Raw genomic sequence first — 54,839 nt, 5'->3', positions numbered from 1 at the left:
GTGTGGCGGCCGACCTCTTTAATCAGGGCGTCGTCCCAGAGTTCGGGGTTTTTGGCGGGCGAAAACCCGTCAAGGAACCATGCGTCGGCTTGGCCTTGCCAGTTGGGAAGAGTTTCGCGGGCGTCGCCGGTGATGACGGTCAAATCGAAGTCCTCTCCGCTAAGGCCGTCCGTGGGGTCTGAGGCGAAGACATCTGTCGGGAGGTCGGGGTATGGTTGCAGCGCTTGTTGCAGGTCAGCGAAAGCCATGGGGTAGGCTTCAAAGCTTGTGAAGCGCAGTTTGCCCTCGGTGCCCGATGCGCGGAAGGACTGCAGCGTGGCGAGGAAGTTGAGGCCGGTACCGAAGCCAAGTTCGGCGATGTGAAACCCATCGGTGAAGCGGTTTGGCAGGTCGTTGCCCGACAGAAAGACATGCTGCGTTTCGGCCAGCCCATTATCGAGCGAATAATAGGGATCGTCGAAGCGGGTCGAGATCGGGACCGCACCGGCGTCGGTGTCGCGCCATTCAAGCTGTGCGGTCTGGTCGGTCATGGTGATTTGCCTTAGGTGTTTGCGCGAAGATGGCGCGGGGTTTGGCGAATGGCAACTGTGGATGTGACCGTAAAAGGGGCCGGCGTGTTCGGCCTGTCGGTCGCCTATGCCTGCGCCAAGCGCGGGGCGCGGGTGCGGGTGATTGACCCGAATGGAGTAGCCGCTGGCGCAAGCGGTGGATTGGTCGGAGCATTGGCCCCACATGTGCCGGAGAATTGGAACGCGAAGAAGCAGTTTCAATTCGAAAGCCTGATGATGTCGGAGGCGTTTTGGGCCGAGGTTGAAGACCGGTCCGGCTTGTCGACGGGATATGTGCGCAGCGGGCGTTTGCAGCCTTTGGCCGATGACCACGCGGTTGAGTTGGCGCGGGCGCGGGAGGAAACTTCGCAAGAGCTGTGGCAAGGGCAGGCCGTTTGGGAGGTTGTTCACGCGAGCGGCGCGGCTTGGGAACCGCCTTCGGGCACTGGCTTTTTGGTGCGCGATACACTTTCGGCGTTGATCCATCCGCGATCTGCAACAAGGGCATTGGCCGATGCGCTGCGCGGTTTGGGTGGTGAGATTGCTTCTGACGGGTCTGACGAGGGAGCCGTGGTCTGGGCGACGGGTTGGCAGGGCTTGGTCGAGATGTCCGACAAAGCCCCTCGTCAGATTGGGAATGGCGTGAAGGGGCAGGCGGCTTTGGTGCGGTATGATGCGGCGGGTGCGCCGCAGCTCTTTGCCGATGCGCTTCACATCATTCCGCATTTAGACGGGTCAGTGGCGGTCGGGTCTACGTCCGAGCGTGAGTTCAATGAGCCGGATGCAACGGATGCAGCATTAGACGACGTTCTAGATCAGGCGCGCGCCGCTATGCCAGTGTTGGCAGATTCTGAGGTTTTGGAGCGGTGGGCTGGTGTCAGGCCGCGCAGCCGGAGCCGAGCGCCGATGTTGGGGCGACACCCACAGATCGATGGTGCGTATGTAGCCAACGGGGGTTTTAAGATCGGCTTTGGCATGGCCCCGAAAGTCGGCGAGGCGATGGTCGACTTGGTGCTTGAGGGTCGCGTGACCTATCCGGACGACTTTGACGTCAGCTGTAACCTTTAAGCGAAATCGGCCAGCATCAGTTGCCGACCGTCTGGCCCTCTGGCCCAGGCATTGCGGCCTTGTAGGCAGAGTGTTGCGCGTTCGGTGTGCATAAGGGGTGCTGTGGCGCGGTAGGAGAACTTGGTGAGCGGTCCGTTGTGTTCAACTGCAAAGAGCATCAGCAATTGGGCAATGAGTGGTCCGTGGACGACGAGACCGTCATAGCCTTCGATGCCGCGGGCGTAGGCTTCGTCATAGTGTATGCGGTGACCGTTGAAGGTGAGCGCCGAGTAGCGAAAGAGCAATGTGCTGTCGAAGTCCACGTGCCGCAAACGGGTTTCGCCATCAGGGGCTTGTGGCGGCGTGGTGGCGGCTTGTGGGGTGTCTTCTCGGTACACCAAGTCTTGCCATTCGGTCAAAGCGAGCGTGTGACGCTGTTTGATGTCGTGCCGGATGCGCACAAAAGCTAGCGGTCCGCTGCGTCCGTCTTTGTGGGTGACGGATTCAATCGTGCTGATCTTTTCTGCTCTCACGCCTGCCAAAAGGGGGCGGTGAAAGGTGAGCTTGCCCGATGCCCACATCCGACGCGGCAGACCGACATCTGGAATGAATCCACCGGTGGCAGGGTGCCCGTCTCGGCCTAATGCCTCCGGGGCTAGTGCGTCCCAAAAGTAGATGTGGTGAAAGAAAGGAGCCAGCGGGTCGCCGCTGCTCAAACGCTCGGGCTTGCCGAGGGCGGCTAACAGAGCGTTCGCACGGGCCGGGTCGATGACATCTTGAAGCGTTTGCGTTTTGCCTATGGCATCTGACATTGTGGTACTCATCACGAACGGGGGCGGTATGCCGAAACTTACTTCACTGGATCACTTAGTTCTTACGGTCGCCGATATTGATCGGACGGTGGCATTCTATGAACAGGTTTTGGGCATGAAAGTCGAGGTTTTTCATCCGAGTGATGGATCGACCCGTACCGCGTTGACGTTTGGCGCTCAGAAAATAAACCTGCATCCGGCCGCTAAACCCTTTGAGCCTAAGGCGGATCGACCCATGCCGGGCAGTGCGGATTTGTGTTTCCTGTCTGATACGCCATTAGCGGAGTGGCAGGCACATTTCGAGGTGTCGGGTGTCGATGTTTTGGAGGGGCCGGTTGGGCGTACAGGGGCGACTGGACCCATAGTCTCGCTCTATCTGCGTGATCCGGATGGCAATCTGATTGAGGTGAGCAATCGGGGCTAGTTACTGCTGGTTTTGCGTTAAACCGTCTGTGATGTCGTAGTAGTCGCCTTTGTCGGACACAAAGATATGCAGGGCGAGTTTGGTGTGTGTAGCGCCATCAAAGGCACCCATCGCGACGGCGATTGTGTCGTGATGGATCGGATCCCAAAACAGGAAGCTGCCGCAGGTTTTGCAAAATCCCCGTCGGACTTTTTCTGAAGCTTGGTACCAAGTGACGTTGTCTTCGCCATAGATTGTTACGTTTTCTGATTTCAGATCGACGGACGCCCAATAATGGCCGGACTGCTTGCGGCATTGGCTGCAATGGCAGGCATTTGGGGCTGGGAGGTTGGTATTGACCTCCACCTTGACGGCTCCACAAAGACAGGTCGCGGTGTGCATCTTTTCTCTCACTTGGCTGGTCTTGAGGCTAGCGAGCTGTCGGCGATCCCGCAACCTGCGCGGATCGGCGCACTTGTTTCAATACAGACCGCAAGCTACCTCCTGACCCATGCCGTATGAATGGTCATCAGAACCGCCGCACCAAACGACCCGATGGGAACTTTCGCTTTGGCCCTATCGGTCGCTGCTGCGGAAGGACTTTGTGATCTTCATCGGAGCTACTGGCGCTTTGGTGCTGCTCCCACTGCTCGCTGTTCTTGGGTCGCCCGTTCTTTGGGGCCTCTTGCCGTTTTTGCTGCTTATGCTGGGTAGCATCTGGTTTGCACTGCACGTCAGCTACAAACGCGGGGAGGTGTTGGAAGAATTGCGCGTTGATGAAGCGCACGCGCATTTGGTGCGGCACAATCCGAATGGGCAGGTGCAAGAGTGGGAGGCCAATCGGTATTGGGTCAGTGTGCATCTGCACCCTAAGGATGGTCCGGTCGAAAACTACATCACGCTGCGCGGTGGCGACCGAGAGGTTGAGATCGGTGCGTTTCTGGATCCGGCGGAGCGCCTTGCACTTTATGATGAACTCAAGAGCGCCTTGCCGGTGGATTATTCCGCTTAGATCTCGGCCTTCAGTTCTTCCATTAGTTCGTTGATGGCGCGGAGGTAGCGTTCGTTTGTGAGCTTGCCGTTCTCGTCGAACTCTTTGGTGTTTGATCCGACAAGCACCTCTGGCCCTTGGATCAGTTTTGGCCGAAATGGTGTCATACACAGGCGCAGCGCGAATTGGGCGCGCTCCCCACCTGCGCGGCCTGCTGTTGCCGCCATGATCGCGACGGGTTTGTCGCGCCATGGGCTGCCTTCTGTGCGGCTGACCCAATCGAGCGCGTTCTTCAGCACGCCGGAGATCGATTTGTTATATTCGGGCGTTGAGATCACCACCGCATCGGAGTTCTTGATCTGATACGAAAGGGTTTGGACCGAGGGTGGGATGCCTTCGGACGCTTCTAGGTCACCGTCATAGAGCGGGAGGCGCAAATCAGCTTCGATGTAAGTGTACGGCGCGAATGCGTCGCGCGCCGCACGGATTAAGAGACGGTTGGTTGCGTCTTTGCGCAAGGAACCAGAGATGCCAAGGAGGGTGGTCATGTGTGCGTCCTTTGTTGGGTGTCCCGTCGTAGTTAGACCGAATTCCATCGGGTCCAAGATGCGGATATGTGCAGAGAGGCAGGCGCGGTGTGCAGGTTGTTTAGGTTTGGGTCCAATTGCCGGCTTGGCTTGGGAGGAATGCCTCAATCGCAGCGGTGGCGATGACGATGGTGTCGCCATGCGGGTTGGGGACGTTTTGTCCACCTTTCACAGCGGTCACAGTGGCCGCTCCGCGGGGGAGTTTTTGGGCTAAAATGACAGGGTCGATCTTGTCAGGTTCCTGCACGCCGACTGTCACTTGAACACGCATGTCTGAGTGCGGGATGTCGAGTGCATTGAACATCGGGATCGAGGAATGGCGAAACGCATCTTCGATCGCGCGAGCAGCGGCCTTTTGGTAATCCATGCCGTGCAGGTCGTTGCCGATGCCCATTTCGATGATGAATCGTTGATCTGTCATGTCCGCTCCATCTCAAAGGAAACATTGATGGCCGCGTTTGCGATCACGGTAGGATTGCCGTCAGGGCGTGGAACATCAAGGCCACCATGGCTGGTGGCAATGGCGACTTGGCCATAGGGGAAGATGTCTTTGAGGCTGTTGATATCGACGGCCTTTGGATTCTGGACAGCGATGTCGACGTCAATGATCATCGCCTCTTTCGGGAAGCCAAAGAGTTCGGCCATGTTGATCGAATTGTGCCAAAGCGCATCTTGCAAGGCGCGCTTTGCGGCCTGTGTATAATCTTGCCGCCTGAGCGATGATCCCATCCCGAACTCTGTCAGGACCCGACATTTTGCCATTTTTGCCTCACTGTCTTCCTGTTGCTTACTTACGCTGTGGGGAAAGAAAATCAACGCGGACCTTTGCAGTGATCGTGCGGGTGTCCTAAAGGTCGGATCAAACAGGTCGAAGGGCAGATATGACCGAGAGCAGGACAGCATTGGTGACAGGCAGCGCGGGCTTTATCGGCTTTTGGCTGAGCCGCGTTTTGCTGGACGCCGGGTTTGAGGTCGTGGGTCTCGACAGCATGTCGGATTATTACGACGTTGGGTTAAAGCAGGCGCGGTTAGATGAGTTATCGGGACGTGACGGTTTCGTTCAACACACTGCGAAGGTTGAGGATGCGGAAGCCGTTCGGGCGATTTTTGACGATCATAGGCCTGACGTTGTTGTTCATCTTGCAGGACAGGCAGGCGTGCGGCATTCGTTAAAGGCGCCACGGGATTATGTGGATGCCAATCTCGTGGGTACTTTCAATATCATGGAAGGCACGCGGGAGTTTGGGTGCCAGCATTTGCTGATGGCCTCGACATCTTCGGTCTATGGCGCGAACACAGAGATGCCCTATCGCGAGGCCGACAAGGTTGACACGCAGATGTCGTTTTACGCGGCCACAAAGAAGGCGAATGAGGCGATGGCGCATTCCTACGCGCATTTGCACAACATCCCGACAACGATGTTCCGGTTCTTCACTGTTTATGGTCCTTGGGGACGGCCTGATATGGCGCCTTACCTGTTCACCAGTGCGATCCTGAAGGGTGAGGCGATCAACGTCTATAACCACGGTGATATGAAGCGGGACTTCACCTATGTCGCCGATCTGGTCGAGGCGATCCGGCTGTTGATTGATGCGGTGCCAGAAAAAGATGCTGGCGACAGCGGGTCGCCAGTTGCGCCCTATCGAATAGTGAACATCGGCAATGCCGCGCCGGTGAAGCTGGGCGATTTTATTGCCGCGATTGAGGCAGCGACTGGCAAGACCGCGACACGAAACCTGATGGATATTCAACCAGGCGACGTACCGGCGACTTGGGCGGATACCTCCTTGTTGTCGTCGCTGACGGGGTTTACTCCATCCACACCAATTGAAAACGGCGTGCAGAACTATGTTGATTGGTTCCGCGATTATTATGGCGCCGCTTAGAGAGCAGAGATTGACATGAAGATTACCGTCATTGGGACAGGATATGTTGGACTGGTGTCTGGGGTTTGCTTTTCAGATTTCGGGCATGAAGTTGTTTGCGTGGATAAAGATCAAAGCAAGATCGACCGGCTAAACGCGGGTGAAGTCCCGATCTATGAGCCGGGTCTTGATGAAGTTATGGCGCGGAATGTCTCGGCCGGACGGCTAAGTTTTACGGTTGATTTGGCAGTTGCTCTAGCGGGGACGGATGCGGTATTTCTGGCCGTTGGAACGCCGACGCGCCGTGGCGATGGACATGCTGATCTGACCTACGTCTATCAGGCCGCTGAAGAAGTAGCGCAAGGCTTGAGCGACTACACCGTCATTGTCACGAAGTCGACGGTTCCAGTGGGCACAAATCGCAAGGTTGCGGAGATCGTGGCGAAGGCTAATCCCGCATTGGAGTTTGATGTTGCGTCCAACCCTGAGTTTCTGCGCGAAGGCGCTGCAGTGAACGATTTCATGCGTCCGGATCGTGTTGTTGTTGGCGTCGAAAGCGATCGTGCAAAAGAAGTGATGGCAGAGATTTATCGCCCGCTGTTCCTGCGCGAATTTCCGATTGTCTACACCGATCTGGAAAGCGCGGAGATCATCAAATATGCAGCGAACGCGTTTTTGGCGACGAAAATCAGCTTCATCAACGAAATCGCCGCTTTGTGCGAAGCTGCGGGAGGTGACGTGAAAGCCGTGTCCAAAGGCATGGGTTTGGATGGTCGGATCGGGAAGAAGTTCCTGCATGCTGGCCCCGGTTATGGCGGTTCGTGTTTTCCCAAAGACACGCAGGCGTTGGTCAAAATCGGCGAGGACTATGACGTCCCGATGAGCATTACCGAGACGGTTGTGTCTGTGAATGACGGGGTAAAGGCCCGCATGGTTGATAAAATTGTTGGCCTCTGCGGTGGCGATGTGTCTGGTCAAGCGATTGCTGTGCTTGGCGTGACCTTCAAACCTGAAACCGACGACATGCGCGAGGCGCCGAGCTTGACGATTGTGCCGGCGCTGATCGAGGCCGGCGCGTCGGTGCGCTTGGTTGATCCGCAGGGTCGGCATGAGGGGGAGGCGCTTTTGCCAGGCGCGGAGTGGTGTGAGGATGCCTATGCGGCGGCAGACGGTGCGAGTGCAGTTGTTCTTTTGACGGAATGGAACGAATTTCGCGCGTTGGATTTGAAGCGGATGGCTGCAGCGATGTCAGCAGCGAAGATGGCCGATCTTCGGAACATCTATAGCGAGGAAGACGCTGCTAAGGCCGGTTTCAAGGCTTACGTCAGCGTCGGGCGCTGAAACCGACGTTCTTTCGCGTTCCATTCAAGGTTAGGTAGCTTTCGGCTCCTCTTGAACGCGTCGTCGATGCTGTACCTTCGCGTGGTTGCGTTTAGCGTTCGGATTGGGATCGCGAAGCGGTCGCCATATCCATCGATTAGGACCCAAGACTTGTTAGGGCTTTTTTGACCAGCTTCGGTGTGGCGATACCCGTAGACGAAGTTCGCTGGATTAAGGTCACTGACGCAGATGGCTAAAGAATAGAGGTGCTCAACGAACGTGTTGAGTTTGTTGATGTCGAAGTCGCCCTGATCGTGAACGTCCCGAAGGGTCGGAGCATTCTCTCCGCTGTCATTGGTAACGCGTTCGAAGATTTCTCCCGTACCGAGATTGGTCGGAGCAAACCCATAAAAGAGGGAAACGGGTAGCGAAGCGGCGCTCTGCTGACTCTCGCGAAGCTGTCTTTGATACTCTTCGTGTTGCTTTGTGATGGACCGTGTCCGCGTGGAGGGAAAAAACCTCTTGGTCAGGTCTCCGAAGGTCCAACGTTTGTAGTGGTCATCCGATTTGATCTTTGGAATTTTGATCAAACGCGTGGGATCATTCGGATGAACGTAAATCCTTCGTTCAACGCCTTCAGCGACGAGCTTGTTTTTGTTCAGCGTGATGGGGTCATCGAGCGTCATCAGTGGGAAGTTAATACTCCACACCGATCTGTGCTTTGATGCCGGATCGGAATGGGTGTTTGACCAGTTCCATTTCAGTCACGAGGTCCGCGATTTCGATCAGGTCTTCATGGGCGTTGCGCCCTGTCAGGACCACATGGGTCATCTCTGGCTTTTGGTCTTTCAAGAACGCCACAACTTCTGCGATGTCGATGTAATCGTAGCGGATCGCGATGTTGATCTCGTCGAGCAGAACCATGTGGTTGCTTTCGTCCAAGATCAGTTCTTTCGCCTTGGCCCACGCGGCTTGCGCCATCTCGATGTCGCGAGATTTGTCTTGGGTTTCCCAGGTGAATCCCTCGCCCATGGTGTGAAAGGCGCAGGTGTCTTGGAATTTGGAGAGGATCAGGTCGCGTTCGCCAGTGCTCATCCCGCCTTTGATGAATTGCACCACGGCACATTTCATGTCGTGCGCGATGCAGCGGAAGATCATGCCAAAGGCGGCGGAGGATTTGCCTTTGCCCTTGCCGGTATGAACGATGATCAGACCTTTCTTATCGGTTTTTGTCGCCATGATCTTATCGCGGGCGGCCTTTTTCTTGGCCATTTTCATGGCGTGGCGTTCATCAGCGTTGGACATGATCGTTCCCCTTTTTGTTAAGTTTCATGGCTTGGTCGGTTCTTCGCAAGCGGTTTTCCGGTTTCAAGTCGTCTGAGTTTGGGTTTCTTTGGCTTCTGGTTCGTCAGGATTTTTCCCCGCAGCGATGGCGGCGATCCGCGCGCGCGCTGAGTTAGAGCGCGGCGTCCAGAGGTTGCGGTCGATGGCCTCTTGCAGGCGGTTGGCGATGTCTTGCAGGGCGGGGGCGTTGTGATCTGCGATGAAGTCGCGGGTGGCGTCGTCGGCAAGGAAAGCCTCTTCACATAGATCAAAATGGTGGTTTTTGACCACGCCTGTGGTAGCGGCAAAGGCGAAGAGGTAATCGACGGTGGCCGCGATCTCAAAAGCCCCTTTGTAGCCGTGGCGTTTGACACCGTCGATCCATTTTGGGTTGACCACGCGGGAGCGGACGACGCGTCCGATCTCATCGTCGAGCATGCGGATCAGGGGGCGTTCGGGGCGGGAATGGTCGTTGTGATAAATTGGGCGGTTTTGGCCTTGGATTGTTGAGACAGCCGCCGCGGCCCCGCCTTCGAATTGGTAGTAATCGTCAGAATCGAGGATGTCGTGTTCGCGGTTGTCTTGGTTTTGGACGATGGCCTCGGTTTGCGACAGGCGCTGGGTGAAGGCGGCTTTGGCTTTATGGCCTTCTGCTTTGGCGGAATAGGCATAGGAGCCCCATTCGAGATAGGCTTCTGCAAAGTCGGAGCGGTCGGACCAGATGCGTTCGTCGATCAGCGCTTGTAGGCCTGCGCCATATGCTCCGGGTTTGGAGCCATAGACGCGGTGTGCGTCTTCGCCGCGGCGGGTCCGGGCGGCGGCAGGGTTGATGTCATCCGGTTCGTCGAGTGCTTGGACCGCTCGAGAAGCTGAATCCATAAGCGCGATAAGCTGTGGGAAGGCGTCGCGGAAGAAGCCGGAAATGCGGAGCGTTACATCGACACGGGGACGTCCAAGGGTTGTGTGGGGGATGACCTCAAAGCCGATGACGCGGCGGTTGGCGCTGTCCCATGTGGGTTTGACCCCCATCAGGGCGAGGGCTTGCGCTATGTCATCGCCGCCGGTGCGCATATTGGCGGTTCCCCAAGCGGTCAACAGCATGGTGCGGGGCCAGTCGCCATGATCTTGCAGGTGTTGTTCAATGAGCAAGTTCGCAGATTTCCAGCCCAAAGCCCAAGCGGTTGGGGTCGGGACGGCCCGGCTGTCGACGGAATAGAAGTTCCGACCGGTTGGCAGTGTGTCCAGCCGGCCTCGCGTGGGTGCGCCAGACGGGCCCGGGACGACGAAGTGCCCTTTGAGGGCGGTGAGGAGGCCCGCGCCCTCGTTTGGTCCGCAGGTTTCGATAAGGGGACGGATGGTTTGGGTGATCTCATCGAGGACGGCTTGCGATGCGGGGCCGGGTGCCGCTCGGCTGTCGCCTTCGCCCCACCCGCCGTCCCGCAGGAGTGCTTGGCTGAGTTCTTCGAGCCGTTCGACGGTGTCGCCATTGGTGCGCCAGTGGTTGGCGCCGGAAAGGTCCGTGGGTTTTTCTAGTGCTGGGGCCGCGAGATCGCAATCGAGCGGGTCGATGGAGAGGTTTAGGTCGGTCGCTAAGGCACGGAGCAGCGAGGCGTTGGCGCCTTTGCCGTCGGCGCGCGGCGCGCGGGCGAGGGCTATGGCGAGGTCGCGCGCTAGCGGGCCTTTTGGAGACAGGCCGAAGATGTGGAGGCCGTCACGGATTTGCGCCTCTTTCAATTCACACAGGTAGGCATCGAGTTTGGCGAGGTCGGTGTCTTCGTCGCCAGTGAAGGCTGCGTCTTTGGCGAGGCCGGAGACATCGGCGAGGGACATGATTTCACGCCGCAGGTGGTCGATGCGGCGCGGATCGACGCCGGCCGCCTCGTAATATTCATCGACCAGCGCTTCGAGATCGCGCAGGGGCCCATAGCTTTCAGCTCGGGTTAGGGGTGGCGTCAGGTGGTCGATGATCACTGCTGAGGTACGTCGTTTGGCTTGTGTGCCTTCTCCGGGGTCATTGGTGATGAAGGGGTAAATATGGGGCGTGGGGCCAAAGATGGCTTCGGGCCAGCAGGTGTCTGACAAGGCCAGTGCTTTGCCTGGAAGCCATTCGAGGTTGCCGTGTTTGCCCATGTGCACAATGGCGTCAGCACGCCAGTGGTGACGGAGCCAGAAGTAGAAGGCGAGGTAGTTGTGTGGCGGAACGAGGTCCGGCGAGTGGTAGGTCTCGGTCGGGTCGATGTTGTAGCCCCGTGCGGGTTGAAGGCCGACGACTGCGTTGCCGAAGCGGTGGATGCTGAGTTTGAAGCCTGCGCCGGATGCGTCGTCGGATGCCTCCGGCGCAGGTATTTGGGGCAATAGGAAAGGGTCTTGCTCTGGGGTGCCCCAGCGGTCGGTGATTTGTTGTTTCAGCTCCCATGGGAGGTCATTGAAATAGGTGAGGTAGGTGTCGAGTGGGAGGGTTTCGCCGCCCTTTGTGTCTGCTCGGTCGGTCAACCAGTTGGTGGGGCCGGCCATGATTTGATCCATCAGGGCCTTGCTGTTGGCAGGTGGGGTGACTTTGTAGCCTTCGGATTTGAGTAGGTTCAGGACGTGAACCGTTGCGGCGGGTGTGTCGAGGCCGACTCCGTTGGCCAAGCGGCCGTCTTTGTTGGGATAGTTGGCGAGTATCAGGGCGACTTTTTTTTCGGCTTCATTCGTGGTGCGAAGTTTGGTCCAATTGGCGGTCAGCTGGGTGGTGAAATCAACGCGGTCACCGCGAGCTTGGTAGGTGGCGATTGGGCATTCGGTTGCTTCGTCAAAGTACGCCTCGCCTTTGAAGGAAACGGCTCGTGAGAGGACGCGGCCGTCAACCTCGGGGAGGGCGACGTTCATGGCGATGTCGCGGGCGGAGAGGCCTTGTGGGCTCTCGGACCATGCTTCCTCGGACGCGCTTGACAGGATGACTTGGAAGATCGGTGCCTTGTTGGCTGTGGCGCTGGCGAGTGGGTTGGTGGTGGGTGCATCGTCGCTGTGCGGGGAGCCTGTGGCGAAGGCGGTGCAGTTGAGGATGACTGCCGGTGGCGCGGTTTGGAACAGCTGGTCGAGGGTGGCGGTGCTGACGGGATCTTTCAGGGAGGCGACGAAGATCGGCAGCGGGTTGAGGCCCGCGCGGGACAGGCTGCGGGTTAGCCGGTTGATCGGGTTGAGGCCCGCGCCTTGTACGAGTGCTCGGTAGAAGATCAGAGGCACAACCGGTTGGCCCTCGGTCCACGCATCCTTGATGGTGTTGAGGTCGGCGATGCCTGCGCCGGGCCAATAGACCCCGGCGCGCAAGAGCGGGCTAGCGGCGGCGGGTTTTTCTGCGTCGTCGAGAAGGGCTTGAGCGTAACGCAGCACATTGGCGCTGTTTTCCGGGCCGCCTTCGACGAAGTAGGCCCAAAGCGCGTCGTAATCCGCGTCTGAAACCGTGGAAAGATCGCGCAACTCGCTGTCTTCGTTGTCGTCGCCGGGGAGGGCAACGAAGGGCACGCCTGCCTCTTTCAGCCGTGCCGCGTATTGCACAAAGCCGTATTTCCAATAGCCCGCGCCGCCCAAGATGCGGGCGATGACTAGTTTTGATTTCGACGCGCAATTGTCGATGTGCAGATCGACCGACATGGGATGCTGAAGGTGCATCAAATTGGCGAGGCGCAGGTTGGGCGGACCTTCCATTTCCGAGCGGGCAATGGAGAGGGCGGCGAGTTCTGTGTCGGCGGCAGAGATCACCACGATGTCGGCAGGTGTTTGGCCGAGATCAAAGGGCTCATCACCGTCGTTGATGGCACCGGGGGTGGCAGCGAGCAGGTGCATCAGAGGGGCTTTTCCATGAAGATTGAGCTGTTGGCCTGTTCGTAGTCGCCAAAGGGGCCGCAGTCGGCAAAACCGTGGCGGCGGTAGAGTTTGTGGGCGGCGTGTAGAACGTTGCCGGTTTCGAGCTTGAGCGAGGTCAAGCCTTCGGCGCGGGCTGTGTCTTCGATCTGGCGCAGGAGGGCATCAGCAATGCCTTTGCCGCGGGCGGCGTCATCAACGAACATCGATTTCACCTCGCCATAGGTTCCGTGGTTGGCAAGCGCGCCGGTGCCTAAGATGTCATCGCCGATGCGTGCGGTGAAGAAGTGGATGTTCTCCGCGCAGAGCTGATCAATGTCGAGGTAGAAGTTATCCTCTGGCGGGAACAAGGATTCCATCAGCGCATGGCTTTGGCGTAGCAGAGCCGTGGCTTGCGGGTGATGGGGATCGGTCTGTTCGACGATGATCATGCTTGCAGGGCGGCGGTGATGGCGGCTTCATCCAGACCTGCTTGGCCGATGACCACCAAGCGTGTGGCGCGCGGGGCGTCGCCGAAGGGCTGGTCATAGTAGGTGTCGACTCTTGGGCCCACGGCTTGAAGGGTCAGGCGCATGGGTTTGCCCGCGACAGCCGCAAAGCCTTTGAGACGCAGGATGTTGTGGGACCGGATCACGTTGGCCACTTGTTCGGCAAATGCGTTGGGATCGGTGATTTCGCCGCGATCCACGGTGAAGCTTTCGAATTCATCGTGGCCATGTGCGTGTTCGTGATCGTGGTGATGATGGTCGTGATCATCGTCATGGTGGTGGTCGTCATCATGATGGTGGTGATGGTGAATTTCGTGCCGCGCGTCGAGGTCGGCTTCTGCACCTATGCCTTGGCCGAGCAGGACATCTACGGGCAGCGCTCCCATTTTGGCTTTGACAACTTGCACGCCATCGCGGCTTTCTGATTGCAGTTTGGAGGTGAGGTCTTCTGCTTCGGTAGCATCGAGCAAGTCAGTTTTGTTCACCACGATCATGTCTGCGCAAGCAACCTGATCTTCGAACAGTTCGGACAGGGGTGTTTCGTGATCAAGGTTCTCATCTTGCGCGCGCTGGGCGTCGACGGCGGCGACGTTATGGGCGAATTGGCCGTCGTGTACAGCGCGGCCATCAACGACGGTGACAACGCCATCCACGGTGACTTTGGTAGAGATGCCGGGCCAGTTAAAAGCGCGGACAAGCGGTTGTGGCAGGGCCAAGCCCGAGGTCTCGATCACGATGTGATCGGGTTTGTCATCGCGCGATAGAAGCTGCTCCATGGTGGGGATGAAATCATCGGCGACGGTGCAGCAGATACAGCCGTTGGAGAGTTCAACAATGTCGTCCTCGGTGCAGGTTTCCTCGCCACAGCCTTTGAGAATATCGCCATCAACACCAAGATCGCCAAATTCATTGATGATCAGAGCGATTTTCTTGCCTTCCGCGTTCTGGAGCATGTGGCGGATCAATGTGGTTTTTCCGGCGCCAAGAAAACCGGTTACGACGGTGGCTGGGATCTTTGCGGGCATTCTAGCTGTCCAATCTCGTTATGAGGAGCGAAGGGGGGCCGATAGGCAATCCTACCGTTTGAACGGTGTCAAAAGGCGCATTTTGCGCGGGATCGCGTTTGGGTTTCGTTCGCTCCTTTTCCCGTCACACCCGACGGGGTTGTTTCGTTTCAGCGCGGCCGGTCTCCTGGCTTGCGTGTCTATGCGAGTGCCTGCCTTCCCGGGATTGTCCCAGTGGCGTTATTGGCACCTGCTCTGCGCATACAGTCGCGGGGGCGGCTGTGGCTTTGGGCCTCCGGATTGGATCGGCCCGTCCACATTCCCAGTTTCATCCTCAAGGCGCTTCGCACCTGTCAAGGAACCGTGCAGAATAGGTGTGCGATTAGTGGGGCGGGGCGTCAAGATTGATTCCGACCGCGCCTGTGTCAATTGCGGCGCGAGTCGAGGTGTTGGAGCCTCCGGCAGAGGTATTTAAGCTCAAAAGACGATAAGGTTTGGGCAAAAATTCGCGATATGTTGTGGATAAGTAGGCGTCTGGGGCTAGATACGGGGCGTTTTCGTTGACTCGGGCCGCGGCGCGGCGTCATCTTTGTCAAAACCAAGAATCAAGCAAGGGCGACGTAGGTGCGCTTTTCTAAACTCAGGCTGAACGGCTTCAAAAGCTTTGTGGACCCGACCGATTTGATTATCGCGGATGGGTTAACGGGCGTTGTTGGGCCGAATGGCTGTGGAAAGTCGAATCTGCTTGAGGCCTTGCGGTGGGTGATGGGAGAGAACCGTCCGACGGCGATGCGCGGTGGTGGCATGGAAGACGTGATCTTTGCCGGGGCTGCGACGCGGCCTGCGCGGAACTTTGCAGAAGTGTCGCTGCATATCGATAATGGGGAGCGGCTGGCGCCAGCAGCTTTTAATGACACGGATAATCTGGAGATCATTCGTCGGATCACGCGGGATGCTGGGTCCGCCTATAAGGTTGGCGCGAAAGACGTGCGGGCGCGGGACGTGCAGATGCTATTTGCCGATGCCTCCACCGGTGCGCATTCGCCGGCGTTGGTACGGCAGGGGCAGATTTCGGAGCTGATCAACGCTAAGCCAAAATCGCGTCGGCGGATTTTGGAAGAGGCGGCGGGGATTTCGGGGCTTTATCAGCGGCGCCATGAGGCAGAGTTAAAGCTGAAAGGGGCGGAGACCAACCTGACGCGTGTGGACGATGTGATTGAGCAATTGGCGTCTCAGTTGAGCCAGTTGGCGCGTCAGGCGCGGCAAGCGGCGCGGTATCGCGAGATTGGCCAGGCGCTACGTAAGGCTGAGGGCATGTTGCTTTATCGCCGTTGGCGCGAGGCGGATGAGGCTTTGGCAGCAGCGGCTGATGAGCTGCGCGCGCGGACGACGGCGGCGGCTCAGGCGGAGACCGCAGCGCGACAGGCAGCGAAGCAACGGCAGGAATTCGAAGAAGCGATGCCGCCTTTGCGCGAGGAAGAGGCTGTGGCGGCGGCGGTTTTGCAGCGGTTGCAGGTGCAGCGTGATACGTTGAACGATGAAGAGGCACGGGCGGTGTCGACCATCGAGACATTGCAGGCGAGGATTGCGCAGCTGGGTCACGATATTGAGCGTGAGAGCGGGTTGAACCGCGATGCGGGCGAAACGATCAAGCGGTTGGAGTGGGAAGCGGAAGAGATCGCTAAGGCGGGCGAAGGTCACGATGGACGGCTTGAGGCGGCGCAGTTGGAGGCCAGCGAGGCGGCGTCTAAGTTGCAGGAGCGTGAAGGTGATCTGTCTCAGCTGACCGAGGATGTGGCGCGGCTGGCCGCGCGGCACCAGTCGGCACAGCGGTTGTTGGAAGACAGCCGCACCACGGTTGAGAAGAACGCGGCTGAGGCGGAGCGGGCGAAGGCTGCGCAAGTTGAGGCACAGGCGCACTTGGCTAAAGCAGAAGCGGACCATGAAGCCGCGCAAGAGGCGGAGCGCGCGGCGGTTGCAACGGCTGAGAAGGCCGATGAGACGCTAGTGACGGCGGAGGCTGCGCGGGCTGAGACGCAAGAGCGCGAGAGCGAGGCGCGCGGGCGCCGGTCTGAAGCCGAGGGCGAGGCCAATGCCTTGCGTGCGGAAGTGGCGGCCTTGGCTCGGTTGGTGGAGCGGGATACCCAAGAAGGTGGGCAGGTTCTTGATTTGCTGCGCGTTGAAAGCGGTTATGAAAAGGCGCTGGGCGCGGCTTTGGCGGATGATTTGCGTGCGCCCGCCGTGGCGGATGATGCTGCGTCTGGTTGGGCGGCTTTGCCGGGGTATACACAGCCGCCGGTTTTGCCGGATGGTGTGAAATCGCTGACCAACTATGTGAGTGTGCCAGAGGTTCTGGTGCGCCGCATGGGGCAAGTCGGCTTGGTTGACGCCGAAGTTGGCGCCAAGTTGCAGGCTGATTTGAAACCCGGGCAGCGGTTGGTGTCGCTTGAAGGGGATTTGTGGCGTTGGGACGGGTTTCGCGCTGGGGCGGAAGATGCACCATCGGCGGCAGCATTGCGGTTGCAGCAGTTGAACCGGCTCGTCGAATTAAAGCGGGATTTGGAAGAACGTAATGCGGAGGCCATTGGCGCGGCGCAGGCGCATGATGCTTTGACAGCGCGGCTGTCGGAGCTGACCGAAGCAGATCAGAAAGCGCGGCAAGCGCGGCGAGATGCGGACCGGTTGGTGGCTGAGGCCAATCGCGCGGCTAGTCGCGCCGAAGCGGATCGGAATTTGGCGGAAGGCAAGTTGGAATCTTCCGGTCTCGCGGTGAAGCGGCATGAGGATGAGGCCTTGTCGGCGCGGGTTGCTTTGACCGAGGCAGAGAAGGCCTTTGCTGATCTGGGCGATCTGGATGCCGCGCGGGCTGAGGTCGAAGACATCAAAATGACGGTTGAGGCGGCACGGATCACGATGATGTCGAAACGCTCTGCCTTTGATGAAGTGCGACGTGAAGGCGAGGCGCGGTTAAAGCGGTCTCAGGAGATCACGAAAGAGGTGTCTGGCTGGAAGCATCGGTTGGAGACAGCTCATAAGCGGACCGCGGAATTGTTGGAGCGCAAAGAGACATCTGAGGCGGAGTTGAAAGACGCCATCGCGGCGCCGGAGGTGATTGCAGCCAAGCGCGACGAGCTGGCGACGGCGATTGACGAGGCCGAAGACCGGCGCAAAGCGGCGTCTGATCGTTTGGCGGAGGGCGATACGGCTCTGCGGGACGCATCAGTTGCGGAGCGGGATGCGGAGCGCGAAGCATCGGAGGCGCGCGAGGCGCGGGCGCGGTCTGAGGCGCGGTCAGATGCGGCGAAAGAGACTGTCGCTTATGCAGCAGAGCGAATCAGGGAAGCGCAGGATGTGACGCCTGAGACGTTGCTTGAGACGTTGGATGTGTCCCCTGATGATATGCCTGCGGCGGAAGTAATCGAGAACCAAGTCAACCAATACAAGCGCCAGCGCGACGCTTTAGGTGCTGTGAACCTGCGGGCCGAAGAGGATGCGATTGAGGTTCAGGAAGAGCATGACACGCTGGTCAAAGAGAAGTCCGACTTGGAAGAAGCGATTGCGGCTTTGCGGAGTGGGATTGCGAGCCTCAACAAAGAAGGACGCGAGCGGCTATTGACCGCGTTTGAACAGGTGAACGAGAACTTCGGCCTGCTCTTTACCCATTTGTTTGGCGGCGGTGAGGCGAAGCTGGTGCTGGTTGAGAGTGATGATCCGCTTGAGGCTGGGTTGGAAATTATGTGTCAGCCGCCGGGTAAGAAGCTGTCGACCCTGAGTTTGTTGTCAGGCGGGGAACAGACACTGACTGCGCTTGCGTTGATCTTTGCGGTGTTCTTGGCCAATCCAGCTCCGATCTGTGTGCTCGATGAGGTGGATGCGCCTTTGGACGATGCCAACGTGACGCGGTTCTGTGATTTGCTGGATGAGATGACCCGCCGGACCGAGACGCGGTTCCTGATCATCACTCACCATGCTGTGACGATGAGCCGGATGGATCGGCTCTTTGGTGTGACGATGGGCGAACAGGGTGTGTCGCAGCTGGTGTCGGTTGACCTCAAGAAGGCTGAACAGCTCGTCGCTTAACCTCTCTGCAACGTGATGCGGTGTTTTCTGTGGCTGCGCTAGGGTCATGGGACATGGAGGGTTCGTATGAGATTGATGTTTGCTGCCGTTTTGATGTGTCTGGGGCTGCCAGCAGCCGCGCAGGATTTTGCGGTTCGAGACAGTGATCGGGTGTTGGATGCCGATGGAATGGCAGCGGATGTTGTGGGGCGCACGCATGAGTTTTTTGACGGTGGCGTATCGTTCTTTTCCGTAAGCGGGACCTATACTTACACCTATACTGACGGCGCGCGCGCTTATGGCAGCTACGCGTTGAAGGATGATGGTCAGGATGGCGTCGTCTGTTCCAATTTCGACAACGGGTTTTCGCGCTGTGACAAATATGTGCATGACGGGACGCGGTTGGTGTTGTTGACCGAGGATGGCAATCGGTTTCCGGTGAAAGAGGCCCGGTAGAACGGGGGAGCCGCCTTTGCCCGATTGGGCAATGCGCCCCTCCCACCGTCCCTAGGGGTCGTAACTCAGTTGGTTCGGTGTTTTCCCGATGTTGTCCGGTGGGGGTGTTTTGAGCAATCGCTTCGCCTTGATTGTTACATGGCCAAGCCCGTGCGCCTTCATAATGCGGTGCATTCCATCCATTACGCGACCTTCTGAACAGAGCAGGATTGGGTAGCTTAGATTGGTCTCTTCTACCTGTTTGGCATGTTCCATAATGCGATTGCAGGTCGGGATATCGCCGCCCTTGCCGAACCAGTAGGGTTCGTTGATTTCCTTTATGTCGTCCAAAGCGACATCGATGACCGGCTGGTCTTCGGCGAGGCGTACGAGTTTGCGTATGTCCCAGCTGTGGAGCTGTCCGTCGATCCAGCGAAAATGGTATTGGGGGCGGATCACAACGCGTTCAAAAGGTCTTTTGTGGGCCAAGCATCGGCAGGTAGGCCAAGGCGCTGCTGCTCTGTCTGAACCGCGTCGCGTGTTTTGGCGCCAAGGATTCCGTCGATCCCGCCAACGTCGAAGCCGCGGGCCTCAAGTTTCGTTTGAAGCGCCTTGATCTCCTCACCGCTCAAGGCCGCAGACGGGTTGCCTGCGTCGTAAACGGGGGCGCCCATCAATCGCGTACCGAAGTAGGCAGCCGTTGTGACGTAGACGAGGCTTTTGTTCCATTCGAAATAGACGTCGAAATTTGGGTAGGCGAGGAAGGCAGGGCCGTTGCGGCCCAGAGGCAGGAGTACGGCGGCCTCTAAATCTGACGGGCCAAGCGCGCCTTCGCGGGGAGTGATTCCTAGATCGGCCCATTCGCTCACAGGGCGTTTTTTGTTGAGGCCAGTGATCGACCAATCAAGATCAGATGGCACGCGTATTTCCTGGAGCCACGGTTCGTTTGGACGCCATCCCAGGGACGAAAGAACATTAGCGCCGGACATTAGGGCGTCAGGCGACGAGCCTTTCAAATCAACACGACCATCGCCATCGCCATCCATTCCATGGTCAATGATGTCTTGCGGTAGCATCTGCACTTGGCCGATTTCGCCAGCCCACGCGCCTGTGGTTGTTGCGGGGTCAAATTCACCGCGCTCAAAAAGCTCAATCGCTGCGATCAATTGTGGGCGGAAAAGCTCGGGGCGGCGGCAATCGTGGGCGAGGGTGAGCAAGGCGTTGCGGGTGTTGAAGTTGCCTTGCACTTGGCCGAAATCGGTCTCAAAAGCCCAAAAGGCGAGAAGAACGCCCCTTGGGATGCCAAATTCTGCTTCGATCCGGTCAAAGGTGCGGTCGAAGCGGTCGCCGTAAATCCGACCATTGTCGATGCGGTTTTGACTGATCAGGGCGCGCGAAAAGCTGATGAAATCCTTTTGGAACACCCCTTGCGCGCGATCGGCCCGCAGGACGGATTGATCAATGCCGGACCCTTGGAAGAATTGGCGCGAAGTCTCGGCTGAGATACCGCGCGTAGCGGCTTCTTCGCTGACACCAGCGATAAAGTCGGAGACCGATCCGCCGCATGTTTGAGCTGTTGCCTTACCAGCTGTGAGGGCCAAAGCGAGGGCAAGTGCGCGTTTCATCCTGTTTCTCCCACTTGAGGTTGAGTGGAAAGTAGCACGGCTGTCGGAGGTTAGAAGAGTGAAACTGCGATCACGATGAAGAGGCATAGCGCCCAAGTTGCCCAAAGGAGGCGAACAGCGGCGTCGATGTCGTATGGACCAAGCGTCTTGCGGCCCCCTGCGTTCACAAAGGGGTAGTCCACCTTGCGCCCGTCGTAGGTGCGTGGTCCGCTCAGAGCGACATCGAGGTTGTAGGCAGCTGCTGCTTCCGGCCAACCCGCGTTGGGAGAGCGGTGCTTGGGGGCTTCGGCTCGGATGTACTGGATAGTGTTCGGTCGCGGTTGGGTGAGCCAGATTAAGAGCGCTGTGAGGCGGGCAGGGATGAGGTTCAGGAGGTCGTCAAAGCGGGCGGAGGCCCAGCCGAACTCTTTGTGGCGTTCCGTCTTATAGCCGATCATGCTGTCAGCCGTATTGGTGATTTTGTAGCTAAGAAGGCCGGGGAGGCCAGCGAGAAAGAACCAAAAGATCGGGGCGATGACGCCGTCTGAGAGGTTCTCAGCCGCGCTTTCTATTGCGCTCCGGCTGACGTCTGAGGTGTCCATGTCTTGTGTGTCTCGTCCGACTATCATGGCGACGGATCGCTTTCCGTCATTGAGTGACAGACGCAAGGCACGGGCGACGGCTGACACATGGTCGACCAATGAACGTTGGGCCAGAAGGATTGCGAGGCAGATGACTTCGGCGATTTTGTAGGGGAGCGCCTGTAGCGCCAGCCCTAGGAGGAGCGCGATCAAGAGGAGGAGGACGAGGGCCAGGCAACCGCGCAGTTTTCGATGTGTGCCTGAATTTAAAGTTCTGTCGAAATACCCCACCGATCGGCCCATCAAGATGGCTGGATGGGGCGCTTTGGACCAGAGCCATTTGGGTTCCCCAAAGAGCGCGTCAAGGATCATCCCGAGCGCGAGGATCACAGGGCGTTCTCCAACTGTGCCCAGCGATCAGACGGCGGAAGGCCTAGCCGGAGCCATGTCTTCGAATAAGGGAAGATGCGGGTCCAGATATGGTGCTCTGCGAGCCTGTTCTGCCAAATTGCAGCATCGTCGACTTCGTAGAGGCGAAAAAGCGACGTGCCGCCGCACGCTGTTGTACCAGCATTTTGCATGAGCGCGTCTAGGCGGTTTGCCGAGTTTGACAGAGCAGCGCGCGTCTGTTCCGCCCAATCGAAGTTTTCGAGGGCGGTTGCTCCGATTTCCAATGCCGGGCCAGAAATCTGCCAAGGGCCGAGTTTGGCGCGAAGCTTTGCAATGATGTCTGGATCGCCAATGGCAAACCCGAGTCTCAAACCGGCGAGGCCCCAGAATTTGCCAAAGCTTTTGAGCACGATGACACCTTCGCGCCGGGAAAGATCAATGAGAGATTGGTCAGGCGCTACATCGCAAAAACTTTCGTCGATGATGATCTGCTTTGCGGATAGGGAGGAGGCCTCCCAAAGATGTCCATCCGGATTGTTCGGGTGAACAACGACCAGCGCATCGGCGTCGTCGCTTGCATTCCAACCGGCCTCGTCAAAGGCAGCCTTGTGTTCGTTGTATGTAGGTGGGGGAATATAGACGCTTTGGCCAGAGAGAGCTGACGGCATTTGTGCGATCAAAGCGGACGCTCCGGGCGCTGCAAGGATGTCCGCTTGCGGTGGGATGTTCCAGAAGCGTCGGGCGGCAGTCTCCAAACTTTTGAATGCGGCCTCATCGGGAAGTGCTGTCCAGCTGTGGCTCGGTATCTGTCCAATGGGATAGGGATGTGGGTTGATACCCGTCGAAAGGTCAACCCAGTCCTTGCGCTGGCCGCCCCAACGCGCCATCGCGGCATCAAGGCCGCCGCCATGGTCGCGCGTTTTTGTCATTCTGGTTTCGGCAGCGGCGGGTGCCGCGTTACGAAATGCCCTTTGATGGCTTGTGGCCATTCGCGGTAGGGCACTTGGCCTGTTTCGCTTTGGGCATGAAGGCCGGCGTAGGCCACGATCCCTTCCGCGTCTTCCTGAGCTGGGTCAAAAGAGCCAAGGGTGTAGTTCAACTTTCCATCGGCTTGGATCGCCACATTACATGCGTTTTTGCAGCCCATCAGGCAAGAAACACGGCGCGTTTGCACGTCTTGAGCCCCCTCAGCCGCGGCCTCGATCAAGCCTGCTAAAATCTCACCATCCGTTTCAGGTTGGGTCGCCGAGTCCCAGCCATCGCGCTTGCAGGTGTCGCAAATTGTAATCCATGTCGTCATGGTCAAACCTTTTTTGTTGCTGCGCTTTCAAGCGGATTCTCGCCTGTTTCGCAAGCGGTTGCGCAAATTTTAGAAGAAGTGCTCAGATCGCTACGTCTCGTTAACTTCCCGTTAACTTTTTGAGTAAATGGAGAGTTTAGGTGTGTTTACGTGTAGTTAATGGGCAAGCCGTCATTTGCCCGGAAAGGGTTGGGGTGGCATGAGAACGCTTATCGTTCAAAGCAATCGTGCACTTGGTGAAATATGGCGTGGTCATTTGGTTAGATTGGGTGCTGAGGTCTCTATCGCTCAAAATGGCTTTGATGCCATCGCCCAGATCGAAGACACGCAGTTTGACGCCATTGTGCTTGATCTGATGTTAGAGGACGGCAACGCATTAAGCGTTGCCGACATGGCTTGTTTTCGCCAACCAGAGGCCAAGGTGATCTTTGTGACCAACACAACCTTTTTTTCCGATGGGTCGATCTTTGCGCATAGTGGAAACGCGCGTGCCTTGGTGCAAAGCGGCACGCCGCCAAAGGATTTAGCGCAAATCGTCTACCACTAAGGAAGCGTTCCTAGCCGCGCCGATGAGGTTCCATCCAGTCTAGCAGTGGATTGATCGGGATGATCCGATGTGGATTGATGCTTTCGTGGCTGTAGTGATAATGGCGCACGATGTGATCCATATTGACCGTCTCCGCGACACCATCCCATTGATAGAGCTCTCGCGTATAGGCCCATAGGTTTGGGTAGTCGATCAGGCGGCGGCGGTTGCACTTGAAATGCAGCTGGTACACCGGATCGAACCGCACGAGGGTCGTCCATAGGCGCCAGTCCGCTTCGGTGATTTGATCGCCCATGATGTAGCGGTTGGAAGAGAGGTGATCCTCCAACCAGTCTAGGCTGTCGAAGAGCGGACCAACGGCTGCATCATACGCCTCTTGCGTGGTGGCAAACCCGGATTTGTAGACGCCGTTGTTGACGGTGTCGTAGATTCGAGCGTTGAACGTCTCTATTTCGTCCCGCAGTTCTGCTGGCCATAAATCCAGAGTATTTCCGGTGAGATCGTTAAAGGCGGAGTTGAACATGCGGATGATCTCTGACGATTCATTCGACACGATCGTCTCGCGCTGTTTGTCCCAGAGGATCGGAACGGTTACGCGGCCAGATACTTCAGGTTCAGCTTTTGTATAGATGTCTCGTGCAAAGGGGAGGCCGTAAAGAGTATCGCCGGTCGCGCCGTTATCATCGGTTTCAAACGTCCAACCGTCAGATAGCATGTCAGGGTGAACGGCGGAGATCGTGATATGGTCTACGAGCCCTTTTAATTTGCGGAACACGAGTGTTCGGTGCGCCCAAGGGCAGGCGTAGGAAACGTAAAGGTGATAGCGCCCGGATTCTGCAGGAAAGCCACCTTCACCAGAGGGACCGGCGCTGCCATCGGCAGTGATCCAATTGCGGAATTTTGCCGTGGTTCGTTTGAAGGCACCACCCGTTGATTTCGTATCATACCAAACATCGTGCCAGACGCCGTCTACCAATTGACCCATGACGCATTCCTTTCGTTCTGTTGGCAGTCAGATAGCGCTGTGGTGCTTTGCCACCAATGCCAGCCCACGCATAGCGTTGGTGCGTCGTTGCACAGGTCGGGATTACGCTGTGTCGCGGCGTTTCTACGATTGCGCCTTGCTAGGCGGGAACCTATACCCCTCGCACGACGAAGCTCGGATGGGCCGGAGAGGTTGGTGATGCTGCGGTCGACCCAAACAGGGGACCAGACGCAACACATCGTCATAGCGCTGCAGATTTGCGGTCCTCTTTGTGATTGGAGATAGAGGGGGAAAGATGCGGTATCTTCTTGTTTTATGGATGTTTTTGCCTTCTTGGGCTGTTGCTCATCCTGGTCATATCATCGAAGCGAGTGGTCATAACCATTGGATTGCCTTGGGTGCGATTGGGGCTGCTGCTTTGGCGGCTTTGTGGGCAAAACACAAAGAAAAACAGCAGGACGAGGCCGAATCTGACGAAGCGGACGAGCTTGAGGAGGAGCCGGCATGAAGACGGGTGTTTTGATTTGTGGCCACGGGTCACGCAGCCAATCTGCCGTGGATGAATTCGCGACCCTAGCAGAGAAACTCCCCACCTATCTGCCAGAAGATTGGCAGACCGACTATGGCTATCTTGAATTTGCGAACCCCGTCATTCGTGATGGCTTAGACAAGCTACGGACCGCCGGTTGCGAACGGATTCTGGCGGTGCCGGGCATGCTGTTCGCGGCAATGCACGCCAAAAATGACATTCCCACCGTTTTGAACACCTATGCCGCGAAACACGGCATGGAGGTGTCTTACGGTCGTGAGTTGGGTGTTGACCCGAAGATGGTTGCTGCCGCCGCAGGGCGGATCGAGGAAGCAATCGAACAAGCCAATGTAGAGCAAGGTGACGTGCCTTTGACCGAAACCTGCTTGGTTGTCATTGGTCGCGGTGCCTCTGATCCCGATGCCAATTCCAACGTGTCCAAGATCGCCCGCCTTTTGCAGGAAGGAATGGGCTTTGGTTGGTGTGAGGTTGGCTATTCCGGCGTGACTTTCCCGCTTGTGGAGCCGTGTTTGCAGCATGTGGCGCGGCTTACTTATAAGCGCGTTGTTGTATTCCCTTACTTCCTGTTCTCAGGCATTTTGATCGACCGGATTTATGGCTTCACGGATCAGGTGGCAGCGGAGCATCCGGACATTCATTTTGTGAAAGCGGGCTATCTTGGGGATCACCCGAAGGTGCTGGAAACTTTTGCCGAACGTATTCTGGAACAGGATAGCGCAACGCCTCCACCAAACTGCGGCACCTGTCAGTATCGGACGCAAGTTCTTGCAATTGAGGGGCAGGATGTTCTGCAGATCACGCCCGAACAGCGGATCGCTTTGGCCGCTGAAAAAGGCAAAGGGCATCCAGCCTTTGGCGATGTGCCACCACCGACATGTGTTTTGTGCAAATACCGCACGCAGGTTTTAGGATTTGAGGCGGAAGTTGGCGCGGTTCAAGAAAGCCACCACCACCATGTTGAGGGGCAAGGCGCGAACGCGCCGGGGTCGAATGTCGAAGACTGTGCGCATTGTGACACCTTCTGCACAGGGGTTTGCCGGTTGGAAATGGCGCATGACCACCACCACCATCATCATCACCACGGTCACGACCATGATCAAAGTCATGACCATGGCCATCATCATCACGATCATGATCACCACCACGCCCCATATCCGCACGCCAAGCACCCTTTGGGGCCTGAGAGCGCGCGCAAGGCAAAGGCATAGGTGAGGCGATGCGGCCCTATCTAAAAGACCCTCAGGCGATCTATGCTGAAAGCTTTCAAACCGTGCGGGCAGAGGCGCGTTTAGAGCGGTTTCAGGAAGATATGCGCCCGCTGATCACGCGTGTCATTCACGCCTGCGGGATGATCGAGGTGGCGGATCGTTTGGTGTGGTCAGAGGGCGCTTATCAGGCGGGCCATGAGGCGCTGATGTCTGGAGCGTCCATCTTGTGCGATTGCGAGATGGTTGGTGCTGGGATCATTCGTCGGTATCTACCTGCGGGCAATCAGGTGATTGTGACGCTGAATGAGGCTGGCGTACCTGCCCTGGCGAAAGAGATCGGTAATACGCGGTCTGCGGCAGCGGTCGATTTGTGGGGCGCGCATCTGGACGGGGCTGTTGTCGCGATTGGCAATGCGCCGACTGCTTTGTTTCGGTTGCTGGAACGGATTGAGGCGGGGGCGCCGAAACCTGCGGTGATCCTTGGGTTTCCGGTTGGCTTTGTTGGCGCGGCGGAATCGAAGGCGGAGTTGGCGGCCAACCCGCGCGGCTGCGAGTTTGTTGCTTTGCGCGGGCGCCGAGGTGGATCTGCCATTGCTTCGGCGGCGGTGAACGCTCTGGCGGTTGGAACACCGGAGGGGCAAGACAAGTGACCTCGCCTTGGTTGCATATCGTTGGGATCGGGGAAGACGGGCTTGATGGCCTGACGCCTGCAACGACAGCCGTCGTTGAAGCTGCTGAGGTGATTATCGGCGGTCAAAGGCATCATGACTTGGCGGGCCGCGTTTCAGCGGAGCGCGTTGCGTGGCCGTCGCCCTTTGATGCCATGATTGACACGATCGAAAGCCACAAGGGCGGTCGTGTCGTGGTTCTGGTCACGGGCGATCCGCTTTGGTTCTCTGTCGGAGCACGGATCGGGCGGGCGATTGATCCAAACGAAATCGTGTATCACCCGCAATTGTCGGCGTTTCAGCTGGCGTCAGCGCGTATGGGTTGGTCGCTCGCGGATGTGGAAACGTTGACAGTGCATGGCCGCCCCGTGGAGCAGATGATCGCGTTCATTCAGCCGGACGCGCGGTTGCTAGTCTTGACGACGGGGGCGGAGACGCCGGCGCAGATTGCTAAGTTCCTCGCAGAGCGCGGGTTTGGGGCTTCTAAGATGAGTGTTCTGGCTGCGATGGGTGGCGAAAACGAGCAACGCTTTGATGGGATCGCAGAAGATTGGGCGCATGAGGTGCCTGCGTTCAATACCTTGGCGGTGGAGTGTGTGGCGGCCCCTAATGCGGCGCTTTTGCCGCGTGTTCCGGGATTGGCCGATGTGTTGTTCCAATCCGACGGCACGATGACCAAGCAAGAGGTGCGCGCGGCGACCTTGGCCAAGCTGATGCCGATGCGCGGGGCGTTGTTGTGGGACATCGGATGCGGGTCCGGCTCTGTCGCGATCGAATGGATGCGGGCGGCGCGATATGCCCGCGCGATTGGGATTGAACCAAGGGACGACCGACGGGCGATGGCGGGGGCCAATGCAATGGCGTTGGGTACGCCGAAGCTGTCGTTGGTTGAGGGACAAGCGCCGCAGGCTTTGGACGGTTTGGAAGCGCCCGACGCGATTTTTATCGGGGGCGGGTTGAGCCGCGAGACGTTTGAAGCAGCTTGGGAGGCGTTGCGTCCCTTGGGACGTTTGGTGGCCAATGCGGTGACATTGGAATCTGAGGCGGAACTTTTGGCCTTGTCGAAAGAGTTTGGCGGCGAATTGGTGCGATTGTCTGTTCAAAGGGCGGAACCTGTTGGTCGTTTGACAGGCTGGCGTCCGGCGATGCCTGTGACGCAGTGGAGCTTGGTGAAGAGATGACGACAGGTGACGCTCGGCTGACGCCATCGCCCCACCCGCCGTCCCAAGGCACGCTTTATGGCGTTGGGGTTGGCCCCGGTGATCCGGAGTTGATGACTGTTCGGGCAGTGCGGTTGATTTCAGAGGCGAAAGTTATCGCTTATCCGACGCTGGCTGGGGCAGAAAGCTTTGCGCGATCGATTGCGGCGGAGGTGATTCCTGACGGTGTGGACGAGATTGTCATGGATGTGCCGATGACGGTCGCGCGTGCGCCTGCGCAGGAGGCTTACGACTTAGGGGCAGAGCAGATTGCGGCGGCCTTGGATCGTGGTGAAGATGTGGTGTGCCTTTGCGAAGGGGACCCGTTCTTTTATGGGTCGTTCATGTATCTCTTCGCTCGGTTATCGGATGGCTATGACGTTGAGGTCGTGCCGGGTGTCACTTCCGTGACGACCTGTGCTGCGCGGGCGGGGATGCCTTTGGCAGCGCGGAATGAGCGGTTGACGATTTTGCCAGGCCCGCTGGATGAAGCGGAACTTACCAAGCGGATTGAAGGTGCGGAGAGCGTGGCCATTATGAAGGTTGGGCGGCATCTGCCAAAGATCTGGTCGGTGATCGAGGCTTTGGGTTTGACCGACAAAGCTGTCTATGTGGAGCGGGCAAGTCTGCCGGAAGAGGTGGTTTTGCCGTTGTCAGAGGCGCCAGAGAAGGCGCCCTATTTTTCAATGATTTTGCTGACGAAAGGGGCTGATCCGTGGCTCTGAACCCTGTTGTTTTGGCGCTGTCGCGTTCTGGTGAGGATGTCGCGCATCGTGTGGCTGCGGCGATCGGTGCGCAGGTGCATGGGCGTGAAGGCCGTGTTGAACGCGCCGATGCGTTCTTTGCCAATGCCTTGGATCATGCCCGCGATTTGTTTGCGGCGGGGCGTCCGATCGTGGGCGTGTGCGCCAGCGGGATTTTGATCCGTGGGGTCGCGCCTTTGTTGTCGGATAAGACAACGGAGCCACCGGTGGTCTCGGTCAGTGATGACGGCTCAGTTGTTGTGCCGTTGTTGGGCGGTCATCGAGGCGCGAACCGTTTGGCGAAGGAAATTGCTGAGGTTTTGGGTGGCGCGGCAGCCGTAACAACTGCAGGCGATGTGTCGCTTGGGATTGCTTTGGATGAACCACCCTTGGGCTGGTCTGTTGGGACGCCGGATTTGGCAAAGCAGACGATGGCGGAGCTGTTGGACGGGAAGGCCGCGCGTTTGACTGGGGCCGAAGCTGAGGGTGCCGATTGGTTGCAGGCGTTGCCTCAAGCTGAGGGCGAGGCGGGGGTTGAGATTGCGGCGACGATGGCGCCTGCGGTTGAGGGCGTGATGACGTTCCACCCTCAACGCGCGACATTGGGTGTTGGATGTTCGCGCAATTGCCCGCCGGAAGAGTTGGCGGAGCTTGTAAATCGCATGATTGCGGAGGCTGAGATGGACCCAAAGGCGCTGCACTCTATCAATACCGTGGATTTGAAAGCGGATGAGCCTGCGATCCTTGATCTTGCGGCGCGTTTGGGAGTGCCGTTGCGGTTCTTCTCTGCTGCAGAGTTGGAACAGCAAGTAGGTCGGGTGCAGAACCCCTCTGAGGTAGTTTTTGAGGAGATCGGCACGCATTCGGTGGCCGAGGCTGCGGCTTTGTCGCAGTCGGGCGACAACACCTTGTGGTTTGCGAAACAGAAGACTGCAAATGCAACCTGCGCGATTGGCATCGCGCCGCAGCCTTTGGTTGAATTGCAAGGGCAGGCGCGAGGGCGGTTGTCGATTGTGGGGATTGGCCCGGGTCAGTCAAGTTGGCGGACGCCGGAAGTCTCGAAGCTGGTGTCTGAGGCAGAGGAACTCGTTGGCTACGGGCTTTATATCGATTTGCTTGGGCCTTTGGCGGGGGGTAAGACCCGGACTGATTTTCCACTTGGTGGAGAGGAGGATCGCTGCCGCTATGCCTTGGAAGAGGCGGCAAAGGGCAAGAACGTTGCTCTCGTCTGTTCAGGCGATGCGGGTATTTACGCGATGGGCGCGCTTGTGTTTGAGCTGATGGATCGCGATGAAGACGTGCTGGGCGTGTCGCAGGCGGCAAAGGCAGTCGACGTGGTCTGTTCGCCTGGGGTGAGTGCCTTGCAAGGGGCAGCAGCGCGGTCGGGTGCGCCACTGGGGCATGACTTCTGCGCGATTTCTTTATCGGATTTGCTGACACCGCGTGAGGACATTGTGAAGCGGTTGACGGCTGCGGCGGACGGGGATTTTGTGATTGCGTTCTATAACCCCGTATCGAAACGACGCCGGACGCTTTTGGCGGAGGCGCGGGAGATTCTGTTGCAGCACCGGCCAGCAGAGACACCGGTCTTGCTGGCAAGTTCGCTGGGACGGCCTGAGGAATATATTCGGTATCGGCGTCTCGATGAGCTGGATGTCGACGAGGTTGATATGTTGACGGTCGTTTTGGTTGGGTCGTCGCACAGCCGGTTGGCGCATTTGGGCACGGGCCCACGGATGTACACGCCGCGCGGGTATGCGCGCAAAATTGATGGGGATTTGGCGGGGTGATGGGGCTCGGCGCTTTTGCTTTCGCAATGCGCCCCGCCCACCATCCCGTGAGGGATATGCTATGACAGTTTATTTTATTGGTGCAGGACCGGGTGATCCTGAATTGCTGACGCTGAAGGCGCGACGGATCATTTCGGAATGCCCAGTGTGCCTTTATGCGGGGTCATTGGTGCCTGCTGAAGTTGTTGCCTGTGCGCCAGAAGGGGCCAAAGTGATGGACACCGCGCCGATGCATTTAGATGAGACCCATGCGGAGATTTTGGCGGCGCATCAAGCGTGTCAGGATGTGGCGCGCGTGCATTCGGGTGATCCGTCGCTTTATGGCGCGATTGCAGAGCAAATCCGTCGGCTGAAGGCGGATGGGATCGACTACCAGATTATCCCAGGTGTTCCGGCCTATGCCGCAGCGGCGGCGGCGCTGGGGACAGAACTGACCGTGCCGGAGGTGGCGCAGTCGATCATTCTGACTCGCATGTCGATGAAATCCACGGGGATGCCTGAGGGCGAGACGCTCGAGAATTTCGCGCGAACAGGCGCGACGTTGGCGATCCATCTTGGCGTGAGAGCGCTGCGAGAGATTGAGCGTCAACTGATCCCACTCTATGGCGAGGATTGCCCCTGCGTTGTTGTCTACCGTGTGGGTTGGCCAGATCAGATGTTGATCCGAGGCACATTGTCGACCGTGCGGGAAAAGGTGCGCGCAGCCAAAATCACAAGAACTGCGTTGATCATGGTGGGCCCAGCTTTGGCCGATTCGCATGGTTTTCCTGATTCCGCGCTTTATGACGCAGCTAAGCCTCATGTTCTGCGACCGAAGGCGGCCGTTATTTCATAGGGGTTTCAGCGGTTTACGCTGCAGTGCAGCGGTATTTATCACTTGATTTTTACCTTCTCGGACTAGCCTATTGGCGCGGGGAGACGAAATGTAATGAATGATTTTTTACCAATTGAAGTGCGGGAAGGTTTGAAAGCCGCCCGAAAGGCATCCCTGAAGCGGAATGACAGGTTGTGCGTGCACGATGGCGATGATGTCTATCGCGTCCGTCGGTTTTGGGACACAGGGCTGTCCTTGGATGTAGAGCATGGCGATAAGTTGCGCGGTCGGGTTGAGATCTATGATGGCGCTCGGCACCTCTATCAATGCCTGATCATCAATTCGCGGCTTGAAGGCGAAGAGTATATCTTTGACTTCAAATGGCTGAACCCTGTGTCAGTCCATCCGGCAGCTGACTTTGTGCGTCCGGATGCTGTGCCTGCGGGGTTGCTGACAAAAGCCAGCGCTTAGACTTTACTGCAGATCGCTAAAGGCAGCTTGCATGCGCTCGACCGCTTTGATGACATTTGCGCGTTGGGTTGCGATGTTGAATCTAAGGAAGGACTCGCCGCCTTTGCCGAAGGTTGGGCCGTGGTTGACGGCCAGTTTTGCGCTGGATTGGACGCGGTTGGTGAACTCTGACCGCTCCATGCCGGTGCTCTCAAAATCGACCCAAGAGAGATAGGTGCTTTCAAGTTCCATCGAGGCCAAGCCCGGAATCGCGTTGATGCCTGCGTCGAAAATCTTGCGGTTGCCATCGAGGTAGGTCGTAAGGTCATCGACCCATGCGGCGCCTTCAGGTGTGTAAGCCGCTGTTGCCATGAAAAGACCGAAACTGTTGGGGGATAGGCCCAGCGCCGCCATCCGCGCGGCAAAGCGTGCGCGTAGGTCAGGATCTTCGATGATCACATTGCCAGAGTGGCTGCCTGCGATGTTGAAGGTCTTTGTTGTCGCCGTCATCATCACTAGCCGGTCCGTGATACCGTCGATATGCGACATCGGGATGTGGGTATGGCCGGGCATCGTCAGGTCATGGTGAATCTCATCAGACACCAAAATCAGTTCATGCCGCTTGGCAAAGGCCGCGACAGCCTGAAGTTCTGTTTTGGTCCAAACCCGTCCGCCCGGGTTGTGGGGTGAGCAAAGAATGACCATTCGTTCATTGCCCGTCATTTGCGCGTCATAGGCATCGAAATCAAATTCATAGCGACCGTCCGCGTTCACGAGTTCGCATTCGACGACCTTACGATTGGCAGCGCTGATCACACGGGCGAAGGCGTGATAAACTGGGGTAAAGAGGACAATGCCGTCGCCTTCATTGGTATAGGCGTCGACACACATGGCCGTGCCGTTGACCAAGCCGTGGGTGGTGAAAATCCAAGAGGGATCAATCTGCCAACCGTGCCGTTCAGCCATCCACCATTGGATCGCAGATCGATAGGTGCTTTCGTCACCAAAATAGCCATAGACGCCGTGGTCTTTCATGTCCTGAATGGCTCTTTGGATGCAATCTGGCGCTACGAAATCCATATCCGCCACCCACATCGCGATGCCATCGTCGGGGGAGACGCCATAAAGCCCCTCCATACTGTCCCATTTCACGCAATGGGTGCCGCGGCGGTCGATTGGGGTGTCGAAATTCGTCATGGTCGTCTCACTCGGGGTTTTTTGGCAGGGTTACGGGCTTCTGCGGCGGACGCAAGGGGCAATTGCCTTGCGGAGCCATGGGCCAGCGTTTAGATCAGCCGCATGAGCATAAGACCCATATTGATCCACCCTGATCCGCGTTTGAAAAAGGTGACTGAGCCTGTGGCTGAGGTCACGGATGACATTCGTGCCCTGGCGAATGATATGTTGGAAACGATGTATGACGCGCCTGGCATTGGGTTGGCCGCCCCTCAGGTCGCGGTCATGAAGCAGATGCTTGTGATGGACTGCGTCAAGGATGAGGGCGAAGCGCCGCGTCCGATGGTGCTTTTGAATCCTAAGGTGATTTGGGAAAGCGAAGAACGGGGCACCTATGAAGAGGGCTGTCTTTCGATCCCTGACCAGTACGCCGAGGTTGAACGGCCCGCAGAGGTAAAAGTGGAGTGGTTGGGCTTGGATGGCGAAACCCATCAAGAGGCGTTTGACGGGCTTTGGGCGACTTGCGTGCAGCATGAGATCGACCACCTGAATGGGAAGCTATTTATTGATTATCTGAAACCGCTCAAGCGGCAAATGATCACGCGCAAGATGCAAAAACTAAAGCGAGAACGGGCGCGCGGCTGATGGGTGCGCGTGCGGTCGTGACGGTTCCAAATCCGGTGCTGCGAGAGATCTGCACGCCGGTTGAGAGTTTCAATCAGCGACTGAGTGATTTGACCACCGATATGTTGGCAACGATGTATGAGGCAAAAGGGCGAGGCTTGGCTGCGCCTCAGATTGGGGTGACAGACCGTATCTTTGTCATGGACTGTACGTGGAAAGAGGGTGAGACGACGCCTATGGTGTTCGTAAATCCCGAAATTCTGTCCCAGTCGGAAGAGACATCGACGTATGAAGAGGGGTGTCTTTCGATCCCGGGCCAGACCACTTTTGTGCAGCGGCCAGCTCAGGTGACTGTGCGGTGGCAGACCCTTGAGGGAGACGCGCGGGAAGACCAGTTTGGCGGTTTCGCCGCGACCTGCATTCAGCACAAGTTGGATCACCTCAACGGTGTTTTGTGCACGGACTATGAGGGGCAGGCTTAATGCGGAATATCGTCCCTTGGCCGAACAAGGTTTTGCGCACACCGGCGGAAACCGTGGGCGAGATTACGGAGGAGATACGCGCCATCTGGGATGAGATGATCGAAGTAATGGATGCAATGCCCGGGTATGGGCTGGCGGCCGTTCAATTGGGTGTTCCGCTGCGGTTGGCGGTTGTGGATGCCAGCGTTGAGCGGGGTCAGGCTATCCGATTGGCGAACCCAGAGATTTTGACAACGAGACCCGAACTCAGGGCACATGCAGAAGCCAGCCCGAACTTGCCGGGGGTTCATGCAACGTTGAAGCGGCCTGCCAAGGTCTCCGTTCGGTTTTTGAATGAAGACGGCGTTTGGGATCGCAAAGAATTCGACGGGCTTTGGTCTACGTCTGTTCAGCATCAGATTGATCATCTTGAAGGTAAGATGTTTTTTGATCGTCTCAGTCGGACTCGTCGCGAGATGTTGCTGAAGAAGGCGCAGAAACAAAAGTAGGGATGCCTCCGGCGGAGGTATTTTTGGCAAGAGGAAAAACGCGATGCGTGTCATCTTCATGGGTTCGCCTGTGTTTTCAGTGCCGGTTTTGAATGCTTTGGTCGATGCTGGGCATGAGGTGGTCGCTGTGTATTCTCAGCCGCCTCGGCCAGCTGGGCGCGGGAAAAAGGAGCGTCCGGGGCCGGTTCATGCTCGAGCATTGGAGCTTGGTTTGCCGGTGTTCACGCCTGTTTCGTTGAAGAGCGGTGAGGCTTTGGAGGTGTTCCAGTCTCACAAAGCGGATGTTGCCGTGGTTGTGGCTTACGGTTTGTTGTTGCCACAGGTGATATTGGATGCGCCCAAGCACGGATGTTTGAATATACACGCATCGCTGTTGCCGCGTTGGCGGGGGGCGGCGCCGATCCATCGCGCGATCATGGCGGGGGATCAAAAGACGGGCGTTTGCATCATGCAGATGGAAGCCGGATTGGATACGGGTCCGGTCTTGCTGCAGCGCGAAGTGGCGATTGAAAGCGAGGAGACAACGGGGCAGTTGCATGATCGTTTGTCGGAGCTTGGAGCTGTAGCGATTGTTGAGGCGCTAGGTCGATTGGACAAGTTGGAACCAGCAGTTCAGCCGGAAGACGGTGTCACATATGCGGCTAAGATTGATAAATCGGAGGCGCGGGTGGATTGGTCACGAACGGCGCCTGAAGTGGATCGGTTGATCCGAGGGTTGTCTCCCTTTCCGGGCGCGTGGTGCATGGTGGGTGAGGAGCGTGTGAAGTTTTTGGGATGCCGGGTGGTGCATGGGCAAGGTGATCCGGGTCAGGTTCTGGGCGGCTTTACCATTGCATGTGGCGACGGCGCGGTAGAGATTACGCGGGCGCAGCGTGCCGGTAAGCGGGCGATGGACTCAGTCGAAATTTTGCAGGGCTTGGACCTCGGAAAATCAATTTCATAGTCGGGATTGGAATATGGATAGAATGACATCTGCCCCGCACATTGGGTTTGGAACTTGGAATCGGCCCGATGGGACAGCGTATCAATGTGCGCTCGACGCATTAGAAATTGGCTATCGACATCTTGATTGTGCCGAAGGGTATGAGAATGAAGCCGACGTTGGACGGGCGATTTCAGTATCTGGATTGGAGAGAAATGAGCTTTGGGTGACGACAAAAGTCGCGCCTGAGAGTTTCGGTCCCGGTCAGGTACGGCCTCATGTCGAGGCCTCTCTGGAAAAGCTAGGGGTGGGCCCGGTTGATCTTTTGCTTTTGCATTACCCATCGATCAACGATGAGTACGATATCGAAGATTACATGGCTCAATTCGCTCAAGTCTACGACGCTGGTCTCACTCGAAACATTGGCGTTTCGAATTTTACAATTCGCTATCTGGACCGGGCGGTAGAGCTGTTGGGGGAGCGCCGGTTGTTGACCAATCAGGTCGAGCTGCACCCTTTCGTTGCGAATACTCCGATTGTCGAACACAGCCGTCAGATGGGGATTGGTCTGACGGCCTTTAGCCCATTGGCGCGAGGCGCAGTGGTGACCGATCCGGTTCTGCAGGCGATTGCGGAAGAGTGCGGTGCGACCGCAAGCCAAGTCGGTTTGGCGTATCTTTTAGCGAAAGGGTATTGGGTCATTCCTTCGGCTGGCGCGCGGGAACGCATACAAGAGAATTTTGAGGCGCAAAATGTGGAGCTCTCTAAGGATCAGATTGCTCAAATTGATGCCTTAGATCGTAAGATGAGGTTGGTTGACGGATCTTGGTGTCCGAAATGGGATGAGTATTGAGATGGAGATATGTCGGACAGTTGAAGCCACGCGTTCGACAGTGGCGCAATTGCGCGAACGCGGCGATGTTGGTTTGGTTCCGACAATGGGGGCTCTGCACGCCGGGCATATGAATTTGGTTGCCCAAGCCATGGCGGAGAATGCGTCAGTTGTAACCTCGATTTTTGTAAACCCCACTCAGTTTGGTGATCCGAAAGACTTGGAAACCTATCCGCGCGACGATGAGGCGGATTTGGCGGCGTTACGCGCGGCGGGTGTTGCCGCAGTGTTCATGCCCGATGTGGCGGAGATGTATCCCGAAGGGGATGAAACGATTGTTGAGACGACGCAGTTGGCCAATGTGTTTCATGGGCTAGTGCGTCCTGGGCATTTTCGGGGTGTTGCAACGGTCGTGAGTAAGTTGCTGAACATCGTGCAGCCCGATCGGGTTTATTTTGGGCAGAAAGACTATCAGCAGTTAGCTGTTATCCGACGTATGGTGCGGGATTTGCGGATGGCCGTAGATGTGCGCGATGTTGCGACCGCGCGGGATGCGGATGGCGTGGCCCTGTCGTCGCGGAACAAGCGGTTGACGTCGGAGCATCGCGCGGCGGCGCCGGTGCTGAACCAAGCTTTGGTAGAGGCGGAAGCAGCGTTGCTTGACGGCGCTGCTGTTGAAGCGATCGTGTCCATGATCAAAGCACGTGTCGCGGGTGAGCCTTTGGCGGTCCTCAAAGCGATCGACATCGTGGATGCCGCAACGTTTGAACCTGCCACTGGTGATTTCCGAGGAACCCTTGGTATGATGATCTCAGCCCAGTTTGGGGATGTTCTTTTGATTGATCAGCGGGAAGTGACACGATGAGCAAACAGGTCGAAGTCGTAAGACGCACAACGGTTCCTCAAATTCGGGCGCGCAAAGCCGGGGAGCCGATTGTCTCGCTCACGTCCTATCATGCGCATACCGCGGCCATCGTCGATAAACATGCCGATTTCATTCTGGTGGGCGACAGCCTTGGGATGGTGATGCACGGGATGGAAAGCACCGTGGGTGTTCCGCTTGATTTGATGATCATGCATGGCAAGGCCGTTGTGCGAGGGACGCAGAAGGCATTGATCGTGGTGGACATGCCCTTTGGCACCTACGAGGAAAGCCCGAACATGGCGTTCCGCAATGCCGCGCGGATCATGAAAGAAACATCCTGCGGTGCGGTGAAGCTCGAAGGCGGTGCACGGATGGCCGAGACCATTCGGTTTCTCGTGGAGCGCGGGATTCCAGTGATGGCGCATATCGGGCTCACCCCTCAATCGAGCCACGTGATGGGCGGGTTCAAGACCCAAGGCCGGGATGAGGATACTTGGGCCGAACATATTGCGGACGCGCATGCAGTGACCGAAGCCGGTGCTTTTGCGGTTGTGCTTGAAGGTATGGTCGAGCCATTGGCGGCCAAGATCACGAAAGAGATCGCTATTCCGACAATTGGGATCGGTGCATCGGTGGATTGCGACGGACAAATCCTTGTGTTGGAGGATATGTTGGGCCTGAACGAATGGACGCCGAAATTCGTGCGGGTCTATTCCGATCTTGGACCGGCGATCGAAAGCGCGGTTGAGCGTTATGCGGATGACGTGCGTGCGCGTGCGTTTCCTGGGGATGACGAAACTTATCGCTGATCAGGCGGCAAATTAAGGCGCGCAGATGTTTGCTTCGTTTGACCTTTGGGCGTCATTGCCGCTGTTCGCTGTGATTTTCCTGACGGCTGGAGTCATTAAAGGGACGCTTGGGATCGGTTTGCCGACCGTTGCGGTTGGGCTGATGTCGCAGTTTTTCCCGCCGCATTTGGCGATCGCTTTGGTGGTGTTTCCGCTGCTGACGACCAACCTTTGGCAGGCGCTGCGCGAACGCGTGGGCTTGGACACCGTCAAAACCTATTGGCGATTGATGGCGGCCCTTGCGGGGTCACTCTGGATCACGACATTTTTCGTGGTGCAGACATCGCCGGATGTTTTGTTGGGCGTCATTGGATTTGTGATCGCGGTGTTTGCGATTACGAGTCTCGTCAAATCCACACCCGAATTGCCGGAGCGATTTGATCGTCTTGGGCAAATCGTAGCCGGAACAACAGCGGGTATCCTTGGTGGCCTCACAAGCATCTGGGGGCCGCCCTTAGTGACCTATCTTTTGGCACGGAGGGTGGAGCGGGATGAATTTGTCAAAGCCGCGGGTTTGTTTTTGTTTGTTGGCGGGCTGCCTTTGATGGTTGGCTTTTGGCAGGCGGGATTGTTTCGCGGGGAGACCGCGCAGGTGTCGGCGGTGATGGTGATCCCCGCGGTGCTCGGTTTTACCATTGGGGAAGCGATGAGGCGGCGGATGAGTGCGGAAACGTTCCGCACAGCGCTGCTTTGGATGTTCTTACTGATGGGGCTGAATTTGTTACGCCGGGCTTTCTTCGGCTAGTTCATCCTATCGAATGGGGTCGAACTGGGCGTTGGACATGGTGCAGTCGCGCCTGACATCAGGGTTACAATCTCGAAATTCTAGGTCACGGGTCAAGCAGATGCGCGCCTCTTGGATATAGCCCTGCCGACACGTCACGGTGATTTGGTCGGGTTCTAGGTCAGGGTTTGCTTCGATGAACGCCTCTTCGATCACGCTTGCGGGAAGAGTGACGGTGCGGCTCAGCCGTCGGAGGACTGGTGGCCGTGTGATGTTTTCGTATGCGAGACGGGACAGCGCGTAGTAGGCGGCGCTGTCCAGACCTGAGCATGTGCCATGTTTGTTCCATTGATGCCAAGCGAGGCCGGAGGTGCCCATAATATCTGCCATTTCACCGGTTTGACGGCGTGATGGGGCGCGGAAAGCTGTCCGGCAATTGGCGGGCCAGCCTTCTTCATATTGTGGCCAGAGACCGTGGAGAATCCAGCCAAAGTCTTCGGATGGGTCGCATTGGGGCGATTGCCGCGCATCTCCCTCCAAGGCACACCATGATGGTGACCAAGAGAGAGACAGGACGTAGTAGTCAAATTCTCCTGCGGTATCTTGGGCTTGCGCAGGCAAAGCGGCGCACAAGAGCGCAGATAAAAGGCGGCGCATTTTGGACCTTTCCTAACGAGGCTGATGTCACTATATACGCCTCAAGTTCCCCGACAATGCGAACCCGGCCCCAGCGGTCAGCCCCTTCAAGGGCGCAGGGAAAGTCTGTTCGCACCTGATAGGAGTTAAGAGATGTCAAATACACCGATTATGGCCAAAGCAACTGCTGTTTGGCTGTGCGACAATACCACAATCACGTTCAAGCAGATCGCCGATTTCTGCGGGTTTCATGAACTTGAGGTTCAGGGCATTGCCGATGGTGACGTGGCTGTTGGCGTCAAAGGGTTTGATCCAATTGCGAACAAACAGCTGACGCAGGAAGAGATCGAAAAAGCAGAGAAGGACCCGCTGCATAAGCTGAAGTTGCTTTATAACCCAGCCAGTGCGGGCGAAGAGAAACGCCGTGGGCCGCGTTATACACCGCTTTCTAAGCGTCAGGATCGTCCGGCGTCGATCTACTGGTTGGTGAAATTCCACCCTGAATTGTCCGATGGTCAGATTTCCAAACTGGTTGGCACAACAAAACCTACGATCCAATCAATCCGTGAGCGGACGCATTGGAACATCAACAACCTCGAGCCGATTGATCCTGTGGCTTTGGGCCTGTGTAAACAGTCTGAATTGGACCTTGCGGTTCAGAAGGCCAACGCGAAGAAGGCGAAAGAGGGCACGGTGATGTCCGATGATGAACGCCGTAAGTTGGTGTCCACTGAGCAGAGCCTTACCATGGATGCGGAGCCCAAGATTCCTTCGGCCATCGCTGGCTTGGAAACCTTCAGCTTGGGTGATCCGCGCGAGGAAGATGCTGACGCAGAGGAAGAAGAATCCAATGTGGATGTCGCGGATGCGGACAGCTTCTTCAATCTTCCAGAAAGCAGCGACAGCGACGAAGATTGATCCTAGGTCACACCAGATTTTCAAGACCCGCCAACTTGTTTGGCGGGTTTTTTTGATTTTGGCACGATGAAAACCTCAAGGTCGGGAAATCCACCATACGGAAACACTGCGTTTTCACATAAAGTACAAAGAGGGGCGATATATTGGCCCTGTCCAAGTGTTTGGACCAGTATCGAGTGCCATGTTTTGGTTCGTTAATGAGTGGTGGGGGGAACGTGAGTGCGCAACGTTTTACACCTTAGAGATTTGGCGCAACGGGCGGTGGCGGCGACGCTGCCGCCATGTGCCTTTTAGAGCGACTTGCGCGCCGTGAGCGCGGCGGTGATTGTCCCATCATCAAGGTAGTCAAGTTCGCCGCCGACAGGCACACCCTGCGCCAATGATGTTACGGTGATCCCGGGCAATTGGTCAGCGATGTAATGGGCTGTGGTTTGACCATCGATGGTTGCACCAAGCGCCAAGATCACTTCGGTGACGCCTTCCGATTGGCAGCGATCGATCAGTTTGGGAATGCGCAGTTCTTCGGGGCCTATGGCGTCGAGTGCAGAGAGCGTGCCGCCTAAGACGTGATACCGGCCCTTGAAGACGTTGGCGCGCTCCATCGCCCATAGATCAGCAACGTCTTCGACAACGCAGATTTGGCCGTTTTGGCGTTTTTCGTTGGCGCAAATATCGCAGATGTCGATCGTTCCGATGTTTCCGCAGCTGAGGCATTCCCGCGCCGTGGCGCCGACGCGGTGCATCGCTTCTGCCAAAGGGATCAGCTGCAGGCTACGTTTCTTGATCAGATGCAGCACTGCGCGACGCGCGGACCGTGGGCCGAGGCCAGGTAGCTTGGCCATCAGCGCAATCAAATTTTCGAGATCTTCGGTACCTTGAGCCATCAGGATTTGGGCCTTTCTGGCGAAAGACCCATGCCTTCGGCGAAGGTATTTGATCTCAATAGACGCATGAGTGCCTTAGAAAGGGAGTTTCATGCCGGGTGGTAAGCCGAGGCCCTCTGCCATTTTGGCCATTTCTTCTTGCGTGCGCTCTTGTGCTTTGGACTGTGCATCTTTAATGGCGGCTAGGATCAGGTCCTCTACGACTTCTTTGTCGTCCCCGTTGAAAATGGATGGATCGATGTCGAGGCCTTTGAGTTCACCTTTGGCCGTTGCAGTGGCTTTGACAAGGCCAGCACCGCTTTCGCCTGTGACCATGATGTCATTCAGGTCTTCCTGCATCTGTTCCATTTTGCCCTGCATTTCTTGGGCTTGTTTCATCATTTTGGCCATATCGCCAAGTCCGCCGAGACCTTTGAGCATTTAGTTTTCTCCGTTCTTGTCCGCCGCGCGTCGGGGGGACGTAAAAATCACAATTAAAGCACATATCGCAATCGCGAGCGCAATGAACAAGGTGTCTGGCCCGATGCAGCCTTCGATTGCCGCCGCGGCATTGTCTGGAAAGACCGCCGGCGAGTCCAAGATGGAAATCCAAGCCGCCCAGCCAACCACAACGGCGAGACCGCCCCACATGCTTTTTAGTCTGACCACAAACGCCGTGGCGATCAGCAGGAGGAGCGACGGTGGCGTCGAGAACAGCGCGATGGCTTCGCCGAGGGCGGTGACTGGTTCTCCGTCCCATCCTGGGCGTAGTACTTCGCAGGCTTGCGCGAAGGCTTGGGATGGGATCAGCGTCAAGAAGGCAAGGATCAGGCGTCGTCGAATGGGTCCCATTCCTCGTCAACTTCCGGCAGTGCATCAGCCATGGCGTCTTGTTCGGCTTCGGCTTGGGTGCGGATTTCTGTGATTTTGGCTTTCGGGAATGCGGCAACAACGGCCTGCACCATTGGGTGGGTTTCTGCCTCTTTCCGCACTTCCAAATCTTTGGCGTCGCGTGTTTCTGCGATGGTTGCTGTGGTTCCGTCGGCGGTGACCGTGACCACCCAGCGATTGCCCGTCCAAGCTTGAAGGCGGGAGCCGAGGCGTTGCGCGAGATCGTTGGGAGCCGCGTCGGAGGGCGTAAATTCGATGCGGCCGGGTTGATAGCTGACGAGGCGCAAGCCGGTTTCGACTTCGACAAGGAGTTTGACGTCACGGTGGGTGCGGATCAGCTCAACCACGTCTTCAAACAGCGCGTAATGCGCAAGCGCGTCTTGCGCAAGTTCCGGCGCGTTCGCAGCGCTGGCAGATGGGCCAGAGGGTGCCGAATGGGTCGGGGCCGGTGTTGTTGAAGTGGCCTGATCCGTGGGCGCGGTTGGCGTGTGGCGGAGACCGCCGCCTGGTCCGCCCGTTGGAGGTGGCGTGCTGTCTTGTAGCTTTTTGACCAATTCATCGGGCGTCGGTAGGTCTGCCACATGAGTCAGCCGGATGATGGCCATTTCGGCGGCCATCATGGAATTGGGGGCCATGGCGACCTCTTCCAGAGCTTTCAGAAGCATTTGCCACATGCGTGACATCACGCGCATCGGTAATGAGCTGGCCATGGCTTGACCGCGGGTGCGTTCATCGGGGCTAACGGTTGGGTCTTCGGCGGCGTCCGGGGTGATTTTGATGACGCTGACCCAATGGGCGACTTCGGCAAGATCACGGAGGATCGCCATAGGGTCTGCGCCGTCCGCGTATTGCGCGGAAAGTTCGGTCAGGGCGGCCGCCGCTTCACCGCGCAAGATCATATCAAAAAGGTCGAGCACACGCCCACGATCTGCTAGGCCGAGCATAGCGCGAACCTGATCGGCGGTTGTTTCGCCAGCACCATGGCTGATCGCCTGATCGAGAAGCGATGTGGCGTCGCGGGCAGACCCTTCGGCAGCGCGGGTGATCAGGGCGAGGGCGTCATCGCTGATTTCTGCACTCTCAGCAGTGGCGATCTTGCGCAGCAGCGCAATCATTATCTCTGGTTCGATTCGGCGCAGATCGAACCGCTGACAGCGGGACAGAACTGTAACCGGCACTTGCCGGATTTCAGTCGTGGCAAAGATGAATTTGACGTGCTCGGGCGGCTCCTCCAGCGTCTTCAACAGCGCGTTGAACGCGTTCTTGGAGAGCATGTGTACTTCGTCGATGATGTAGATCTTGTAGCGGGCAGAGGCCGCTCGGTAGTGTACGCTGTCGATAATCTCGCGAATATCTCCGACGCCGGTTCGGGACGCCGCGTCCATTTCCATCACGTCGACATGGCGGCCTTCCATGATCGCTGTACAGTGTTCGCAGACGCCGCAAGGCTCCGTTGTTGGTCCACCGTTGCCGTCTGGCCCGATGCAGTTCATGCCCTTGGCGATGATGCGGGCGGTGGTGGTTTTGCCGGTGCCGCGGATGCCAGTCATGATGAAGGCTTGCGCTATGCGATCCGCGTCGAACGCGTTTTTCAGGGTGCGGACCATGGCGTCTTGGCCCACCAAATCCGCGAATGTTTCTGGCCGGTATTTGCGGGCGAGAACTTGATAGGCGGGTTGGTCGGACATACGGGGCCTTAACTGGATTCGGATCAACTTTGGCAGGTTACGGGGTGTAGGCTGCAACGTCCATGGGGAAGGGTGGAAGTTACGCGGGTGTTGAGATAGGGCAGGGCCATGTCGGATTATTCCATCTTTGAGGTGCCTATAGGGCAGGGTGTCGGGGCAATCGCGCCGATCCCTGGGCGTTCTGGGGCCTATGAGCGCGATGTGTCGGTTCTTTTGAGATGGGCACCAGATTTGGTGATTTCGATGACGGGTCTGCCGGAAATGGAACGCGTTGGCGCTGATGCACTGGAGAAGGATTTGCAGGCGGCTGATGTGGCGTGGCGGCATGTGCCGATTACTGATTTTGGCACCCCGACCGCAAACACCATGCTGATATGGCCCGAGGTCGAAGCGCAGGCTTTGGATGTACTAGACGACGGGGGCCGCGTGTTGGCGCATTGCTATGGCGGATGCGGCCGATCCGGGATGGCGATTTTACGGATGATGGTTGCTTTGGGAGAAGAGCCAAGCCAAGCATTGGCGCGGTTGCGCAAGGCGCGGTCTTGTGCGGTTGAGACAGACGCCCAATTTGCTTGGGCGTCTGAGTGCAGTACTTAGCGCGCTTTCTTTTTCATCGCGGATTTGACCATTTTGCCGAATTTGCGTTGGCGAATATGTGCCTCTGCCACGGTTTCGGAGGCGTAGTAATCTTCGCGTTTCAACTTTTGGTAACGGCGCAGGCGGTCAGGATCGATTTCTCCGCGCTCGATTGCTGCCATAACAGCACAACCGGGTTCGCCTTCATGTTTGCAGTCGCGGAATTTGCATTGGCCGGCGAGTTCCGAGATTTCGGGAAACGTCGCATCAATGCCGTAGCTGACGTCAGCGACCCCAAGCCCGCGCATTCCCGGCGTGTCGATGAGCCAGCCGCCAGAAGGCAGGGCGTGTAGACTGCGTCCGGTGGTGGTGTGCCGCCCGCGCGCGTCGTCCTCGCGAATACCTTGGGTTGCTGCTTTGCCGCCCGTAAGGGCGTTTGTCAGCGTTGTTTTTCCAACGCCAGACGATCCGACCAAGGCCACTGTTTGCCCTTTGCCGGACCATGGAGTGAGCAACTCAGCGCTTTCGGTCTGTTTTGCGTTCATGGCAATCACTTCGAGGCTACGGCCGAGTTTTTGGGCCTCATCGACGTAAGTGGAGGGATCGTCCACCTGATCAGCTTTGGTGATCAAAATGACGGGTGTGACGTCGGCATCATGCGCCAAAGCGAGGTAGCGTTCCAATCGCGCGACGTTGAAATCTGCATTGCAGGACGTAGTGATGAAAAGCGTGTCGAGGTTCGCGGCGATCAGCTGTCGTTCCCGCACGTGATGTTCTGACCCGCGTTGCAACGTGCTTTTGCGGTCCAATTGCCGAACGACGCGGTGTTCGGTTGGGTGTGAGAGAACCCAGTCGCCAACAGCGATATCGCCGGTCGATACGCCAGTTTCTGTAACGAGGTCAGTTGGCCCTGCTTCTGTCAGAACAGAAATTCGGTCGCGGTGGACGCTACTGACGCGTGCCGGTGTTGTCGTCACCAACTCGTCCAGATCAAGTTGCGACAGGAAAAAAGCTGACCAACCGAGGTCGGAGAGTGAATAGGTGGGTGTCAATATTTTGCCCTCAGAGAATAGAAAGATTGGTGCCAAGACGCATCTTGACGCTCAATTTCCAATCGAGGTGGCAAATGAAGCTCAGCGCACCACGACTGGGAGCAGCGTTACAATGCCCATGAACATTCCTCCGTCGTCTGGTGGGGCGCAAAACGCGCGGGTTGATGAGGTGAGAGGTTGGACATCGACCCAAGTGGGGCTCGTTGTGGCTGCTACCTTCCGGTCCTGACCAGGTTGGCGAGGCACTTGCCCGCGCCAACCTCTCACTGTTAGATATAGGCTCATTGGCCGGTTGGCGCAAGTTCTCGAAGGTCAAGTTGGTAACGTATTGTCGTATCGTCATCAGATACTTGTGAAAGGCCATTAATAGCCGGCTTGACCCTATAAGAACGTGGAAGTTCAAATGTCAGTTGGGTTTCAGGTACCGGCGCAAAAGTCCAGAGGGGCGCGTCGCACGGATTGAAAGTTCCAATGTTCTCCAAGTATTTTGCGACTATGTCTCGCGCACCTTGCGTACTTTCCCAAATCGTCTGATCGGGATTAGTGTAAACAAAACCACCGCCACCATAAGCACGATATGTGCTTGCGATGACGGCTAAAGATTGGCCGTTTTCGAGTTCTTCACCATTCCAAGCAAGTCGCGGAATCCGACGTCGATGGTCATTCACGCTTTGCGAAAGATCAATCTGGTAGCTGATGCTGGAGAATTGGTCAAAAAAGTATGACGGGCTTTTTCCGCTAAGCAACGCCTGCGAGTTCTGTCTTGGAGCGATTTCGTTTAGGAAAATCGATGACTCTGATATCCATTTCCTAAGCCGTTCGGTCGTCGTTCCAATGACGCATATAGGGTTATTGAACGGAACTATCGACGAAAGATCGCGTTCACGAATGATGCGGCCTTCTGTGTTGAGAAATTTCTTAGACCCAAAAGCGCCGTCAGAACTGAAAGAAGTATAGCAGGCTGTAGTGGGAAGGCCGAGCTCGTCAGTAATATGCGTGGCATGCTCTAGAAGAGCTTCATGCACCAACTTTATCCCATCGTCGAACCCAATCATTGAGAAATGATTGCTTAAAGGTCGAGAGGAGGCTCCAACAGGCTTGGCGAGTTTTTCTCTTACTCTTTGATGGGCATCTAGAATATAACCGAAAAGCTTAGGATTGGGTGTGTCCGATTTGGGACGCTCCAACTGTGTTTCGAAGCTAACGACCGACCAAGTGGGGTGCTCGCTAAGGGTCGGGTCTATGACGCCGAACCCGCAGGCGTTGGAACCGGACTGTACGACTGGGACTGAACCGAGCCGGGAGCTGACATGGTTGCTATGCGTCTCGAACCACTCATGGGTATGACCACCAAAAATGGCGTCGAGGCACTTCAGATGACTAAGTGGTACTAGCGCGTTCTCCATCAAATGGTGAGGCGCCGATTGATCCAGGCCCGCGTGCGCCAAAGCGATGACTATGTCGGCACCATCTTCTCTGGCATTTTCTGCCGCGCGCTTTGCTGCTTCCACGATATCTTCGATAACAACTCTCTTTTTGAGGCAATGCGCATTCCAAACAGTCGTTTGAGGAGGCAACAAACCGATCACCCCTATGCGTATCTCTGCCCTTGAACCATCCTCACACCGAAAGGTGCGGTTCATCACTAAGTGGCTTTTTACAGAATCCGGGGTGCCAGAAATATTGGATCCGACCACAGGTGCATCGAGCTGGTGCAAGAAACCCTCAAGTACGTCTAGTCCATAGTCAAAATCGTGATTGCCGAGCGTGATTGCATCATATCCTAGCTCGTTGAAGGCTTCGGCGAGAAGGTGTTGGCTTGAAGGAGCGATTTCATCAGCAAGTGGCGTGCCTTGGAGAAAATCACCATTGTCGAATAGCAAACTGTTTTTGCCGATACGATGCGCCATTATCGTTGAAGCTAATTTTAGAAGCCCGCGATCTGGATTTGGTTTGTCCATCAGGTAGTCGTAGCCGAACAACTCCATATGCAGGTCTGTCGTGCATATCAACTTTAAGTTTAAATTTCTCATTCACTCAACATAAAGTTGTGTCGCCGTTAAAGTAAAAGAAGAAATCGCCACAAACACAAAAAAGTAACCAGTTTGCTTATCCAGATGATTGCGGCTCAATCTGAGCGATGTCATGTCTTCGTTATGAAAATTGCAGAGCAGGTTACATTCGGTGGGTCCGGCTTGGATCGGGCCGCTGAACGACGAGGCAAGTTGGCTGCTGCCGACTTTGAAAGCGCAGATTTTATCGTTTTGTGGCGCGGCAAGGTTCTCATCGAAGATGCAGCTTTGGTTCGTGTTGGCGAAACCCATCCAATTCTTAACGACCCCAAGCACCCACCTGTCTTTCTCGGCGTCGATGAGGGCAAATTGATTTTCGCTGTCGATATCTCGAACTGGGAACCCGAGACGGATGTGTCGGATCTCGACACGTTCGCAGACAAAACCGAGCAGTCGCATCCGAGCTTGCCCGACAGCAACATTTTCGTTGAACTTCGTCTCCACATGGCAAAGTTTTTTGCAAGAGATGCCGAACTGGCGGCCACAGCCAAAGCGATACTGGGTTGGCATGAAACCCATCAGTTCTGTTCGAAGTGCGGTCACTTAAGTGAGATGCAATTGGATGGTTGGCAGCGGGATTGTCCGGCCTGCGGCGCACATCATTTTCCACGTACTGATCCGGTTGTTATCATGCTGATAACAAAGGGAAATTCAGTTCTCTTAGGTAGGTCCCACGGGTGGCCAGACGGAATGTATTCGCTTTTGGCCGGCTTTATCGAGCCGGGAGAGACCATGGAAGCCGCCGTGCGTCGCGAGGTTTTCGAGGAAGCCGGGATCGAGGTTGGAGAGGTTGGATATCTTGCCAGCCAACCTTGGCCATTCCCGTCATCCCTTATGATGGGTTGCTATGGTGAAGCACTAAACGACCAGATAAAAGTTGACCCCGAAGAGCTCGATGATGCGCTTTGGTGCACACGCGAAGAGATGGCAGAGGTTTTCGCGGGCGATCATCCGACTATCTTACCTGCAAGGAAAGGCGCTATTGCGCATTTTCTATTGGAAAACTGGCTAGCCGATCGTTTGGACTGAGGACGAAGACAAGACATGAAATTCAGCGCGAGAGAAGATGTAGAGGCACCTGCAGAGTTTGTCTTTCAGCAAATCACTGATTTTCAAAGCTATGAACGGCAGGCCCTGCGGCGTGGTGCGGACGTTAGGCGGGTCGATAGTGGTGATTACAAAGTTGGGTCCGCGTGGGACGTGGCCTTCACTTATAGAGGCAAGGATCGGAAGTTGCGTGCGACGGTTGAAGAGCAGACACCACCCTCGATCGTTCGTGTTTCCAGCAAATCGGATGGTCTTGAAGGTGAGACTGTCTTGGAAGTCGTCCCATTATCTCAGAATCGCACAAGGATCGCGGCATCGATCGACATTAGACCCAAAACACTTTCTGCACGCTTGCTGATCCAGTCCCTAAAGCTAGCCAAAACCAATCTAACCAATCGGTTTAAGCGCCGCGTCAGCGATTTCGCGGAAGTTTTAGAGACACGTTACCAGTCAGCAAAGTAATCTAGTCGCGTTCGTGACGGCGCGCCGCTGCTGGGTAGACACCGAGCAACGTCACAAGGTCCGTGAAGTAATCGAGTTCTTCTAAGGCGAGTTGGACGTTACGGTCGTCAGGATGGCCTTCAATCTCCGCGTAGAACTGCGTGGCGGTGAATTGACCACCGACCATATAGCTTTCCAGTTTTGTCATGTTTACGCCGTTTGTCGCGAAACCGCCCATGGCTTTGTAGAGCGATGCGGGAATGTTGCGGACGCGGAAGACGAAACTGGTCATCATTCCGTGATCGCCGCGGCGGCGGTAATCTGGCTCGCGGCTCATGACCAAGAAACGCGTGGTGTTTCGATCATGATCTTCAATGTGGCGTGCGAGGATGTTGAGACCATAGATGTCTGCGGCAAGTTCTGAGGCGAGCGCGGCTTTTGTGACGTCACCATCGGCTGCGACCTCGCGTGCGGCACGGGCATTGTCGGTCGAACCAACAGGTCTGATATCATTCTCCCGCAAGAATTTCCCGCATTGAGGCAGGATAACCGGATGCCCATGCGCTTCGGTGATGTCGTTCAAAGTAGCATCTGGATGCCCGAGAAGATTGACGTGAACGCGCACAAACGCCTCATCCACGATCTGCAGGCCGCTTTCCGGCAAGAGAGAATGTACGTCTGCCACGCGGCCATAAGTGGAATTTTCGACGGCAATCATGCCCAAATCGGCGTCGCCCTTGCGAACCGACTCAATCGCATCAACAAAGGTCGGACAGGGCAAAGGCTCATGATCAGGCCGCGCGGCGACGCAAGCCTCGTGCCCATAGGCCCCTAATTCACCTTGAAATGCGATTTTCTTGGACATGGCAGTGTCCTCCACACACACAAATTTAGCTGTTTGCCCATTTTGGGCATTTCGTCGCGCCAGTATACCTTGCAACTGCCAATGGGAACCTTGTAGATAGCGCGAAAATACCGAACGGAATGGAACGCGACATGTTCGACACAATGACATTGACAAAAGCGGGCGGCGCCTTGTGCGGATCGCTGTTGATCTTTTTGCTTGGCGCTTGGGCGGCAGAGATCATCTATCACGTTGGTGACGACCACGGCGGTCATGGCGAAGAACATGCTCAAGGGTATGTTATCGAGGTTGAGACCGAAGAGGTTGAAGTCGTCGAAGAAGAAGAAGTCGATGTCGAAGTGCTGATGGCATCTGCGAGCGCAGAGGACGGCGAAGGCCTGTGGAGAAACTGCCGGTCTTGCCACGCGCTTGAGCCTGGTGTGAATGGCACCGGCCCGTCCCTTTACGGCGTTGTCGGTCGCTCCGTCGGAACAGAAGAAGGTTTTGGCTACTCCGGTGCACTTGTGGCCGTCGCTGACACTTGGACAGAAGAGAACTTGTTCTACTTCATCGAAAACCCAAAGGGTTGGGCACCAGGTACGGCGATGAACTACAATGGACTTCGTAGTGCCACAGATCGCGCTGACCTGATTGCTTACTTGGACAGCGTTGACGACTAAGAAGCTTCCAAAATCACGTTGAAAAGCCGCTTTCATTGAAGGCGGCTTTTTTGTTTGCGCAGGTTGCCGTACGGTCAGTTCACAATCCGTTCACGCATTCTCAACTTGAATGTTTGCCAAACCCGTCGTTAGCTTCATGTTAGTAGGATAGCGCTGAACAAGAATCCGGAGACTACCATGCAAGACCACCGCCCGACTGCCAAATGTGTTGCTGTGTGCAAAGATCAATCGATTCAGATCAAACAATGGATGTTAGGATCTGCGATCGTTGCAGCTGGGGCGCTTTGTGCTTTTGATTTGCGCGCGGAAGGGCACGAAGAAATTACGGTCAGCCATGGGTTTACGAACTTCGGTGATCTCAAATACGGCCCCGATGAATCGCTAGAATATGTAAATGTCGACGCTCCAAAGGGCGGCGAGATTGCTGTTTGGGCTCAGGGTAGCTTTGACAGCTTTAACCAGTACGCACGAGAAGGGTCGACAGCTTCTCTCAATCAGTTGCCTTATGAAAATGTCTTAACAGGAACGGCGGACGACCCCTATGGGAGCTACTGCTACCTTTGTGAGACGATGGAGTATCCCGAAAGCCTCGACTGGGTAATCTTCAACCTTCGCGATGATGTGACGTTTTCTGATGGCACACCGATGACCGCAGAAGATTTGGAATTCACATTCAACCTGTTCCAAGAGCAGGGGATCGTCGAGTACCGCAACGTTGTCAGCCAGTACATCGCAGATGTCGAAGTTCTGGACACGCACAAGATCAAGTTTTCCTTTACCGAGGAAGCACCGCGTCGTGATGTGGTCGGCTTTGCGGGTGGAACGCCAGTGTTCTCTAAGGCCTGGTTCGAAGAAACTGGCACAAGGCTAGATGAATCTTCGGATATGCCTTTCCTTGGAACCGGGCCGTATCTGCTCGACAACTTCGATATTAACCGCCGGATCGTTTATAAGAAAGATCCAAACTGGTGGGGCGCAGACCGACCAATTAACCAAGGGCGTAACAACTTTGACACCATCCGTGTCGAGTATTTTGCTGACGGGGCGGCGGCCTTTGAGGGCTTCAAGTCCGGTGCATATACCTTCCGAAACGAAAACAGTTCCAAGCAGTGGGCGACAGGCTACGAGTTTCCAGCGCAAGAGAACGGCTGGGTGAAGGTCGAAGAATTGCCAGATGGCTCCATCGGGACAGGCCAAGGGTTCGTGTTCAATTTGGATCGCGAAACCTGGCAAGACCCGCGCGTGCGTGAAGCTATTTCGTTGATGGTGAACTTTGAGTGGATGAATGAATCCCTCTTCTATGGTCTTTACGCGCGGCCAGAGTCGTTTTGGGACTACTCTGATCTGAAGGCTGAAGGACCGCCATCCGAAGGTGAAATCGCGATTTTGCAACCACTTGTGGATGAAGGCTTGTTGGACGCGTCAATTTTGACGGCTGATCCAGTCGTCGCACCGATTTCAACTTCCGTTAACCGCCCGCTCGATCGTCGCAATTTGCGCGCTGCCTCAGCCCTTCTTGACGAAGCTGGCTGGGTACCTGGCGAAAATGGTGTTCGGATGAAAGACGGTGAAACACTGGAGGCCGTTTTCCTACAGTTCTCACCGCAATTCGATCGCATTGTTAATCCGATCGTTGAAAACCTGATTGCGCTGGGTGTGGATGCTAAACTCGATCGTGTTGATACATCGCAATATATCGAACGCCGGCGTTCTGGTGACTTCGACCTTGTGAACCACTCACTAGGCCAGGGATATGAGCCCGGCAGCGGCTTGCGCCAGTGGTTTGGGTCCGAGACGGCCGACAACAGTTCTCGTAACCTGATGCGTTTGCGGTCCGAAGCGGTTGACCGTCTTTTGCCGGTCGTGATCGAATCTGAAACGCTGGAAGAGTTGAACACTTCCACCCGCGCGCTTGACCGTGTGCTACGGGCAGAAGGGTTCTGGATCCCTCAGTGGCAGAAGAACGTTCACACCATCGCTTACTACGATATGTTCCGTTATCCAGACGAACTGCCACCGCTTGCTTTGGGTGAGTTGGACTTCTGGTGGTACGACGCTGAAGCCGCAGAAGCGCTCGACGCTGCAGGCGCGTTCTAAGCAGGTACCAAACCCATGGGAGCCTACATCCTTCGCCGCTTGTTGTTGGTGATACCGACCCTTCTCGGCATCATGATCATCAACTTCACGCTGATCCAATTCGTGCCTGGCGGCCCGGTTGAGACCATCATCGCGCGGTTGGAAGGCGGAGGAGACGTATTCGAAAGCATTTCGGGCGGCGGGTCTGAACTCGCCGAAACGGGGAGCGAAAGCGAATATGTCGGTGCGCGCGGGCTGCCGCAGGATTTCATCGAGGAACTTGAGCGCGAATTCGGCTTTGATAAGCCGCCGCTAGAGCGATTCCTCAATATGATGTGGAATTACGTTCGCTTTGATTTCGGCGAGAGTTATTTCCGTTCGATCAGCGTTGTCGATCTGGTGCTGGAGAAGTTGCCGGTTTCGTTGACGCTGGGGCTTTGGACCACGCTTCTAGCGTATCTCGTTTCAATTCCGTTAGGCATCAAAAAGGCGGTCCGAGATGGGTCGAAGTTTGATACATGGACCTCGGGCGTCATCATCGTCGGCTATGCGATCCCCGGGTTCCTGTTCGCCTTGTTGCTCATCGTGCTGTTTGCTGGCGGTTCCTATTGGCGCATCTTCCCGCTGCGAGGTCTCACGTCAGATGGCTTCGAAGACCTTAGCGCGATCGGCAAGGTTCTGGACTACCTTTGGCACATCACATTGCCGATCACGGCGATGATGATTTCGGGCTTTGCGACGCTGACACTCCTGACGAAGAACAGTTTCCTTGATGAAGTGCGCAAGCAATATGTGATGACAGCGAAGGCCAAAGGCCTCACTGAAAAGGCCGTGCTTTATGGGCATGTGTTCCGAAATGCGATGTTGATCGTTGTTGCCGGTTTCCCAGCGGCGTTTATCGGCGTGTTCTTCGGCGGCTCGCTGATTATCGAAACGCTATTCTCACTGGACGGTTTAGGTAGGCTTGGGTTCGAGGCCGCAGTTGCCCGAGACTACCCAGTCGTCTTTGGAACGCTCTTCGCCTTTACCTTACTGGGTCTCATTATCGGGATCATATCCGATCTGATGTATGTTTTCATCGACCCTCGAATTGACTTTGAAGGGAGGGGTTAGATGGAGCTTTCCCCTCTCAACAAACGCCGTTGGCAAAACTTCAAGCGCAATCGTCGGGCTTGGTGGTCACTGATTATTTTCTCGATACTTTTCACGATCACCTTGTTTGCTGAATTCATCGCAAACGACAAACCGATCCTTGTGTCCTATCGCGGTGAATTGAGGATGCCTGTTCTGACCTTCTATTCCGAGCAGGACTACGGCGGTGACTTCGCGACAGAGGCAATCTACAGCGATCCTGAGGTCGAGTGTCTCATCGTTACCGGCGGGTTGGTAGAGTGTTTCGACACGCCCGAAGAACTGATCGAGGCGGTCGATAATGGCGAGACAGTCGATATCGAAGGCTTTGAGGCTGGTTGGACCATTTGGCCGATCATTCCCTATCACTATCGCACTATCGTTGACGTCGGCGGTATCGCTCCGTCGCCACCGTCGGCAGAAAATTGGCTCGGCACGGATGACACCAAGCGAGATGTCATGGCGCGGGTCATCTATGGGTTCCGCTTGTCTGTTTTGTTTGCTTTCATCGTGACCTTTGCCGCCTCGGTAGTTGGGATCGTGGCGGGCGCTGTGCAGGGATATTTCGGTGGTTGGGTCGATCTGACCTTCCAGCGGTTCATCGAGATTTGGTCGAGCACGCCGTCGCTATATGTGATCATCATCCTTACATCGATCCTCGGGCGAAGTTTCTGGCTGCTTGTCATCTTAACCGTTCTCTTCGGATGGACTGCATTGGTGGGATTGATAAGGGCCGAATTCCTAAGAGCCCGAAACTTCGAATATGTTCGCGCCGCAAAGGCACTGGGCGTCAGCGACCGCACCTTGATGTTCCGTCACATCCTGCCGAATGCGATGGTTGCAACGCTGACCTTCCTACCCTTCATCATCACCGGTGCGATTGGCGGGCTGGCGACACTGGACTTCCTTGGCTTTGGACTACCGTCCTCTGCGCCGTCGTTGGGTGAGCTGACGCTACAGGCGAAGCAGAACCTTCAAGCCCCATGGCTCGGCTTCACAGCCTTCTTTGCCTTCGCGATTATGCTGTCGCTGTTGGTCTTTATCTTCGAGGGCGTACGCGATGCCTTTGACCCAAGAAAGACGTTCTCATGAGCCGTGTTCTCGAGGTCAAAGATCTGAATGTTCGTTTCCGTCAGGACGGTGAGATTACACATGCAGTGCGCGGTGTCTCATATCATGTCGAAAAGGGTGAAACGGTTGCATTGGTCGGAGAGTCTGGCTCAGGCAAGTCGGTTACGGCGCTCTCAACCGTCGACCTCCTGACGGAAAGCGCGACGATTGAAGGGTCGATCACCTACGAAGGCGCACAGATGGTTGGTGCGGATGAGGCAGAGTTGCGCCGCGTACGAGGCAATGACATCAGCTTTATCTTTCAAGAGCCGATGACCTCGCTCAACCCGCTGCAT

At 56.6% G+C, this 54,839-nt stretch carries 59 protein-coding genes, 1 other RNA gene and 1 riboswitch (2 of these 61 cut by a window edge); of the genes, 33 read left to right on the top strand and 27 right to left on the bottom strand.

Going from position 1 to position 54,839, the window contains the following annotated elements:
* Positions 1-530 carry the 5' portion of a tRNA (5-methylaminomethyl-2-thiouridine)(34)-methyltransferase MnmC2 gene (gene mnmC2, locus BUA85_RS09055; RefSeq protein WP_072900625.1) on the bottom strand. It extends 145 nt beyond the left edge of the window, so 530 of the gene's 675 nt are visible here — the first part of the coding sequence; it begins with the start codon at positions 528-530; the stop codon falls past the left edge of the window.
* Between the two features lie 48 nt (positions 531-578).
* Here mnmC2 and BUA85_RS09050 point away from each other — a divergent pair, with 48 nt between their 5' ends.
* The gene (locus tag BUA85_RS09050; protein WP_072900624.1) at positions 579-1,616 is read left to right on the top strand and encodes an NAD(P)/FAD-dependent oxidoreductase; all 1,038 of its coding nucleotides are present in this window, start codon (positions 579-581) and stop codon (positions 1,614-1,616) included.
* Here the strand turns inward: BUA85_RS09050 and BUA85_RS09045 are convergent.
* Complete coding sequence (locus BUA85_RS09045; protein ID WP_072900623.1) at positions 1,613-2,407, bottom strand: HTD2 family dehydratase; 795 nt, start codon at positions 2,405-2,407, stop codon at positions 1,613-1,615. The two genes, BUA85_RS09050 and BUA85_RS09045, sit on opposite strands and share 4 nt — an antisense overlap.
* A 28-nt stretch (positions 2,408-2,435) precedes the next feature.
* On the opposite strand from BUA85_RS09045, the gene BUA85_RS09040 reads away from it, so the two are divergent.
* Positions 2,436-2,831, top strand: a complete 396-nt coding sequence (locus BUA85_RS09040; protein WP_072900881.1) for a VOC family protein — start codon at positions 2,436-2,438, stop codon at positions 2,829-2,831.
* Here the strand turns inward: BUA85_RS09040 and BUA85_RS09035 are convergent, their stop codons facing one another.
* On the bottom strand, positions 2,832-3,212 hold the full coding sequence (locus BUA85_RS09035; protein WP_072900622.1) for a GFA family protein: 381 nt from the start codon (positions 3,210-3,212) through the stop codon (positions 2,832-2,834). It abuts the gene before it with no gap.
* 109 nt (positions 3,213-3,321) lie between these two features.
* Here BUA85_RS09035 and BUA85_RS09030 point away from each other — a divergent pair, with 109 nt between their 5' ends.
* The gene (locus tag BUA85_RS09030; RefSeq protein ID WP_072900621.1) at positions 3,322-3,822 is read left to right on the top strand and encodes a DUF2244 domain-containing protein; all 501 of its coding nucleotides are present in this window, start codon (positions 3,322-3,324) and stop codon (positions 3,820-3,822) included.
* On the opposite strand, the gene BUA85_RS09025 is transcribed toward BUA85_RS09030, so the two are convergent.
* The 3 genes from BUA85_RS09025 to BUA85_RS09015 form a co-directional block, all read right to left on the bottom strand.
* Positions 3,819-4,349 (bottom strand): NADPH-dependent FMN reductase, encoded by a 531-nt coding sequence (locus BUA85_RS09025; RefSeq protein WP_072900880.1) that lies wholly within the window; start codon positions 4,347-4,349, stop codon positions 3,819-3,821. The two genes, BUA85_RS09030 and BUA85_RS09025, sit on opposite strands and share 4 nt — an antisense overlap.
* A 100-nt stretch (positions 4,350-4,449) precedes the next feature.
* Entirely contained in the window at positions 4,450-4,809 is a 360-nt protein-coding gene (locus BUA85_RS09020) for a Lin0512 family protein (RefSeq protein ID WP_072900620.1), read from the bottom strand.
* Complete coding sequence (locus BUA85_RS09015; RefSeq protein ID WP_072900879.1) at positions 4,806-5,150, bottom strand: Lin0512 family protein; 345 nt, start codon at positions 5,148-5,150, stop codon at positions 4,806-4,808. Before BUA85_RS09015 ends, BUA85_RS09020 begins: the two co-directional genes overlap by 4 nt.
* Positions 5,151-5,269: 119 nt before the next feature.
* Between BUA85_RS09015 and BUA85_RS09010 the strand changes: the two genes are divergently transcribed.
* Positions 5,270-6,274: an NAD-dependent epimerase/dehydratase family protein gene (locus BUA85_RS09010; RefSeq protein WP_072900619.1), complete on the top strand. Its 1,005-nt coding sequence runs from the start codon at positions 5,270-5,272 to the stop codon at positions 6,272-6,274.
* Positions 6,275-6,289: 15 nt separating this feature from the next.
* Positions 6,290-7,594 carry a UDP-glucose dehydrogenase family protein gene (locus BUA85_RS09005; RefSeq protein WP_072900618.1) on the top strand — a complete coding sequence of 435 codons (1,305 nt, stop codon included), beginning with the start codon at positions 6,290-6,292 and terminating at the stop codon, positions 7,592-7,594.
* On the opposite strand, the gene BUA85_RS09000 is transcribed toward BUA85_RS09005, so the two are convergent.
* The 5 genes from BUA85_RS09000 to cobW all read right to left on the bottom strand — a co-directional run bounded on the left by BUA85_RS09000 (position 7,573) and on the right by cobW (position 14,255).
* The gene (locus tag BUA85_RS09000; RefSeq protein ID WP_165611602.1) at positions 7,573-8,283 is read right to left on the bottom strand and encodes a YrbL family protein; all 711 of its coding nucleotides are present in this window, start codon (positions 8,281-8,283) and stop codon (positions 7,573-7,575) included. The genes BUA85_RS09005 and BUA85_RS09000 overlap by 22 nt on opposite strands.
* Positions 8,270-8,878, bottom strand: coding sequence for a cob(I)yrinic acid a,c-diamide adenosyltransferase (gene cobO / locus BUA85_RS08995; RefSeq protein ID WP_072900616.1), 609 nt, complete (start codon positions 8,876-8,878; stop codon positions 8,270-8,272). The genes BUA85_RS09000 and cobO overlap by 14 nt, the downstream gene beginning before the upstream one ends.
* Before the next feature lie 63 nt (positions 8,879-8,941).
* Positions 8,942-12,724 (bottom strand): cobaltochelatase subunit CobN, encoded by a 3,783-nt coding sequence (gene cobN, locus BUA85_RS08990; protein WP_072900615.1) that lies wholly within the window; start codon positions 12,722-12,724, stop codon positions 8,942-8,944.
* Positions 12,724-13,173: a GNAT family N-acetyltransferase gene (locus BUA85_RS08985; protein WP_072900614.1), complete on the bottom strand. Its 450-nt coding sequence runs from the start codon at positions 13,171-13,173 to the stop codon at positions 12,724-12,726. Before BUA85_RS08985 ends, cobN begins: the two co-directional genes overlap by 1 nt.
* Positions 13,170-14,255 carry a cobalamin biosynthesis protein CobW gene (cobW, locus tag BUA85_RS08980; protein ID WP_072900613.1) on the bottom strand — a complete coding sequence of 362 codons (1,086 nt, stop codon included), beginning with the start codon at positions 14,253-14,255 and terminating at the stop codon, positions 13,170-13,172. Before cobW ends, BUA85_RS08985 begins: the two co-directional genes overlap by 4 nt.
* A gap of 139 nt (positions 14,256-14,394) precedes the next feature.
* Positions 14,395-14,615: riboswitch (cobalamin riboswitch) on the bottom strand.
* 243 nt (positions 14,616-14,858) lie between these two features.
* Between cobW and smc the strand changes: the two genes are divergently transcribed.
* Both smc and BUA85_RS08970 read left to right on the top strand, forming a co-directional pair.
* A complete protein-coding gene (gene smc / locus BUA85_RS08975) occupies positions 14,859-18,314 on the top strand; it encodes a chromosome segregation protein SMC (RefSeq protein ID WP_072900612.1) in 3,456 nt (1,151 codons plus the stop codon).
* Positions 18,315-18,380: 66 nt separating this feature from the next.
* The gene (locus tag BUA85_RS08970) at positions 18,381-18,749 is read left to right on the top strand and encodes a hypothetical protein (RefSeq protein WP_072900611.1); all 369 of its coding nucleotides are present in this window, start codon (positions 18,381-18,383) and stop codon (positions 18,747-18,749) included.
* A 51-nt stretch (positions 18,750-18,800) separates the two neighbouring features.
* On the opposite strand, the gene BUA85_RS08965 is transcribed toward BUA85_RS08970, so the two are convergent.
* From BUA85_RS08965 to BUA85_RS08945, 5 genes are read right to left on the bottom strand one after another with little or no spacing between them, the layout of a single operon-like run.
* Positions 18,801-19,187 carry a hypothetical protein gene (locus BUA85_RS08965; protein WP_207548138.1) on the bottom strand — a complete coding sequence of 129 codons (387 nt, stop codon included), beginning with the start codon at positions 19,185-19,187 and terminating at the stop codon, positions 18,801-18,803.
* Positions 19,184-20,353, bottom strand: a complete 1,170-nt coding sequence (locus tag BUA85_RS08960; protein WP_072900610.1) for a lytic murein transglycosylase — start codon at positions 20,351-20,353, stop codon at positions 19,184-19,186. The genes BUA85_RS08965 and BUA85_RS08960 overlap by 4 nt, the downstream gene beginning before the upstream one ends.
* Positions 20,354-20,403: 50 nt before the next feature.
* A complete protein-coding gene (gene cbiB / locus BUA85_RS08955) occupies positions 20,404-21,303 on the bottom strand; it encodes an adenosylcobinamide-phosphate synthase CbiB (protein ID WP_072900609.1) in 900 nt (299 codons plus the stop codon).
* Positions 21,300-22,232: a threonine-phosphate decarboxylase gene (locus tag BUA85_RS08950; RefSeq protein WP_072900608.1), complete on the bottom strand. Its 933-nt coding sequence runs from the start codon at positions 22,230-22,232 to the stop codon at positions 21,300-21,302. The genes cbiB and BUA85_RS08950 overlap by 4 nt, the downstream gene beginning before the upstream one ends.
* On the bottom strand, positions 22,229-22,603 hold the full coding sequence (locus tag BUA85_RS08945) for a DUF1636 family protein (RefSeq protein WP_072900607.1): 375 nt from the start codon (positions 22,601-22,603) through the stop codon (positions 22,229-22,231). The genes BUA85_RS08950 and BUA85_RS08945 overlap by 4 nt, the downstream gene beginning before the upstream one ends.
* A gap of 199 nt (positions 22,604-22,802) precedes the next feature.
* On the opposite strand from BUA85_RS08945, the gene BUA85_RS08940 reads away from it, so the two are divergent.
* Entirely contained in the window at positions 22,803-23,150 is a 348-nt protein-coding gene (locus BUA85_RS08940) for a response regulator (RefSeq protein WP_072900606.1), read from the top strand.
* A 10-nt stretch (positions 23,151-23,160) separates the two neighbouring features.
* On the opposite strand, the gene BUA85_RS08935 is transcribed toward BUA85_RS08940, so the two are convergent.
* Positions 23,161-24,135 carry a glutathione S-transferase family protein gene (locus BUA85_RS08935; RefSeq protein WP_072900605.1) on the bottom strand — a complete coding sequence of 325 codons (975 nt, stop codon included), beginning with the start codon at positions 24,133-24,135 and terminating at the stop codon, positions 23,161-23,163.
* A gap of 295 nt (positions 24,136-24,430) precedes the next feature.
* On the opposite strand from BUA85_RS08935, the gene BUA85_RS08930 reads away from it, so the two are divergent.
* The 8 genes from BUA85_RS08930 to BUA85_RS08895 all read left to right on the top strand — a co-directional run bounded on the left by BUA85_RS08930 (position 24,431) and on the right by BUA85_RS08895 (position 31,578).
* Complete coding sequence (locus BUA85_RS08930; protein WP_072900604.1) at positions 24,431-24,643, top strand: DUF6732 family protein; 213 nt, start codon at positions 24,431-24,433, stop codon at positions 24,641-24,643.
* Positions 24,640-25,893 carry a sirohydrochlorin chelatase gene (locus BUA85_RS08925; RefSeq protein WP_072900603.1) on the top strand — a complete coding sequence of 418 codons (1,254 nt, stop codon included), beginning with the start codon at positions 24,640-24,642 and terminating at the stop codon, positions 25,891-25,893. Before BUA85_RS08930 ends, BUA85_RS08925 begins: the two co-directional genes overlap by 4 nt.
* An 8-nt stretch (positions 25,894-25,901) precedes the next feature.
* Positions 25,902-26,543 (top strand): precorrin-8X methylmutase, encoded by a 642-nt coding sequence (locus tag BUA85_RS08920; protein ID WP_072900602.1) that lies wholly within the window; start codon positions 25,902-25,904, stop codon positions 26,541-26,543.
* Positions 26,540-27,742, top strand: a complete 1,203-nt coding sequence (gene cbiE, locus BUA85_RS08915; protein WP_072900601.1) for a precorrin-6y C5,15-methyltransferase (decarboxylating) subunit CbiE — start codon at positions 26,540-26,542, stop codon at positions 27,740-27,742. Before BUA85_RS08920 ends, cbiE begins: the two co-directional genes overlap by 4 nt.
* The gene (gene cobI / locus BUA85_RS08910; protein WP_072900877.1) at positions 27,739-28,485 is read left to right on the top strand and encodes a precorrin-2 C(20)-methyltransferase; all 747 of its coding nucleotides are present in this window, start codon (positions 27,739-27,741) and stop codon (positions 28,483-28,485) included. Before cbiE ends, cobI begins: the two co-directional genes overlap by 4 nt.
* Complete coding sequence (gene cobJ, locus BUA85_RS08905) at positions 28,476-30,293, top strand: precorrin-3B C(17)-methyltransferase (RefSeq protein ID WP_072900600.1); 1,818 nt, start codon at positions 28,476-28,478, stop codon at positions 30,291-30,293. Before cobI ends, cobJ begins: the two co-directional genes overlap by 10 nt.
* 61 nt (positions 30,294-30,354) lie before the next feature.
* Complete coding sequence (gene cobM, locus BUA85_RS08900; RefSeq protein WP_072900876.1) at positions 30,355-31,128, top strand: precorrin-4 C(11)-methyltransferase; 774 nt, start codon at positions 30,355-30,357, stop codon at positions 31,126-31,128.
* Between the two features lie 93 nt (positions 31,129-31,221).
* Positions 31,222-31,578, top strand: a complete 357-nt coding sequence (locus BUA85_RS08895; RefSeq protein WP_072900599.1) for a hypothetical protein — start codon at positions 31,222-31,224, stop codon at positions 31,576-31,578.
* Positions 31,579-31,581: 3 nt separating this feature from the next.
* On the opposite strand, the gene BUA85_RS08890 is transcribed toward BUA85_RS08895, so the two are convergent.
* Positions 31,582-32,754, bottom strand: coding sequence for a MalY/PatB family protein (locus BUA85_RS08890; RefSeq protein WP_072900598.1), 1,173 nt, complete (start codon positions 32,752-32,754; stop codon positions 31,582-31,584).
* Positions 32,755-32,856: 102 nt separating this feature from the next.
* On the opposite strand from BUA85_RS08890, the gene def (BUA85_RS08885) reads away from it, so the two are divergent.
* From def (BUA85_RS08885) to BUA85_RS08850, 8 genes are read left to right on the top strand one after another with little or no spacing between them, the layout of a single operon-like run.
* The gene (def, locus tag BUA85_RS08885) at positions 32,857-33,378 is read left to right on the top strand and encodes a peptide deformylase (RefSeq protein ID WP_072900597.1); all 522 of its coding nucleotides are present in this window, start codon (positions 32,857-32,859) and stop codon (positions 33,376-33,378) included.
* Entirely contained in the window at positions 33,378-33,839 is a 462-nt protein-coding gene (gene def, locus BUA85_RS08880) for a peptide deformylase (RefSeq protein ID WP_072900596.1), read from the top strand. The genes def (BUA85_RS08885) and def (BUA85_RS08880) overlap by 1 nt, the downstream gene beginning before the upstream one ends.
* Positions 33,839-34,327 carry a peptide deformylase gene (gene def, locus BUA85_RS08875; protein ID WP_072900595.1) on the top strand — a complete coding sequence of 163 codons (489 nt, stop codon included), beginning with the start codon at positions 33,839-33,841 and terminating at the stop codon, positions 34,325-34,327. The genes def (BUA85_RS08880) and def (BUA85_RS08875) overlap by 1 nt, the downstream gene beginning before the upstream one ends.
* Positions 34,328-34,370: 43 nt before the next feature.
* Positions 34,371-35,270 (top strand): methionyl-tRNA formyltransferase, encoded by a 900-nt coding sequence (gene fmt / locus BUA85_RS08870; RefSeq protein WP_072900594.1) that lies wholly within the window; start codon positions 34,371-34,373, stop codon positions 35,268-35,270.
* A gap of 13 nt (positions 35,271-35,283) precedes the next feature.
* Positions 35,284-36,102 carry an aldo/keto reductase gene (locus BUA85_RS08865; protein WP_072900593.1) on the top strand — a complete coding sequence of 273 codons (819 nt, stop codon included), beginning with the start codon at positions 35,284-35,286 and terminating at the stop codon, positions 36,100-36,102.
* The gene (panC, locus tag BUA85_RS08860) at positions 36,092-36,946 is read left to right on the top strand and encodes a pantoate--beta-alanine ligase (protein WP_242649032.1); all 855 of its coding nucleotides are present in this window, start codon (positions 36,092-36,094) and stop codon (positions 36,944-36,946) included. The genes BUA85_RS08865 and panC overlap by 11 nt, the downstream gene beginning before the upstream one ends.
* Positions 36,943-37,755: a 3-methyl-2-oxobutanoate hydroxymethyltransferase gene (gene panB / locus BUA85_RS08855; RefSeq protein ID WP_072900591.1), complete on the top strand. Its 813-nt coding sequence runs from the start codon at positions 36,943-36,945 to the stop codon at positions 37,753-37,755. Before panC ends, panB begins: the two co-directional genes overlap by 4 nt.
* Positions 37,756-37,780: 25 nt before the next feature.
* Positions 37,781-38,539, top strand: a complete 759-nt coding sequence (locus tag BUA85_RS08850) for a sulfite exporter TauE/SafE family protein (RefSeq protein ID WP_072900590.1) — start codon at positions 37,781-37,783, stop codon at positions 38,537-38,539.
* 6 nt (positions 38,540-38,545) lie between these two features.
* Here BUA85_RS08850 and BUA85_RS08845 read toward each other — a convergent pair whose 3' ends face one another.
* A complete protein-coding gene (locus tag BUA85_RS08845) occupies positions 38,546-39,175 on the bottom strand; it encodes a ribonuclease T2 family protein (protein WP_072900589.1) in 630 nt (209 codons plus the stop codon).
* A gap of 132 nt (positions 39,176-39,307) precedes the next feature.
* On the opposite strand from BUA85_RS08845, the gene BUA85_RS08840 reads away from it, so the two are divergent.
* Positions 39,308-40,072, top strand: a complete 765-nt coding sequence (locus tag BUA85_RS08840) for a DUF1013 domain-containing protein (RefSeq protein ID WP_072900588.1) — start codon at positions 39,308-39,310, stop codon at positions 40,070-40,072.
* A 290-nt stretch (positions 40,073-40,362) separates the two neighbouring features.
* Here the strand turns inward: BUA85_RS08840 and recR are convergent, their stop codons facing one another.
* The 4 genes from recR to BUA85_RS08820 all read right to left on the bottom strand — a co-directional run bounded on the left by recR (position 40,363) and on the right by BUA85_RS08820 (position 43,514).
* Positions 40,363-40,956, bottom strand: coding sequence for a recombination mediator RecR (gene recR / locus BUA85_RS08835; RefSeq protein WP_072900587.1), 594 nt, complete (start codon positions 40,954-40,956; stop codon positions 40,363-40,365).
* Positions 40,957-41,031: 75 nt separating this feature from the next.
* Positions 41,032-41,376, bottom strand: coding sequence for a YbaB/EbfC family nucleoid-associated protein (locus BUA85_RS08830; protein ID WP_072900586.1), 345 nt, complete (start codon positions 41,374-41,376; stop codon positions 41,032-41,034).
* Positions 41,377-41,787: a hypothetical protein gene (locus tag BUA85_RS08825; protein WP_072900585.1), complete on the bottom strand. Its 411-nt coding sequence runs from the start codon at positions 41,785-41,787 to the stop codon at positions 41,377-41,379.
* The gene (locus BUA85_RS08820; protein ID WP_072900584.1) at positions 41,763-43,514 is read right to left on the bottom strand and encodes a DNA polymerase III subunit gamma/tau; all 1,752 of its coding nucleotides are present in this window, start codon (positions 43,512-43,514) and stop codon (positions 41,763-41,765) included. The genes BUA85_RS08825 and BUA85_RS08820 overlap by 25 nt, the downstream gene beginning before the upstream one ends.
* Before the next feature lie 108 nt (positions 43,515-43,622).
* Here BUA85_RS08820 and BUA85_RS08815 point away from each other — a divergent pair, with 108 nt between their 5' ends.
* On the top strand, positions 43,623-44,111 hold the full coding sequence (locus BUA85_RS08815; protein ID WP_072900583.1) for a protein-tyrosine phosphatase family protein: 489 nt from the start codon (positions 43,623-43,625) through the stop codon (positions 44,109-44,111).
* Here BUA85_RS08815 and rsgA read toward each other — a convergent pair.
* The 3 genes from rsgA to BUA85_RS08800 form a co-directional block, all read right to left on the bottom strand.
* On the bottom strand, positions 44,108-45,142 hold the full coding sequence (gene rsgA / locus BUA85_RS08810; protein WP_072900875.1) for a ribosome small subunit-dependent GTPase A: 1,035 nt from the start codon (positions 45,140-45,142) through the stop codon (positions 44,108-44,110). The genes BUA85_RS08815 and rsgA overlap by 4 nt on opposite strands.
* A gap of 167 nt (positions 45,143-45,309) precedes the next feature.
* An RNA gene (gene ffs, locus BUA85_RS08805) (signal recognition particle sRNA small type) lies at positions 45,310-45,408 on the bottom strand.
* Positions 45,409-45,423: 15 nt separating this feature from the next.
* Entirely contained in the window at positions 45,424-47,175 is a 1,752-nt protein-coding gene (locus tag BUA85_RS08800) for a metallophosphoesterase (protein ID WP_083526230.1), read from the bottom strand.
* Between the two features lie 123 nt (positions 47,176-47,298).
* Here BUA85_RS08800 and nudC point away from each other — a divergent pair, with 123 nt between their 5' ends.
* Together nudC and BUA85_RS08790 are read left to right on the top strand one after the other, a co-directional pair.
* Positions 47,299-48,243: an NAD(+) diphosphatase gene (nudC, locus tag BUA85_RS08795; protein WP_072900874.1), complete on the top strand. Its 945-nt coding sequence runs from the start codon at positions 47,299-47,301 to the stop codon at positions 48,241-48,243.
* A 15-nt stretch (positions 48,244-48,258) separates the two neighbouring features.
* Positions 48,259-48,723 (top strand): SRPBCC family protein, encoded by a 465-nt coding sequence (locus BUA85_RS08790; protein WP_072900581.1) that lies wholly within the window; start codon positions 48,259-48,261, stop codon positions 48,721-48,723.
* A 1-nt stretch (position 48,724) separates the two neighbouring features.
* Here the strand turns inward: BUA85_RS08790 and BUA85_RS08785 are convergent, their stop codons facing one another.
* Positions 48,725-49,567 (bottom strand): prephenate dehydratase, encoded by an 843-nt coding sequence (locus BUA85_RS08785; protein ID WP_072900580.1) that lies wholly within the window; start codon positions 49,565-49,567, stop codon positions 48,725-48,727.
* Between the two features lie 131 nt (positions 49,568-49,698).
* On the opposite strand from BUA85_RS08785, the gene BUA85_RS08780 reads away from it, so the two are divergent.
* From BUA85_RS08780 to BUA85_RS08760, 5 genes are all read left to right on the top strand, one after another.
* Positions 49,699-50,226 carry a c-type cytochrome gene (locus tag BUA85_RS08780; protein WP_072900873.1) on the top strand — a complete coding sequence of 176 codons (528 nt, stop codon included), beginning with the start codon at positions 49,699-49,701 and terminating at the stop codon, positions 50,224-50,226.
* A 177-nt stretch (positions 50,227-50,403) separates the two neighbouring features.
* The gene (locus BUA85_RS08775; protein WP_072900579.1) at positions 50,404-52,323 is read left to right on the top strand and encodes an extracellular solute-binding protein; all 1,920 of its coding nucleotides are present in this window, start codon (positions 50,404-50,406) and stop codon (positions 52,321-52,323) included.
* Between the two features lie 15 nt (positions 52,324-52,338).
* On the top strand, positions 52,339-53,415 hold the full coding sequence (locus BUA85_RS08770; RefSeq protein WP_072900578.1) for a microcin C ABC transporter permease YejB: 1,077 nt from the start codon (positions 52,339-52,341) through the stop codon (positions 53,413-53,415).
* The gene (locus BUA85_RS08765; protein WP_072900577.1) at positions 53,416-54,525 is read left to right on the top strand and encodes an ABC transporter permease; all 1,110 of its coding nucleotides are present in this window, start codon (positions 53,416-53,418) and stop codon (positions 54,523-54,525) included.
* Positions 54,522-54,839 carry the 5' end (the start) of an ABC transporter ATP-binding protein gene (locus BUA85_RS08760; protein ID WP_072900576.1) on the top strand. 1,278 nt of this gene lie beyond the right edge of the window, so only the first 318 of its 1,596 coding nucleotides appear in the window; it begins with the start codon at positions 54,522-54,524; its stop codon lies beyond the right edge, outside the window. Before BUA85_RS08765 ends, BUA85_RS08760 begins: the two co-directional genes overlap by 4 nt.

This window comes from Cognatiyoonia sediminum, from assembly GCF_900129845.1.
GTDB classification, from domain to species: domain Bacteria; phylum Pseudomonadota; class Alphaproteobacteria; order Rhodobacterales; family Rhodobacteraceae; genus Cognatiyoonia; species Cognatiyoonia sediminum.
Note: the sequence above shows the minus strand (reverse complement) of the source record. Positions and strands in the feature narration are given on the sequence as shown.

Bases quoted from the DNA above. Each gene is read 5' to 3' on its own strand.
- BUA85_RS08890 (WP_072900598.1), bottom strand. From the start codon at position 32,754: ATGACGAATTTCGACACCCCAATCGACCGCCGCGGCACCCATTGCGTG.
- BUA85_RS08775 (WP_072900579.1), top strand. From the start codon at position 50,404: ATGCAAGACCACCGCCCGACTGCCAAATGTGTTGCTGTGTGCAAAGAT.
- BUA85_RS08950 (WP_072900608.1), bottom strand. From the start codon at position 22,232: ATGACAAAAACGCGCGACCATGGCGGCGGCCTTGATGCCGCGATGGCG.
- BUA85_RS08970 (WP_072900611.1), top strand. From the start codon at position 18,381: ATGAGATTGATGTTTGCTGCCGTTTTGATGTGTCTGGGGCTGCCAGCA.
- BUA85_RS08770 (WP_072900578.1), top strand. From the start codon at position 52,339: ATGGGAGCCTACATCCTTCGCCGCTTGTTGTTGGTGATACCGACCCTT.
- BUA85_RS08820 (WP_072900584.1), bottom strand. From the start codon at position 43,514: ATGTCCGACCAACCCGCCTATCAAGTTCTCGCCCGCAAATACCGGCCA.
- BUA85_RS08945 (WP_072900607.1), bottom strand. From the start codon at position 22,603: ATGACGACATGGATTACAATTTGCGACACCTGCAAGCGCGATGGCTGG.
- panB (WP_072900591.1), top strand. From the start codon at position 36,943: ATGAGCAAACAGGTCGAAGTCGTAAGACGCACAACGGTTCCTCAAATT.
- BUA85_RS09015 (WP_072900879.1), bottom strand. From the start codon at position 5,150: ATGGCAAAATGTCGGGTCCTGACAGAGTTCGGGATGGGATCATCGCTC.
- BUA85_RS08785 (WP_072900580.1), bottom strand. From the start codon at position 49,567: ATGTCCAAGAAAATCGCATTTCAAGGTGAATTAGGGGCCTATGGGCAC.
- BUA85_RS09030 (WP_072900621.1), top strand. From the start codon at position 3,322: ATGCCGTATGAATGGTCATCAGAACCGCCGCACCAAACGACCCGATGG.
- BUA85_RS08825 (WP_072900585.1), bottom strand. From the start codon at position 41,787: ATGGGACCCATTCGACGACGCCTGATCCTTGCCTTCTTGACGCTGATC.
- BUA85_RS08840 (WP_072900588.1), top strand. From the start codon at position 39,308: ATGTCAAATACACCGATTATGGCCAAAGCAACTGCTGTTTGGCTGTGC.
- BUA85_RS08790 (WP_072900581.1), top strand. From the start codon at position 48,259: ATGAAATTCAGCGCGAGAGAAGATGTAGAGGCACCTGCAGAGTTTGTC.
- cobN (WP_072900615.1), bottom strand. From the start codon at position 12,724: ATGCACCTGCTCGCTGCCACCCCCGGTGCCATCAACGACGGTGATGAG.
- BUA85_RS08830 (WP_072900586.1), bottom strand. From the start codon at position 41,376: ATGCTCAAAGGTCTCGGCGGACTTGGCGATATGGCCAAAATGATGAAA.
- BUA85_RS08985 (WP_072900614.1), bottom strand. From the start codon at position 13,173: ATGATCATCGTCGAACAGACCGATCCCCATCACCCGCAAGCCACGGCT.
- BUA85_RS09040 (WP_072900881.1), top strand. From the start codon at position 2,436: ATGCCGAAACTTACTTCACTGGATCACTTAGTTCTTACGGTCGCCGAT.
- def (WP_072900595.1), top strand. From the start codon at position 33,839: ATGCGGAATATCGTCCCTTGGCCGAACAAGGTTTTGCGCACACCGGCG.
- fmt (WP_072900594.1), top strand. From the start codon at position 34,371: ATGCGTGTCATCTTCATGGGTTCGCCTGTGTTTTCAGTGCCGGTTTTG.
- BUA85_RS08815 (WP_072900583.1), top strand. From the start codon at position 43,623: ATGTCGGATTATTCCATCTTTGAGGTGCCTATAGGGCAGGGTGTCGGG.
- def (WP_072900596.1), top strand. From the start codon at position 33,378: ATGGGTGCGCGTGCGGTCGTGACGGTTCCAAATCCGGTGCTGCGAGAG.
- BUA85_RS08865 (WP_072900593.1), top strand. From the start codon at position 35,284: ATGGATAGAATGACATCTGCCCCGCACATTGGGTTTGGAACTTGGAAT.
- def (WP_072900597.1), top strand. From the start codon at position 32,857: ATGAGCATAAGACCCATATTGATCCACCCTGATCCGCGTTTGAAAAAG.
- BUA85_RS08940 (WP_072900606.1), top strand. From the start codon at position 22,803: ATGAGAACGCTTATCGTTCAAAGCAATCGTGCACTTGGTGAAATATGG.
- BUA85_RS09045 (WP_072900623.1), bottom strand. From the start codon at position 2,407: ATGTCAGATGCCATAGGCAAAACGCAAACGCTTCAAGATGTCATCGAC.
- BUA85_RS08845 (WP_072900589.1), bottom strand. From the start codon at position 39,175: ATGCGCCGCCTTTTATCTGCGCTCTTGTGCGCCGCTTTGCCTGCGCAA.
- recR (WP_072900587.1), bottom strand. From the start codon at position 40,956: ATGGCTCAAGGTACCGAAGATCTCGAAAATTTGATTGCGCTGATGGCC.
- cobW (WP_072900613.1), bottom strand. From the start codon at position 14,255: ATGCCCGCAAAGATCCCAGCCACCGTCGTAACCGGTTTTCTTGGCGCC.
- BUA85_RS08960 (WP_072900610.1), bottom strand. From the start codon at position 20,353: ATGAAACGCGCACTTGCCCTCGCTTTGGCCCTCACAGCTGGTAAGGCA.
- cobM (WP_072900876.1), top strand. From the start codon at position 30,355: ATGACAGTTTATTTTATTGGTGCAGGACCGGGTGATCCTGAATTGCTG.
- BUA85_RS09020 (WP_072900620.1), bottom strand. From the start codon at position 4,809: ATGACAGATCAACGATTCATCATCGAAATGGGCATCGGCAACGACCTG.
- BUA85_RS09050 (WP_072900624.1), top strand. From the start codon at position 579: ATGGCAACTGTGGATGTGACCGTAAAAGGGGCCGGCGTGTTCGGCCTG.
- BUA85_RS08925 (WP_072900603.1), top strand. From the start codon at position 24,640: ATGAAGACGGGTGTTTTGATTTGTGGCCACGGGTCACGCAGCCAATCT.
- BUA85_RS09025 (WP_072900880.1), bottom strand. From the start codon at position 4,349: ATGACCACCCTCCTTGGCATCTCTGGTTCCTTGCGCAAAGACGCAACC.
- BUA85_RS09005 (WP_072900618.1), top strand. From the start codon at position 6,290: ATGAAGATTACCGTCATTGGGACAGGATATGTTGGACTGGTGTCTGGG.
- nudC (WP_072900874.1), top strand. From the start codon at position 47,299: ATGAAAATTGCAGAGCAGGTTACATTCGGTGGGTCCGGCTTGGATCGG.
- BUA85_RS08800 (WP_083526230.1), bottom strand. From the start codon at position 47,175: ATGAGAAATTTAAACTTAAAGTTGATATGCACGACAGACCTGCATATG.
- panC (WP_242649032.1), top strand. From the start codon at position 36,092: ATGAGTATTGAGATGGAGATATGTCGGACAGTTGAAGCCACGCGTTCG.
- BUA85_RS09035 (WP_072900622.1), bottom strand. From the start codon at position 3,212: ATGCACACCGCGACCTGTCTTTGTGGAGCCGTCAAGGTGGAGGTCAAT.
- BUA85_RS08895 (WP_072900599.1), top strand. From the start codon at position 31,222: ATGAATGATTTTTTACCAATTGAAGTGCGGGAAGGTTTGAAAGCCGCC.
- BUA85_RS08930 (WP_072900604.1), top strand. From the start codon at position 24,431: ATGCGGTATCTTCTTGTTTTATGGATGTTTTTGCCTTCTTGGGCTGTT.
- BUA85_RS08935 (WP_072900605.1), bottom strand. From the start codon at position 24,135: ATGGGTCAATTGGTAGACGGCGTCTGGCACGATGTTTGGTATGATACG.
- BUA85_RS08780 (WP_072900873.1), top strand. From the start codon at position 49,699: ATGTTCGACACAATGACATTGACAAAAGCGGGCGGCGCCTTGTGCGGA.
- BUA85_RS08765 (WP_072900577.1), top strand. From the start codon at position 53,416: ATGGAGCTTTCCCCTCTCAACAAACGCCGTTGGCAAAACTTCAAGCGC.
- cobI (WP_072900877.1), top strand. From the start codon at position 27,739: ATGACGACAGGTGACGCTCGGCTGACGCCATCGCCCCACCCGCCGTCC.
- BUA85_RS08920 (WP_072900602.1), top strand. From the start codon at position 25,902: ATGCGGCCCTATCTAAAAGACCCTCAGGCGATCTATGCTGAAAGCTTT.
- BUA85_RS08850 (WP_072900590.1), top strand. From the start codon at position 37,781: ATGTTTGCTTCGTTTGACCTTTGGGCGTCATTGCCGCTGTTCGCTGTG.
- cobO (WP_072900616.1), bottom strand. From the start codon at position 8,878: ATGTCCAACGCTGATGAACGCCACGCCATGAAAATGGCCAAGAAAAAG.
- BUA85_RS09010 (WP_072900619.1), top strand. From the start codon at position 5,270: ATGACCGAGAGCAGGACAGCATTGGTGACAGGCAGCGCGGGCTTTATC.